35 protein-coding genes and 2 pseudogenes (1 of these 37 running past the window's edge) are annotated in these 41,272 nt (G+C 70.1%); 26 read left to right on the forward strand and 11 right to left on the reverse strand.

What is annotated here, in order from left to right; all coding sequences use genetic code 11:
- Positions 1-700, reverse strand: partial view of an AraC family transcriptional regulator gene (locus tag ACFVH5_RS12410; protein WP_385833491.1) — the 5' portion only. 134 nt of this gene lie to the left of the window's left edge; 700 of the gene's 834 nt are visible here — the first part of the coding sequence; the start codon lies at positions 698-700; the stop codon falls past the left edge of the window.
- A 44-nt stretch (positions 701-744) separates the two neighbouring features.
- Here ACFVH5_RS12410 and ACFVH5_RS12415 point away from each other — a divergent pair, with 44 nt between their 5' ends.
- Positions 745-1,881 (forward strand): hypothetical protein, encoded by a 1,137-nt coding sequence (locus ACFVH5_RS12415; RefSeq protein ID WP_385833492.1) that lies wholly within the window; start codon positions 745-747, stop codon positions 1,879-1,881.
- A 142-nt stretch (positions 1,882-2,023) separates the two neighbouring features.
- On the opposite strand, the gene ACFVH5_RS12420 is transcribed toward ACFVH5_RS12415, so the two are convergent.
- The 3 genes from ACFVH5_RS12420 to ACFVH5_RS12430 form a co-directional block, all read right to left on the reverse strand.
- Positions 2,024-3,070 (reverse strand): SGNH/GDSL hydrolase family protein, encoded by a 1,047-nt coding sequence (locus ACFVH5_RS12420; RefSeq protein ID WP_385833493.1) that lies wholly within the window; start codon positions 3,068-3,070, stop codon positions 2,024-2,026.
- A gap of 568 nt (positions 3,071-3,638) precedes the next feature.
- Positions 3,639-4,205, reverse strand: coding sequence for a GNAT family N-acetyltransferase (locus ACFVH5_RS12425; RefSeq protein WP_385833494.1), 567 nt, complete (start codon positions 4,203-4,205; stop codon positions 3,639-3,641).
- Positions 4,202-5,527 (reverse strand): hypothetical protein, encoded by a 1,326-nt coding sequence (locus tag ACFVH5_RS12430; protein ID WP_385833496.1) that lies wholly within the window; start codon positions 5,525-5,527, stop codon positions 4,202-4,204. Before ACFVH5_RS12430 ends, ACFVH5_RS12425 begins: the two co-directional genes overlap by 4 nt.
- A gap of 193 nt (positions 5,528-5,720) precedes the next feature.
- Here ACFVH5_RS12430 and ACFVH5_RS12435 point away from each other — a divergent pair, with 193 nt between their 5' ends.
- From ACFVH5_RS12435 to ACFVH5_RS12495, 13 genes are all read left to right on the forward strand, one after another.
- Positions 5,721-6,209, forward strand: a complete 489-nt coding sequence (locus ACFVH5_RS12435; RefSeq protein ID WP_385833497.1) for a hypothetical protein — start codon at positions 5,721-5,723, stop codon at positions 6,207-6,209.
- A complete protein-coding gene (locus tag ACFVH5_RS12440; protein ID WP_385833499.1) occupies positions 6,206-6,682 on the forward strand; it encodes a restriction endonuclease in 477 nt (158 codons plus the stop codon). The genes ACFVH5_RS12435 and ACFVH5_RS12440 overlap by 4 nt, the downstream gene beginning before the upstream one ends.
- Positions 6,683-7,629: 947 nt before the next feature.
- Positions 7,630-8,502, forward strand: a complete 873-nt coding sequence (locus ACFVH5_RS12445; protein ID WP_385833500.1) for a class I SAM-dependent methyltransferase — start codon at positions 7,630-7,632, stop codon at positions 8,500-8,502.
- Entirely contained in the window at positions 8,492-8,767 is a 276-nt protein-coding gene (locus ACFVH5_RS12450) for an acyl carrier protein (RefSeq protein WP_385833502.1), read from the forward strand. Before ACFVH5_RS12445 ends, ACFVH5_RS12450 begins: the two co-directional genes overlap by 11 nt.
- A complete protein-coding gene (locus tag ACFVH5_RS12455; RefSeq protein WP_385833503.1) occupies positions 8,764-9,807 on the forward strand; it encodes an Inducer of phenazine A in 1,044 nt (347 codons plus the stop codon). Before ACFVH5_RS12450 ends, ACFVH5_RS12455 begins: the two co-directional genes overlap by 4 nt.
- Positions 9,808-10,037: 230 nt before the next feature.
- A complete protein-coding gene (locus ACFVH5_RS12460) occupies positions 10,038-12,209 on the forward strand; it encodes an iron-containing redox enzyme family protein (RefSeq protein ID WP_385833504.1) in 2,172 nt (723 codons plus the stop codon).
- Positions 12,206-14,041: a carbamoyltransferase gene (locus ACFVH5_RS12465; protein WP_385833505.1), complete on the forward strand. Its 1,836-nt coding sequence runs from the start codon at positions 12,206-12,208 to the stop codon at positions 14,039-14,041. The genes ACFVH5_RS12460 and ACFVH5_RS12465 overlap by 4 nt, the downstream gene beginning before the upstream one ends.
- Before the next feature lie 57 nt (positions 14,042-14,098).
- On the forward strand, positions 14,099-14,263 hold the full coding sequence (locus tag ACFVH5_RS12470; RefSeq protein WP_385833506.1) for a hypothetical protein: 165 nt from the start codon (positions 14,099-14,101) through the stop codon (positions 14,261-14,263).
- Positions 14,260-15,309: a beta-ketoacyl-ACP synthase III gene (locus tag ACFVH5_RS12475; RefSeq protein WP_385833507.1), complete on the forward strand. Its 1,050-nt coding sequence runs from the start codon at positions 14,260-14,262 to the stop codon at positions 15,307-15,309. Before ACFVH5_RS12470 ends, ACFVH5_RS12475 begins: the two co-directional genes overlap by 4 nt.
- Positions 15,310-15,318: 9 nt before the next feature.
- Complete coding sequence (locus tag ACFVH5_RS12480) at positions 15,319-16,407, forward strand: beta-ketoacyl-ACP synthase 3 (protein ID WP_385833508.1); 1,089 nt, start codon at positions 15,319-15,321, stop codon at positions 16,405-16,407.
- The gene (locus ACFVH5_RS12485; RefSeq protein ID WP_385833509.1) at positions 16,404-16,649 is read left to right on the forward strand and encodes an acyl carrier protein; all 246 of its coding nucleotides are present in this window, start codon (positions 16,404-16,406) and stop codon (positions 16,647-16,649) included. The genes ACFVH5_RS12480 and ACFVH5_RS12485 overlap by 4 nt, the downstream gene beginning before the upstream one ends.
- Positions 16,650-16,704: 55 nt before the next feature.
- Positions 16,705-17,922 (forward strand): acyl-CoA dehydrogenase family protein, encoded by a 1,218-nt coding sequence (locus ACFVH5_RS12490; protein ID WP_385833511.1) that lies wholly within the window; start codon positions 16,705-16,707, stop codon positions 17,920-17,922.
- Between the two features lie 204 nt (positions 17,923-18,126).
- The gene (locus tag ACFVH5_RS12495) at positions 18,127-19,509 is read left to right on the forward strand and encodes a hypothetical protein (RefSeq protein WP_385833512.1); all 1,383 of its coding nucleotides are present in this window, start codon (positions 18,127-18,129) and stop codon (positions 19,507-19,509) included.
- A gap of 616 nt (positions 19,510-20,125) precedes the next feature.
- On the opposite strand, the gene ACFVH5_RS12500 is transcribed toward ACFVH5_RS12495, so the two are convergent.
- Positions 20,126-20,281, reverse strand: coding sequence for a hypothetical protein (locus ACFVH5_RS12500; protein WP_385833488.1), 156 nt, complete (start codon positions 20,279-20,281; stop codon positions 20,126-20,128).
- A 718-nt stretch (positions 20,282-20,999) separates the two neighbouring features.
- Here ACFVH5_RS12500 and ACFVH5_RS12505 point away from each other — a divergent pair.
- Complete coding sequence (locus ACFVH5_RS12505) at positions 21,000-21,701, forward strand: hypothetical protein (RefSeq protein WP_385833513.1); 702 nt, start codon at positions 21,000-21,002, stop codon at positions 21,699-21,701.
- Positions 21,702-21,787: 86 nt separating this feature from the next.
- Here the strand turns inward: ACFVH5_RS12505 and ACFVH5_RS12510 are convergent, their stop codons facing one another.
- Both ACFVH5_RS12510 and ACFVH5_RS12515 read right to left on the reverse strand, forming a co-directional pair.
- Positions 21,788-23,014, reverse strand: a complete 1,227-nt coding sequence (locus ACFVH5_RS12510; RefSeq protein ID WP_385833514.1) for a sensor histidine kinase — start codon at positions 23,012-23,014, stop codon at positions 21,788-21,790.
- Positions 23,005-23,667 (reverse strand): response regulator transcription factor, encoded by a 663-nt coding sequence (locus ACFVH5_RS12515; protein ID WP_385833515.1) that lies wholly within the window; start codon positions 23,665-23,667, stop codon positions 23,005-23,007. Before ACFVH5_RS12515 ends, ACFVH5_RS12510 begins: the two co-directional genes overlap by 10 nt.
- A gap of 201 nt (positions 23,668-23,868) precedes the next feature.
- On the opposite strand from ACFVH5_RS12515, the gene ACFVH5_RS12520 reads away from it, so the two are divergent.
- From ACFVH5_RS12520 to ACFVH5_RS12530, 3 genes are all read left to right on the forward strand, one after another.
- The gene (locus ACFVH5_RS12520) at positions 23,869-25,173 is read left to right on the forward strand and encodes an ABC transporter permease (protein ID WP_385833516.1); all 1,305 of its coding nucleotides are present in this window, start codon (positions 23,869-23,871) and stop codon (positions 25,171-25,173) included.
- Between the two features lie 146 nt (positions 25,174-25,319).
- Positions 25,320-26,642, forward strand: a complete 1,323-nt coding sequence (locus ACFVH5_RS12525) for an FtsX-like permease family protein (RefSeq protein ID WP_385833517.1) — start codon at positions 25,320-25,322, stop codon at positions 26,640-26,642.
- 6 nt (positions 26,643-26,648) lie between these two features.
- Positions 26,649-27,362: an ABC transporter ATP-binding protein gene (locus ACFVH5_RS12530; protein ID WP_385833518.1), complete on the forward strand. Its 714-nt coding sequence runs from the start codon at positions 26,649-26,651 to the stop codon at positions 27,360-27,362.
- Positions 27,363-27,442: 80 nt separating this feature from the next.
- Here ACFVH5_RS12530 and ACFVH5_RS12535 read toward each other — a convergent pair whose 3' ends face one another.
- On the reverse strand, positions 27,443-28,408 hold the full coding sequence (locus ACFVH5_RS12535) for an Lrp/AsnC family transcriptional regulator (protein WP_385833519.1): 966 nt from the start codon (positions 28,406-28,408) through the stop codon (positions 27,443-27,445).
- A gap of 85 nt (positions 28,409-28,493) precedes the next feature.
- Here ACFVH5_RS12535 and ACFVH5_RS12540 point away from each other — a divergent pair, with 85 nt between their 5' ends.
- A complete protein-coding gene (locus ACFVH5_RS12540) occupies positions 28,494-29,912 on the forward strand; it encodes an MFS transporter (protein WP_385833521.1) in 1,419 nt (472 codons plus the stop codon).
- A gap of 203 nt (positions 29,913-30,115) precedes the next feature.
- On the opposite strand, the gene ACFVH5_RS12545 is transcribed toward ACFVH5_RS12540, so the two are convergent.
- Genes ACFVH5_RS12545 through ACFVH5_RS12555 form a run of 3 tightly spaced genes read right to left on the reverse strand, consistent with a single transcriptional unit; the run spans position 30,116 to position 33,146 of the window.
- A complete protein-coding gene (locus tag ACFVH5_RS12545) occupies positions 30,116-30,769 on the reverse strand; it encodes a DAK2 domain-containing protein (RefSeq protein ID WP_385833522.1) in 654 nt (217 codons plus the stop codon).
- The gene (locus tag ACFVH5_RS12550; protein ID WP_385833523.1) at positions 30,766-31,791 is read right to left on the reverse strand and encodes a dihydroxyacetone kinase subunit DhaK; all 1,026 of its coding nucleotides are present in this window, start codon (positions 31,789-31,791) and stop codon (positions 30,766-30,768) included. The genes ACFVH5_RS12545 and ACFVH5_RS12550 overlap by 4 nt, the downstream gene beginning before the upstream one ends.
- Entirely contained in the window at positions 31,788-33,146 is a 1,359-nt protein-coding gene (locus tag ACFVH5_RS12555; RefSeq protein ID WP_384800789.1) for an MFS transporter, read from the reverse strand. The genes ACFVH5_RS12550 and ACFVH5_RS12555 overlap by 4 nt, the downstream gene beginning before the upstream one ends.
- Before the next feature lie 187 nt (positions 33,147-33,333).
- Between ACFVH5_RS12555 and ACFVH5_RS12560 the strand changes: the two genes are divergently transcribed.
- The 7 genes and pseudogenes from ACFVH5_RS12560 to ACFVH5_RS12590 all read left to right on the forward strand — a co-directional run.
- Positions 33,334-34,221, forward strand: a complete 888-nt coding sequence (locus ACFVH5_RS12560; protein ID WP_384800786.1) for a dihydrodipicolinate synthase family protein — start codon at positions 33,334-33,336, stop codon at positions 34,219-34,221.
- 60 nt (positions 34,222-34,281) lie between these two features.
- Positions 34,282-34,980, forward strand: coding sequence for a GntR family transcriptional regulator (locus ACFVH5_RS12565; protein ID WP_385833524.1), 699 nt, complete (start codon positions 34,282-34,284; stop codon positions 34,978-34,980).
- A 776-nt stretch (positions 34,981-35,756) separates the two neighbouring features.
- Positions 35,757-35,864: pseudogene (locus ACFVH5_RS12570) on the forward strand (hypothetical protein); the annotation flags it as partial.
- 468 nt (positions 35,865-36,332) lie between these two features.
- Positions 36,333-36,995: pseudogene (locus ACFVH5_RS12575) on the forward strand (response regulator); the annotation flags it as partial.
- Between the two features lie 364 nt (positions 36,996-37,359).
- A complete protein-coding gene (locus ACFVH5_RS12580) occupies positions 37,360-38,490 on the forward strand; it encodes a serine hydrolase domain-containing protein (RefSeq protein WP_385833525.1) in 1,131 nt (376 codons plus the stop codon).
- Positions 38,491-38,967: 477 nt separating this feature from the next.
- Positions 38,968-39,813, forward strand: a complete 846-nt coding sequence (locus ACFVH5_RS12585) for a hypothetical protein (protein WP_385833526.1) — start codon at positions 38,968-38,970, stop codon at positions 39,811-39,813.
- Between the two features lie 114 nt (positions 39,814-39,927).
- Positions 39,928-41,272, forward strand: a 1,345-nt coding sequence (locus ACFVH5_RS12590; RefSeq protein ID WP_385833528.1) for a bifunctional serine/threonine-protein kinase/ABC transporter substrate-binding protein, incomplete at its 3' end; no start/stop codon positions are given.

Here is a 41,272-nt window from a genome sequence, read left to right on the forward strand (position 1 = left end):
TCACGCGGCGGAACGCGGTGCTGAACGCGCTCTCGGATTCGTACCCGGTGGCGAAGGCGAGTTCGGAGATTGACCGGCTGTTACGACGCAGGGCGTCGCGGGCCAGGCTCATTCGCCACTGGATCAGGTATTCCAGTGGTGTGGTTCCGGTCTGCTTCTTGAAGGAAGCGGCGAATGCCGAACGGGACATGCGGCTGATGTCGGCGAGCTCTTGCAGGGTCCATTTGTGTCCGAGATCGGCGTGCATGGCACGCAGTGCGCCGCCGATGCCGTTGTCGTCGAGTGCTCCCAGCCAGCCGGTGGGCCGGTCGGTTTGCTCGGCGTGGGCACGCAGCACCTGAACGAAGAGGATCTGCGCGAGATGGTCCAGGACCAGTGAACGGCCGACGGCGTTGCTCTCCACCTCACTGCTGAGCAGTTCGGTCACATGCGCGAGCAGCACGCTGCGCGGGTCGGTGGCCCGGATGTGGACGAGCCGCGGCAGGATATCGATCAATATCGGGGCGTTGGGCTCGTCGAAGTGGAAGTACCCGCCGCACAGGTAGGTGTCCTCCTCGGCCTCTGAGCCGATGCGCGCCACCCCGTTCGTGGCGCTCCTCCGCAACGTCTCCGCCGGCTGCGCTCGCGCGGTGAGGCTGCTGGCCATCCGGTAGGACGGCGGGTTGCCCAGGAGGTAGAAGTCGCCCTCGCGCAGGTGCACGGGCTCGCGCCCGTCAGTGGGTCGGCTCGGATCCGGACTGCGGTGTGGCGCGGGCCCTGCTGTCGCTGGTGGCCGGTGACCGGTGGGACGAGGCCACCCTGAAGAAACAGCTGGTGATCGCGCACCGGGACGCGCTGGCCGTCGGTGAGCGGGAGGCGAGCCTGGTGTACGGGGTGTTCCTGCACACTCATCGGCAGTACCGGCTGACGGCCGATCATCTGGTGGGGCACTTCGCCCGGTGGCCGGCCGACGAGCTGGCCGGGCACATGCTGGGCGCGTTCTCCGCCTGCGGGGACTCCGTCTACCGCGCACGGGGTGAGGAACTGACAGAGCAGCAGGCGGCGGTGGCAGGACCGGACAGCTGGCCATGGACGAACTGGCTGGCCGCTGCCAGGGCCGAGCAGGGCAGGGCGAGGGAAGCGTACGAGCTGGCCGAGCACGCACTTCAGCTGTTTCCCCGCTCCGGTGTGGCCGTGCACGCCCTCGCGCACGCCGCACACGAACTGGGTACCGGGGCCGCCTGCGCCGGCTTCCTGGACCAGTGGCTGCGCACCGACCCGCAGGCGGAGCAGTCACGGCACCTGAACTGGCACGCGGCCCTGCAGTCCCTCGCCTGCGGCGACTTCCCGGACGCGCGCCGACGGGCGGACACGGCCCTGGCGGGCACGGATGTCGGCATGCGGGCCGCGACCAACTGGCGCCTGCTCCTGGTCGGCCAGTCACCGGCCGGCCGCAGCGCCCCGGAGCGCATCAGGGCGCTGCTCGCCGCACCGGGTGGGACAGCGGAGATCTTCCACACGTTCAACCTGGCGCTGGCCCTGGCGGTGGAGGCCGCCACCGACGACCTGCACGCTCTGGCCCGCCGGACGGCCGCCGACGAACGCCCCGACTACCGAGAAGTCCTGGCTCCTGTCGTGCGGGCACTGGCGGAGATCACCGCGGGCCGCCCCCGCGCCGCGGTGGACCTGCTGACCGGCCTGGGACAGGAGACCGAACGGATCGGCGGCGTACGGGTCGAGCGTGAAATCATCCAGGACACCCTCGCCCGCGCCCTCGTCGATACGGGTGAGCACGCCCGCGCGGCCCAACTGCTGCACCACCGCCACGCCACCCGCCGCCACCACACCTACGAGGACCTCCTTCTCACCCCCCGCCCCAACATCCCGGCGCAGGAGTCCTGAGCATCAGCTCTGCCCCGTGTGTGTTGTCCCTCGGTGAGGCCCCAGGCCATCGACCTGGGGCCTCACCGAGGGACGTTGACGGGAGCCGGGATCGCGCGGTGAGTGTGCGGGTTCCTGTTCTCCGCTGAGGGCTGTGTCCCTCTTACCGGTTCAGGACCTGCTCGACCGTGTCGGCGACCTGCTCGGCCTGGATGTCGCGGCCCTTGTCATTGGGGTGCAGGTACCAGGGGAGTTTCTGGCCGAGGTCGATCCCGGAGGGTTCCAGCAGTCCGCCGACGCCCCGGTCGGCGCCGTCGCACGCGGTGTTGTTGCCGGTCTGGTCGTAGAGGTTCACGAAGTCGGCACCGCCATCGATGTCGGCGGCAACCTTCTTCATCGTGTCGTCCAGGCGCTTCTGGACCTGGTCCAGGACCGGCAGGGCGTCCTGTGGGATGTCGGCGAACGGCAGCTCGGTCTGGCCGGGCGCCGGGGTCAGGCACTTGGCGGTGTCCTCGGGCACGAGCCTGGGGTAGCCGACCAGGACACGCTTGGCGTCGGGAGAGAAGTACCCGATGCGTTCGAGCAGTTCCTCCAGGTCCCATCCGACCCGCTCGAACCGGTCGTCCAGCCACTGCTTTCCGTCCCCGGACGTGAAGAACTCGCCGCACTTGGCGGCCGGTACGTCCTCGTCCACCGGCCCTCCCGGCAGCAGTGTCCCCTCCTCGCCACGGAGTTTGTCGGAACACTGCTTCAGGATGCGGCTGAAGCCCACCGTGTTGCCGCCCATGCTGCCCACGGCCAGCTGGGTGTCGGGCTTGAGCGCGTCCTGCTGCGCAGGGAACTCTCCGAGGCCGAAGGGCAGTTCCTGCTTCTCCCAGAAGTGATGGGTGAGCGCGCCTCCGCAGGAGACGTCCGACTGGACATCGAGCATGACGCCCCTGTCAGCGAGGCGCCGGGCGGCGACGGCGGGATAGTTCTCCTTCGCCTGGAAGCAGAAGAACCTTGCTTCGCCTTCGTGGTTCACGGGAGCGATGCCGTAGTTGGCGGTGTAGGAGTCGCCGAAGAAGACCGTCGGTACCGGGTCTGCGGGCGCCGCGCCGGCGCTGGCCGCCGGGACGGCGAGCGCCAGGCAGCTGCCCAGTGCGACGGCTGCGGCGGCCAGCCGCCGTGCCACTGGAGTTTTCGTCGTCGTGCACATGGCCGAGGACATGCCGGTGCCCTTTCATCAAGGCTCACGAGGAGAGGTGAACGATCCGGAACTCTCCGTATTCACTCACCAACGGAACGTAATGTTCCAGTTGGTGTGAATCAAACCGGATGTTCTTGGACAGGTCCTCGCCCGTGCCCATCTCGCCTGCTCAGCAGGGGTGCCGGGGAGGCGCGGCAGACGAGCCCGGCGGTGATCATGACCCGAAAGAGGCGGAGCTTGCCCATGCGCCGCGCGGACCCGGCGGCACGGCCGTGCGCTGAAGAGGCGAAGGCGCTCGGCATGCGCCGACCCCGCCGTGCAAAGGAACGACTATCGAAGGCGCGTTCCGTGACCGACAAGGCCGCTTCTGCATACCTGGCCGAAAGCCCCCTGCGCGGCCGACGTCTCCACTGGGGGCTGCCGTCCGCGTTGCGGGCGTAGTACCGCAGAGCTGCGGCGATGTTGGCCGCATCGGCCAGCCGCAGGGCGCCGATGGCGGGCTACCACCTTCTCCCAGCCCGTAGGGATCGTGTACGCGGACCTGGCGCCGCGGGTGGCGTGGGCGCGCGGCGTGCGGCGTGCGGCGTGGTCATCGCGCGGCGCTGTCGACGTGGAGGAGGAGCAGGTCGTAGACGGTTCCGCCGGGCTCGTTGCGGTAGGGGCCCGCGTGTTTGTAGCCGAGGTGTTCGTACAGGGTCCGGCCGGCGGTGTTGTCGGGGCGGACCAGCAGGGAGGCGTAGTCGGGGTTGATGGCTTTGAGGAGTTCCGTGTGGAGGCGGGAGCCGATGCCCTGGGACTGGCGGGCAGGGGTGACGGCGAGTTCGCACAGGCCCATGAGGCGGCCCGCGCGGACGTGTTCGGGGATCTGGGGCAGGAGTTCTCCGTACCAGTACTGGGGTGTGCACGGGAAGGCGTAGCCGAAGCCGACCATGGAGCCGCCGGCGTAGGCGGCGACCAGGATGAAGCCTTCGTGGCGCAGGTGGCCGGTGATCTGGCGGCGCAGCGTGACGGCGGACAGCCCGTCGGTGGTGGCTCCCGGGGTGTTGACGATTTCCGGGTGCGCGTCGGACCAGAGGTCGGCGATGGTGTCGAGCATCGACGGGACCTGGCCGGGGCAGTGGGTGCGGATCACGACGTCTGTCTGGATGCTGGTCATGCCTGTCCTCCTCCGGTGGTGAGGGCGGTGGTGTATTCGTCGATCCAGTCGGCGACCGCGGGAACGCGGCCGTGTCGCTGGAGTGCGCTGGCGACGTTGTGCAGGGCCTGCAGCAGTCGGTCGGAGCGCACCTGGGGAAGGAACGCGAGGACTCGTCCCGCGGCTTCGACGGCCGCTTCCGGTTCGGGACGCTCCCGCACCGCCTGCTGGATCGCGACGTCGGCCGTGTACAGGGCCCGGTTCCTTCTGAAGGTGTCGCCGTGCAGGAGCACGGCCTGTTCAGCGCCGGAGGCGGCGCGTGCGTGCTGGCCCAGGTCGGCGCGGGCGAGGCATTCCAGGCCGGCGAGCTCACCAGGTGCGTAGAAGTCGAGCCAGGACGGATCGGCGTCGGCGGGGCCCTTGGCGTAGAGGGCGTGGGCACGGACGATCGACCTGTCGGCGGCATTGGCGTCGCCCATCAGCGCCCAGCCGCCGGCCTCCCGCATGAGGAGCAGGGAGAGCAGCCGGGGGGAGCCGAGGTGACGGGCCGCTGTCTGTGCGCCCTGCGCGGCGGCGATTGCCTCGCGGGGCCGCCCCGATGCCTTGGCGAGCGCGGACAGCGCGCAGAAGGCGTGTGCCTCCAGCCGGGGGTCGCCCGCGATCCGGGCGGCGGCGAGCGCTTCGCCGTACAGCGAGTGGGCGTCGGCTGCACGGCCTGAGTCGTAGGAGAGCCATCCGGCGGCGATCGACAGGGTGCCGGTCGCCGAGCGTAACTTCGACTCGGTGCCGCTGGTGTACGTACCGGACTGGAGCCACTGGTAGGCGGTGTGCAGCGCTTGGGACGCGGCCTGGCGCAGCGGCGCGGAACCGTGGTCGTGGTCGTGCGCGTACAGCGTGGTCACGGCTTCGTTGACGGCGCGTACCTCGCTCGCCCCGATCCTTCCCGGCGTCTGCCCGGTGCCGAGCGGCAGCGCCAGGATCGCGTCCGCACCGCCCGGCCCGAAGCCGCGCCAGTCCCCCGGATCCTCGCGTGCCCCGTACGGTCCCTGTGGGCCGGTGGCGGGCAGTGCGGGCCGTGCCGGTGCGGGCAGGTGGAAGCCGAGGTCGGCCATGCTCCGCCCGCCCGTCATCGCGGTCAGGATGCGCTGGTAGACGGCGCGCGGACAGAGGACCGTCCCGTCTTCCCAGTCCGCCACGAGCCGTGGTCCACAGGCGACGTTCTCACCCGTCGACTCCCCGACGGCGTTGACCCTCCTGGCGAACTCGCTCCGGCTTATCTGGAATTCGAGTTCGCGGACAGCCCGCAGCCTGGTGTTGGGGACGGGTTTGGGGTGGGCGGCCATACCAACTCCGGGTCCGCGGGTCGACGAGGTGCGGAGACCGTACCGCTCCCCCCGATGCGCGTGCTCCGGCCCTGACGGCGGTTCACCCGGGCGAGGCCGACTTGCATCGCTCTTTCATCGGTTGCTCATCGCACCGCGATACGCGCTGCTGATTGCGTAGACCGTGACATAACACCCAATCAGGGAGAGCGTGATGGCGAACGCCTTTGCCGCGAGTACCGCCAATGCCCGGAGACCCGCCGATCCGACCTGGCACGAGCTGGCCGCGGTCACCGGTGCCAAACGGATGCTGTGGCTGCGCAGTCGCACCCGCTGGGCGCCGTGCGGCCTGGAGTGGGACACGGTGGCGGTCGAACCGATGGTGGCCGCGCTGGATGCGCTCACCGCGATGCGCGCGGGCACCCGGCACGGCTACCAGGTCCTGGCCGACCACCTGAGCGACCGTCTCTACATCGCCGTACCGACGCACGGCGCAGACGCTTTCGGAGACATTCCCGGAGTCCGGGTGCTGTCCGTCGGTCACCAGTTGCTCATCCCGAACACGCCGAAGGAAGGCACGATCGTGGCCGACTGGATCAGCTACCCGCACGGAAGCACACCACTCTTACTCGCCGGGGCCCGGCTCGCCGCCTGCCTGCGGGAATGCAGCGTGCCCACGGATGCGAAGGCGACCGAGCGGTGAACGGGCACACCGTCCCGCACGGCCCGCACGGCCGCATCGGCGCGGAGATGCCGCCGCCCGACCGCACCATGCACGAACACCTGGTCCGAGCAGTGCTGACGTGGTCCGATCCGGCAGCGTTACAGCCCGGCGACTACGAACAGGTAGGGCTCCTGCTCACCGGCGCCGCCTATGCCGTCGCCGCCGATGTACGCGAACACGCGGCCAGACTGCCCGGCGACGACGGGCGCCGTCTGCTGGCCGAGATCGTCCTGGACGAGGCAGACGCCCGTCTCTCCCAGCGCTCCCGCACCCTGCACGCAGTGCAGAACAAGGCCAGCGTGCTGCGCGCGCTGTACGAACGCCTGGAGCGACTCCACACATCCGCGCCCGCCGCGAAGGCGACTGCCACGCCGAACCGGCCTCCTGACACGCGATCAGCGGCGTTTCCCGCCCCACCTGGGACGAGAGGACCGATGCCGCTGTTGCGCTGACCGGTCCGCTTCCGGCCCGAGGTGATGTCACGGTGCCGGGGCAAGAGACACGCCCGTGTCCTGCCGCCGGGGGCGGGGGGGGCCGGTTCACAGGTTCCAGCCGTCGCCCCCTCACGGGCGTCCGGCACCGACACCGCTGCCGGGCCGCCCCTTACCGGGCGCTCCAGCGCCTTTCGGCTCAAGCCCCCTCCTGGAGGGGGCACACCCCTCATGCTCATCACCTCCACGAGCGACGACATCACGGCTGTCATCAGCCCGCACGGGGAAGTCGACGTCGACACCCTGCCCGCATCCTGCCTCCGCTCGAAAGCTGCCGGAGTCCGTCACTCAGGCGACCTGGGACGTGCGGACGGCCCGGTTCGAGAACGTCGCGGGTCTGCATCCGTTCATCCACCAGCGGCCTGCCTGGACACGGGCGAACTCGCACCGGCACCGGATTGCACCGGCGGACGCTGTATCTGCTCCAGCCGGCCTGGAAACCGCTCTCCCCCTGCCGCTGGAACGAGTTCCTGCCGCAGAGTCCGGCAGCGGCTGCTGCCGGAGATCCAGGCGCCCCGAGCCGCTCACGTCCGCCCGGCGGTGCGCCGGGCCACTGTCCGCCCCGGCAACTCCGGGTACTCGCGAGCGTTCAACGCGTGAACGCCTCGATCATGAGATCCCGTTCCCTTCTGACCCCCGGACGGTTTGTATGGAGGGGAACGGTGCTCCACTCGGTCACGGGAATTCCCCTTCTCGTACTGGGGAGCACGCCGTCTAGTCGGGCGGAGCAGATTTCTGCCGCCGCGCATTCGCATGCTGTGGCAGCAGTGCGAATCCGCTCGCGCCGTCCGGCACGTGCCACTTCTGCCGAGGGTCATCCGGAACAACTCCAGTGTTCGTTCCGCCTCTTCGGTGTGCGCTCACCATTCATTCATGGAGATCTGTCCCCACGCAGACCGGAGGTTTGTATGAGCAAGGACTTGGAAGGATTCGACACCCTGAGCACGTACACGATCGCGTCGTCCGACTATCTCGTGGCCGCGGAGGAATTCTGGGGTTTCGTCTCGGACGACACGATGTCACAGCTCGATCTGCGGCCCGGAAACCGCGTCCTGGACTTCTGCTGCGGGCCGGGCCCCATGACGATCCGGACCGCCGAACGCGTCGGCCCCACGGGTTACGTGGAAGGCGTGGACATCCTGGACGAGATGCTCGACATCACCCGGCGCAGGGCCGATGAACGTGGGCTGAACCACGTGACGGTCCGGCACGGCGACGTCGACACGCTGCCGCCGGGGGACGCCTCCTTCGACGTCGTGAACTGTTCGCTGGGCATCTACTTCGCCAAGGACATGGCCCGGACGCTCTCCCTGTTCTGGTCGTACGTACGGCCCGGCGGACAGCTGGCGATCACCACCATCGGCCGTCGGCTCTTCGAACCGGTCCTGCCCGTCTTCTTCGAGGCATGCCGGTCCGAACAGCCCGGGATGGGCACGTACTTGCCCTGGACCCGCACGGAGGACCCCGACGTCCTGCGCTCACTGCTGGACGAGGCGGGCGTCCCCGGCGCCGTCGTGACCACCCGCGACACCCCCATGCCACTGGCGACCCCCGAGGCGTGGTGGCCGGTCGTGCACGGCAGCGGACTGCGGAGTCTGGAGGAGGAACTGGGCGCCACCGCCGAGACGGCGGTCCGGCGAAGGTGCGAGGAGTGGCTCACGGAACAGAACGTCACCGAGATCAACGTCGGCACCGTACGGGCCGTCGTCACCAAGAACGCGTCGGCGGACGGGCCCCGTGTCCAGCACCGCTCAGGAACAGGAGAGAACCATGCTCAGTAGGACCGAGGTCGAAACCCTGACCGTCAAGGCGATCACGGAGATCCTCGAAGAGGACGGGGACACCCCGCCTCCGATATCCGGTGACGCCACTCTGCCGGAACTGGGAGTGAGTTCCCTGGTCTTCGCCCGAGTAGCCATCGAGCTGGAGGACGAATTCGGTGTCGACCCGCTCAAGGACGGCCCGGGCACGGAAAGCGAACCGTGGACGGTGGACGACCTCGTGGACACCTACGTAAGGGCTCTGGCGGAACAGGGGTCGCGGTGAAACTGCACCGATATGAGCTCACACCGCAGATGAAGCAGTACGACGATTTCGACAACCGCGGGCATACCCGCTATCTGCCGTATCTGATGTACTTCAACCACGCGGACTACCGCTCGGACGTACTGAACACCGACCGGTTCGGTTTCCGTTTCACCCACGGCCCCACCGGCCGCGCGGCACTGGACGGAGAGGCGGCGCGAGGACCGGTCCGACTGTTCGTGGGGAGTTCGGTCGCCCTCGGGATCGGCGCGACCAGCGACGCGACGACCATTCCGTCCTTTCTGTGGTCGCGCTACGCGCCGTCCACCCCATGGCTCAACTTCAGCGGCCGCAGCTTCAACTCGGTCCAGGAGCTGATCCTGATGCTCCTGTACCGCCACCTGCTGCCGAGGGTCGAGGAGATCGTCATCCTCTCCGGTGTCAACAACCTTCTCCTCAGCAGGCTCCCCGCCTGGCAACACGGCGAGCACGGCGCGTTCTTCTACTGCAACGAGTACTTCCAGCACATGGAGGAACTGCGCGCTCACCACCGCAGGCCGGGCCGCAAGCTGTGGGGCCGAGCATCCCGCACCCAGAGTCCCGCACCGGGCGCCGACGCATCGGCGCCGGTCCCTCAGCTGTCCGAACTGATCTCCCATGCGACTTCGCTCACGGAACGGCACGTGGACGGATGGCGTCAGCTCGCCGCCGCGACCGGTGCCCGCGTCTCGTACGTGCTGACCCCTCTGGCGCCATGGGTCAGGCAGGACCCGTCCGAGGAGGAGGCCACCCTCTTCGACGAGCTGGACAGGCTGTCCGGCTTCGGCGTCCCCCTGGACGAGATGTTCGGCGAGATCGCCACACTCGGCGCAGGGCGGCAGTACGCACAGGCGGTGCGCGAGGTGTGCCACAAGCAGGACGTGCGGTTCCTGGAGATCGCTCCGCTCATCGCGGAGGCAGCCGGGCCCAAGGACTGGCTCTTCGTCGACCGCGGTCACTTCACCGATCAGGGCAGCGACCTCTTCGCCCGCATCCTCGCGGATCAGTTCTCACTCTCCTGACTTCGACTCTCCGGAAAGGGGGTGCGTTTCCAGTGCGGTGGTTCCGCGATGTCGTCGCCCGGCTGCTCGGGCGCAAGAAAAAGAAGCAGCAGGACGGCTCGATCTACCCGATGTTCTGAACCGTGCGCATGGACGCCACGCCTCCGGGCGACAGGTGACCGGGCGCTCCACGGAAGGAAGAGGAAACGATGTCCGCTCATGTGGCAGAGACGCCGCGGGAGACAGCGGCGATGACAGACGACTCCGCGTACCGGTCGCTCTACCACCGGGCCACCGATCCTGAGGGAGTCTTTCCGAACGAGCCCTGGGCAGAGGGGATCCGCACCGAGATACGCAGGCTGCGGGAGGCCGGCTCCGCACCGTCGGACCTGGACGCGCTCCGGTTGCGCGTCGCGGACTGGGCCGACGGTGAACGGCGCCGCTACCTGGACTTACGCAGCGGGAAGGAGGAGACGGACGCCGTCCTTTCCGAGCGAGCCGCGCTCGCCTGCGCCCCGCTCGCTGTGCAGGACGGGGCGTGGCTGCAATGGTTGACCTCACCCGGCAGGGCCGACACCGAGTCCGCTCTCGCACTGCTGGCAGTGTTCGCGTCCGATGTCGGGGTGGGACGTCCGCGCGCCTCCCGCGGCAGCGCCTACGTGTCCTTGCTGCGGGACGCGGGACTCGCCGAGTACGCGGTGCCCGCCTCGCGCCTCTCCCTCGACCGCCGGATCGCCGACCGTAACTTCTACCTTCCCGCCCTGCTGCTGGCCATGAGCCGCCTCCCCGACGACTTCCTGCCGGAGATCCTCGGTGCCGATCTCTGTCTGCACGCGGCGGGCATCCTGCCGCCGCTCACCGCGATGAGGGCATCGTCGGGCGACGACAGCCGGGGCACGGAAACGTCGGCCGGCAGCTGCGAGGACACCCGGCAGACGACCTCCGAGGCAGCCGATCGCCGCTGGGAAACGGTCCGCTCCTGTTCGGTCTCCCACACACAGGAGACCGACCGGGTCGCCGACGGCTTTTCCTGGGCATGGGGTGCGCTGCGCCGCTGGAACCACGCCGTGTACGAGGACCTCGAACGCTCCCGCGACCCCGCCTACGCCATGGCGGAACTGCTGCGGGCACGGGCGGGGGAAGGCTCCGTCTACCATCACCGCTACCGCCTGTCCGGGCGCCCCCTGTCCGACTGGCTCCTGGAGTGCCAGGACGACCCGACGGACTTCCTGAACGCCCTCGCCGCGAGTGATCTGGTACGGCCGGGACACGCCCGGAGGAGCCGCCTCGTCAACGGGCTGGTGCTCCAGCGGGGGCCGATGTTCCGGATCTTCTCGCCGCAGGACCTGGCGGTGATCCGCCGCTGGATCGACTCCCTTCCGGCGGAAAGCGATCCGTATTCCGCGTCGGAGGTGGCGGCACCCGCCCCGTCCTGTCCGGTGCCGCCGTCGCTGCGGCCCCGTGTGCAGCGGCCCACCGCCGAGGGCCCGGCCCCGACAGACCTCAGGTCCGCCTACCACCTGCTGCAGCACCGCCGCCAGACACCCGCGCTGCGCCGGTACACGGCCGACTATGTCCGTGGGTGGCTGGGGCGCGCGCGCCACGGCATCGACCGGGACCCCCGGGCGCTGCCGAGGACGTGGCCGGCCGTCGGCCTGCGTCCCTGGCTCTCGGACCAGCACCACCGCCACAACCTCGAATGGGAGTCGGAACTCGACACCCCGCTGCCCTCCCGCGACGAGCTGATCGACTCGACCGTGCAGCTCGCGCCGCTGACCCTGATCGACGGTGCTTGGCTCCAGGGGTTCACCGACTACGAACTGGCGTCGTCCGAGCACGGATGCTTCCTGTTCGAGACGTACTGGGACGAACTCGGAAATGGCGTGACCAGCCTGAACCACCCTCTGATCTACCGTCAGGTGCTGGCCGGTATGGGCGTCGAGCTGCCCGCGACGGCTTCGGAGGAGTTCGCACGGTGGCCGGGGTTCGACGAACGCTCCTTCGCCCTGCCGGTCTACTGGCTCTGCGTCGGGCGGTATCCGCAGACGTTCCTGCCCGAGGTGCTCGGCCTCAATCTGGCCATGGAGCTCTCCGGCGTGGGTGGAGGGTACCGGCGGGCGCACACGGCGCTGCGGAAGTACGGCTTCAGCACGCGGTTCGTCGACATCCACAACACCATCGACAACGTCGCGACCGGCCACTCCGCATGGGCGGCCGACGCGCTCGACGCCTACCTGGCCTCGGTCCTCAAGACCCACGGGACCGAAGCTCAGGCCGCGGCCTGGCAGCGGGCCCGTACCGGATTCCGGTCGCTCGACCCGCCGGGCGGCTGGGCGGCCAGACGGGCCGGCCGACGCGCGCTCAGGTCGGGCTCGCGGCGTTCCGGTGATCTCGCAGCCTCCGGCGGGGTGCGTGGGACATGACGGAGCTGATTCTGGGCATCTCGGCGTTCTACCACGACAGCGCCGCGGCACTGGTGGCCGACGGCGTCCCGGTGGCCGCCGCACAGGAGGAACGGTTCAGCCGCAGGCGGCACGATCCGTCCTTCCCCGCCAATGCGGTCCGCTACTGCCTGCGTGAGGCGGGCGCCGGACTGGGCGACGTCTCGGAGGTGGCCTACTACGAGGACCCGGTGCAGAAGTTCCGGCGCGTCATGGCGACGTTCGTGGGCACGGCACCGCGCGGGTACCCCGTTTTCCGGGACCGGCTGCCCGAGTGGACCACATGGAGGCTGCGCGCCGCGGACACGGTGCGCCGGCAGTTGGCGCGACTCGGCGCTGGTCCGGTACCGGACGTCGTGTGCCAGGAGCATCACGAGTCGCACGCGGCGTCCGCCTTCCTGCCCAGTCCCTACGCATCCGCGGCCGTACTGTCCGTGGACGGGGTCGGCGACTGGGCCACCACCACGATCTGGCACGGCCGGGGCAGCACCCTGGCCAAGCGTGCGGAGATCCGCTTCCCGCATTCGCTGGGCCTGCTCTACTCCGCGTTCACCTACTTCTGCGGCTTCAAGGTGGACTCGGGAGAGTACAAGCTGATGGGACTCGCCCCGTACGGCACACCGCGCTGGGCCGACATCATCCGGCGCGAGCTCATCGACATCAAGCCGGACGGTTCGTTCCGGCTGAACCTGCGCCACTTCTCCTATCTGCGCGGCCGGACGATGACAGGACGCGGCTTCGAGGAACTGTTCGGCGGAGAGCGCCGGCTGCCGGAGCAGCCCCTCACCCAGCGCGAGTTCGACCTCGCGGCGTCGGTGCAGGAAGTCGTGGAGGAGGTGCTTCTCCGGCTGGCCAGGACCAGCCGGGACCTCACGGGTGAGGAGAACCTCTGCCTCGCCGGCGGCGTCGCGCTCAACTGCGTCGCCAATGGAAAGATCTCGGAGGCGGGAACCTTCGACAGCCTGTGGGTCCAGCCGGCCGCCGGTGACGCCGGGGGCGCCCTGGGGGCCGCCCTGTCGGCCGCCGCGCGGCACGGTGCGGCACGCACCCACGTGGGCAGCGGAGCGGACGCCATGTCGGGCGCTCTGCTCGGGCCCGCTTTCGACGACCGCGAGATGGCCGCGTATCTCGATCGCCATGCCGTTCCCCACAGCCGTCCCGGCCGGCATGAGCTGGTGGAGGAGGTGGCCGCCGCTCTGGCGGACGGCAAGGTGGTGGGCTGGTTCCAGGGCCGGATGGAATTCGGCCCACGCGCCCTGGGCTCCCGCTCGATCCTCGGTGACCCCCGGGACCCGCGCATGCAGTCCACCATGAACCTGAAGATCAAGTTCCGTGAGTCGTTCCGGCCGTTCGCTCCCGCCGTGCTCGCACAGGACGCCGGCGACTACTTCGACCTGCGGCAGGACAGCCCGTACATGCTCATGGTGGCCGGTCTCTCGGACGGTCAGCGGGTGGCGGACCCGGACCTCGCGGGGGCAGAAGGTCTCGACCTGCTCCGGGTGGCCCGGTCCACCGTCCCCGCGGTCACCCACGTCGACTCGTCCGCGCGCGTGCAGACCGTCCATGAGCGCACCCATCCGCTCTTCCACGATCTGCTCACGGCCTTCCGGCGGCGCACGGGCTGCCCGGTGCTGGTCAACACCTCTTTCAACGTGCGTGGCGAACCGATCGTGTGCACACCGCAGGAGGCGTACGCCTGCTTCATGCGTACCGACATCGATCTGCTCGCGCTGGGCGGACATCTGGTGCACAAGGACCGGCAGCCGCAGTGGCGGGAGGCCGCCGACTGGCGCGAGGAGATCCCTCTGGACTGACCCCTCGCGCCCGCCCGAGCACGACCTGTTCCCTTCGAACGATCGAGGTCGACGCATATGAGGAAGCTGTCGCTGTCACTCTTCTCCTTCTTGTTCTACTTCCTGGTGTTCTCACCGCTGAGTCTGCTGGTCCGGCTGTTCCACGATCCGCTGCGCCGCGGGTGGAACCCCTCGGCGGACCATTACTGGCACTACCACCGCCCCGCGGGGAGCGAGCGATGACGAAGGACCTGACGGCAGCCCCCGCTCCCGCATCCGTGATCACCGGCATCGGGTACTGGCTGCCGCCGACCGTGCTCACCAACGACTCACTCGGGGACCGGCTGGGCACCTCGGCCGAGTGGCTGAGCAGCCGTACGGGCATCAGCAGCCGGCATGTCGTCGCACCGGGCACATCGACCGCCGACCTCGCGGTGAAGGCGGGGCGGAAGGCGATGGAGTCCGCGGGGACCGACCGGGTCGACGCGGTACTCGTGGCCACGGTGACCCCGGACCGGGTCTGCCCACCGGTTGCCCCCGAGGTCGCCGCCCGGCTGGGACAGCCGGGGACCGCGGCCTTCGACGTGGGCGCGGCCTGCAGCGGGTTCCTCTACGGCCTCGCGGTGGCACGCGGTCTGATCGCGGCGCGCACCGCCCGACAGGTCCTGGTCGTCGGCGCGGAGACGATGACGTCCATCGTCGACCCGCAGGACCCCGCCACGTCGGCCATCTTCGCCGACGGTGCCGGAGCCGTGGTCCTGCGGGCCGGTGGACCGGACGAGCCGGGAGCCGTCGGGCCGGTGGTCCTCGGCAGCGACGGTTCCTGCGCCGACCTGATCGAGGTACCGGCAGGCAGGTCCCGGCACTCCCCGCCCGCTGGATCGGACAGCCCGGCCGAGACCCAGTACCTGGCGGTGTCGGGCCCCGACGTCTTCCGCAAAGCGGTGGCCCGTATGGCGGCCGTGTCGCGCAGCGCCACCGAGGCCAGGGGGTGGGAACTCCAGGACGTGGACCGGGTGGTGCCCCACCAGGCCAACGCACACATCCTGGCCGCCGTCACCCGCAAACTCGGCGTCCCACCCGACCGCGTGGCGTCCAACATCGAGCACGTGGGAAACACGTCCGCCGCGTCCATTCCGATCCTGCTGGCGCAGGACGCCGCCGACGGCCGGATCAAGCCCGGCGACAAGGTCCTTGCCACCGCGTTCGGTGCGGGACTGACCTGGGCGGCCACCACCGTGGTGTGGCCGGAACTGCCGAACGTCCCCGAACCCGCCACCCCTGTGTGAGGAGCTGTCATGCGGACCCCCGCCGCCGTCCTGTGTGGTCTGGGTACCAGCCTTCCCGAACACTCCGTCTCCAACAGCCGCCTCATAGCGCAGAACCACCTCGACTCCGACGACCGATGGATCCTGGAGCGTACGGGCATCGCCGCCCGGCGCCTCGCCGACTCCCGTACCAGTACCGGCGATCTGGCCCGGGCGGCGGGACGTGCCGCGCTGGAGTCGGCCGCGGAACTGGCCGGGGCTCCCCTCCGGCCCGACATCGTCCTGCTCGCCACCACCACGCCCGACCACCGCTGCCCGGCGACGGCCCCGGAGGTCGCCCACGGTCTCGGCCTGGACGGCGTACCGGCGCTGGACGTGTCCGCCGCGTGCGCGGGCTTCGTCTACGCGACAGCCTGCGCACAGGCGCTCATCACCGCCGGACTCTACGAACGCCCCCTGGTCATCGGCGCCGAGACCTACAGCACCACCCTGATCGACCCCCACGACCGCGACACCGCGATCCTCTTCGGCGACGGGGCCGGAGCAGTACTCATCCGCACCGGAACACCCGACGAACCCGGTGCGCTGATCGCCCAGGACCTGGGCAGCGACGGCGGCCACGCCGGGCTCATCCAGGTCCCGGCGGGCGGCTCGCGCCGGCCCCTGGGCACCCCGGACACCGGACCGCACGAGCACTGCTTCCGGATGAACGGCCGCGCGGTGTACGCCCACGCGGTCCGCCGCATGACCGACTCGGCACTCAACGTGCTGAAGAGCACGGGCTGGAGCCCGGACGACGTCGAGGCGTTCATCAGCCATCAGGCCAACCAGCGCATCATCGACGCCGTCGGCGAACGCCTCGGCGTTCCGCCCGCCAGGAGGCACGGCAATCTGCGAGAGCTGGGCAACACCGCGGCCGCGTCGATTCCGCTGGCACTCGCCGACACGGCGACCCGGCAACTCGTCGAACCCGGCGCACGCACCCTGATCACCGGCTTCGGCGGCGGGCTCGCCTGGGGTGCTCACACGTTGAGGTTCCCCGAAGCCCGCCCGCGTTCGCGCCCCCCGCACGCCTCCCTGCCGCACACCGACACCGACACCGAGAAGGCAATCCGATGACCTCAACCCGCTACGAGCATCTGTCCCATCGGCTCGTCCAGAAGTTCCACGTCGATCCCGCCGGGATCCACCCGGCCGCGACCATCTCCGACCTGGAGCTGGACTCGCTTGCCGTCGTCGAGCTGACGATGACCCTCCAGGACGACTGGGGCATCAGTCTCGACGACGCCGCGACTCCTCCCGGGACGACCCTGTCCCAGCTCCTGACCATCGCCGACGGGGCGCCTCCGCTCAACCCGTGACCGCCACACGGCGGATGACGGACCCGGCAGCACCCCCACCGACGGGAAATCGACCGTGACCCTCTTATCGAACAACCACCTGGACCGCCGGACCGAGGAACAGACTGACCTCGGGATCCAACTGGCCTTCGGAACGACGAGCCGCCCCGTCACGGACTTCAGGAAGCGCGTGCGCACGCTCCTCGAAGACCGTATATCGCCGCTGCTCCCGTCCTGCGAACGGGAAAGGCGCTTCCCCCGTGAGGCGGTGGCGGCCCTCGGCGCCACCGGACTGTTCCATGAACGGTGGTCCGGTGGCCCCCACGGCGATCTCGGACGGTCCGTCATCCTGTCGGAGGAATTGGGACGGGCCGGACTCGGCGGCATCGGCATCGGGGTGGGCCTCCATCTTGAAGCCGCGACATCCCTCCTGCGCGGCTTCGGCAGCACCCCGTACGCCGAGGAGGTGCTCGGCCTGGCACTGGCCGGCGAGAGCGTGTGCTGCGTCGCGACGTCCGAGCAGTACGTCGGATCGGATCTGTCCGCGGTCGAGACGGCGCTCACCAGGGAGGGCGACCACTGGCGCGTCCGCGGCGACAAGTGGTTCGTCTCGCCCGGTGCCGCCGCGGACTTCGCACTGGTGCTGTGCCGCGGCAGCGGCGGTCCGGCGATCGTGCTCGTACCCCGCACCGGCCTGACCCCCACGCGACGGTGGAGGACCACCGGCATGCGGAGCCTGGAAACCGTCCGTCTCCACGTCGACGCCCGCGTCACCGACGACGCGGTACTGGTCCGGCCCGGGGCGGGGCTGGCAGCGGTGGGCCAAGGGCTGATGTACGAGCGGCTCGCCCTGGCGGCCCAGATACTCGGCGCGATGGACCTCGCGTCGGTCCTGGCCGTCACGCATCTGAAGCGCAGGAAGCAGTTCGGCTCCCCCCTCTACCGGCATCAGGCCTTGCGGCTGCGCCTCGCGGACCTCAACGCCCAGATTCTCCTCGCGCGTCGCGGCATGTACGCCACGGTCGCGGAAGTCTCCGCCGGGGGCAGGGTGTCGATGTCCGAGGCTGCTGCTCTGAAGGTGACCATCGCGCGCCTCGGTGAGCGGGTGGCGAGCGAGTGCGCGCACGTCTTCGGAGGGCGCGGCTACGTCGAGGACCAGAATCCCCTGGAGCGCCTGTGGCGGGATTCCAAGGCGGGCCGCCTCGGTGGCGGGAGTGACGAGATGATGTGGGAACTGGTAGCGGCCGGCTTCCGTCCGGATCACAAGCTCTACGACAGCTGGGTCAAGAGCTGAACGCCACCCACAGTTCGGGCCGCCATGTCCTGATTAGGCGCTTTCGGGCTGATGGCATATGCGGGACCATGGAAAGTGGAAGACAGGAGATACCCCTGTCAGACGCCTGCCGACAGATCCTCGGAAGCGTCCTCCACGACCGTTGCGCGCACCGGTGAAACGCCGGACGTCGCAACCTGCGCAGCATGCCCAGGAGACCCGGAAGTGGCACGTCACCACCCCAACCGCGAACTCGCTCTCCTGCTCGACGAGGCTGAGTGGAATCCGGCGGAACTGGCGCGGGCGATCAACGAGCTGGGCAGAGCACAGGGGTTGAGCCTGCGCTACGACCGCACGTCGGTCGCCCACTGGCTGACCGGCTCCCGACCCCGGCCACCCGTCCCCGACCTCGTCGCCGCGGCCCTCGGCCGCCGCACCGAACGTCTGGTCACCGCCGCGGAGACCGGCCTCGCCCTCCCAGGGCAGGCCGACGACGACCTGCCGCTTCCTCCCGATGCCGAAACACGCGATGCCGTGGGCAGGATGACCCTCCTGGCCCGCACCGACGCCGACCCCACCCACCGGGCGCGGCTCACCGGGGCCGTGTACAGCCTGCACGCCACGGACTCGCTCACCTGGGGCGCTGAACGGCCCGCTCCGGCAAAGCCGCGTGCATCGGTCAGTCGTGTGTCCCCCGAAGACCTGCAGGCCCTGCGGGACATGTGCCAGGTGTTCGCGGACATCGCCGAACGTCACGGCGGCGCGCACGCCCGTTCCGCCCTGGCTTCCTACCTCACCGATGACGTCGGCCGCCTGCTGACACTCCCCGCGGAACTCTCCCTGCGGCGGCGGCTGTTCACCGATGCCGCTCAACTCACGCACATAATGGCCCGTATGACCATGGACGCCGGCTATCCGAGCCTGGCGCAGAGCTATTTCACCATCTCTCTCGACCTCGCCTCGGAGGCGGACGACCGTCGCGTGTACGCCATCACCCTGCGCGCCATGAGTCTCCAAGCGCTTCGGCTGGGATTCCCCGAGAAGGCATCACAACTGGCCGGCGCCGCGCTCGACGCCGGTCCCACCGACGAACCGTCCACCCGCGCTTTCCTGCTGAGCCAGCGAGCCGTCACCCACGCCCACGCGCGCGACCGCCGCCGAGCGGTCGCCGACCTCACGGCCGCGGAGAACCAGCACGAGCGCGCGACGCAGCGGGCCGGGCCCTTCGGCTCATATCCCCGGGCCGGCCTCGACTACCAGCGCGGCCAGGCCCTGCTCGCCCTCGGGGACTTCGAACGCGCCGCGCAATCCCTCGCCTCCTCCGCCGCGGCCCGCGACAGCGATCAGCGCAGATCCGGAGCCCTGACGCACGCGCGGCTCGCCGCGACGCTGCTGTCTCTTGGGCGGCTGGAGGAATCATGCGTCCATTGGAACGTCTTCCTCGACCACTACCCGAGTCTGCGCCTCGTCCCCGCGGACGACGCGCTCGTACACCTGCGCAGGTCCTTGTACAGGTACCGCAGAGAGCCCCACGCCGCAGCGGTTCTGCATCACGCGCGGTCCGTCACTCGCGGGGGTCCGGCTCGCCCCCGTAGCCGGCGTACCTGACCTCCTCGCGGATGTCCCCGTCGTGGACGGGTCGGGAGCCGACGTCTACGGGAGCCGGGCCGCCGGTGGCTTCTGTGTCCGGCACCGATGGCTCCGTCCCCGCGCTCCCGGGGACGGTCTCCGAAGGGCTCTGCGGGGGTCTCGGGGGACTGAACGCGAATGGATCATTCATGCGGCATGTCTAGCGCGTCAGTCGCGGTACTCCTCATTCGCCACTGGCTCCGGCCGGCGAATACACTCGGAGAACTGACTCATATGTACTCCGTCCGCGACAACACCACTCGAAAAGCACGCCGCTTCGACAACGCCGTGGACATGGTGTGCTCCGCCCTCACCGACTGCGAGCCGATGCCCGCCGTACTCGGCTTCTGGTCACGGCATGCGGATCAGACTGGACCAGGCGACTGTGACCACGCGGCACTTCGACTGCATCTGGTTCGCGCCTGCGTCGGCGTGGTCCACGCCGACGACGCCTCCGCTGACGGCCGGGCCGCTGATCATGCAACGCCCGCTCGCATGCGCCTTGCCGGCTGAGCCCATCTGGCCCCTGCCGGCAAGGCAGCGCAGGCAGCAGGGACGCCGCCCGTCGGCAGCGATCTGGTGAAACGCCCTGGGCCTAGAAGAAGTGCTTGCGTCCACCGACCGCGCGGCCGGTCGCACCCAGGACCCACAGAACGACGCCCACCAGAATGAGGATGCCGCCGAGGGTCGTGAGCAGCCCCATGCCGACAAGCAGGCCGATGAGCAGCAGAATAAGCCCAAGAATGATCATTTCAAGTTCCTGTCGTCAGGTCACACTCAGACGCATACGCGAATGAGCTTCACAACGGCCCAAAGTCCGCCCGACCGGTAGGTCCCTGGCCCCGGATTACACCAGGACCTCCGTTCGACAGACCGAGTGCCCGGCAACACGAAATCCACGCACCGACGCAAAAATTCGCCAGGAAGCGGCTGCCCAACCGGACCGACCGATCCCTGCGGCCTCCACTGCCGGTACATGCGTGGACATCGACGCAGGGTCCCCGCCGGGGTGGGGCTGACAGCGTCAGGACGCCGCTCATGAAGGTCTCCCTCGGACCACCCCCGCGAGCCCAGGGTGGTTCGGACAATCCACTGGCCAGGGGCGTTCCACACGAGCAGGATTCTCCTATGAACCAGCCCGGCACCGTCGCTTGGCAGTACGTGGTGCGTTCCCTCTTCCCGGAAGACCTGCCGATGGCTGCGGCCTGGCTGCTGGTTGCCGGCTACGACTCTCCTTCCCTGCGTGACCTGGCTGGGCGCTCTCGGCGTGGGGACACAGCAGAAATCGACCGTCTCTTCCTGAACACCATGGACGAGCTCCAAATCCAAGTCCCCGACGACGAGACCGCCGAACGCTGCCTCCTACATCACACCGCCACACAACTGTCCGTCAACGCCGTCCACCGTCACTCGCGTTGCGTCAAGACGCTTCCGTTGTCGCATGCCGGTGAATTCGGTAAATTGAACAGATGTCTGACTCGATGGTCATGCGGTACTCGGGGTGGACCTTCGCTTTCGACGGCCGGTCGTTGACCATCACCCGGCGTGGGATGCCCTGGCGCCGCAAACGGGTCGAACACCTGCCGCTCTCCCGGCTCCGTGCCTGCTATCTCCGCACGTCGGAGAGCCACGACATCGAAAGTCTCAGTTTCTCTCTGGTGTACGACACCGACACGGTGCTGATCGGCATCAACCGGCAGTACTACGACGGCGACGCCTACTGGTTCGCCAAGTACCTCAGCGAGGCGATCTGCGAGCGGCTGCGCCGCGTCTTCATCAACACCATTGGACTCGGTCCGCATCCTGAGGCGGAGCTTCTCCAGGCGGTTCGGCCGGCGCTGCACCTCCATCCGCACAGCTTCAGCATGGGCGACGTGCCTTATCGGCTGGCCGCGTTGCGCTGGGAGGACCCCGTGACGTCGAGCCGCCAGAGGCCCAATCCGACCCGGCCCTCGGACCTGCTGACCAACCACGACAGCGCGTTGGACCCCAGCCCACCGAACTTCGAGAGCTGGTGGACCTTCGTCGAGCACATCCGCGCCGGCTACGAGCCGACGGACGACCCGGGCTGGGAGGAAGTCATCCAGGATCTACGGCGAGGCCCGCAGATGATGACCCAGAGCAACTGGCAGCAGTACAACCGATCAGGAACCCGCAAGCTGGGCGCTTAGCAGTCCGGACCCATCGCGGATGGGGCCACACACCTGACGAAGAACCCACTCGGCGATAGAGAGCAACGCCTGCCCGTGATGCCCTCTCAGGGGAAGCGCAGGGTGAGTGTGAGTCCGTTCTCCGGGCCGGGGCGTGCTGTCAGGGAAGCGTGGTGGGCCTGGGCGATGGAGGCCGCGATGGAGAGTCCCAGGCCGTGGCCGGTGGTCGCGGTGCGGTCTGCGTCAAGGCGGCGGAAGGGTTCGAAGAGGTCGGGGATGCGGTCTGCGGGGATGCGGGGTCCGCTGTTGGTCACTGTCACGGCGGAGGCGTCGAGTCGTACGAGGACGTGGCCTTCGGGGTGGTTGTACTGGATGGCGTTGCGGATGAGGTTCGTCAGCAGGTGCCGGAGCAGGACGGGGTCGCCGGGAACAACCGCGGGGACGCCGGCGCGGAGGTCGACGCGGATGCCGTCCCGCGCTGCCTGAGGGGCCAGTTCAGCTGTCGCGAGCCGGGCGGTGGTCGCGAGGTCCACTGGTTCGGTCTTCTCCAGGCCGCGGTCGCTGCGGGCCAGCAGCAGGAGTGCGTCGATGAGCTGTTCCGCTTCCCGGTTGGCGGTGAGCAGGTCCTCGCGGACGCCGGTCAGGTCGTCGGGCAGGGGGTCGGCGAGGCCGACCTGCAGGGTGGCGCGCTGGACGGCGAGGGGTGTCTTGAGTTCGTGGGAGGCGTTCGCGACGAAACGGCGCTGACTCTCGAAGGACCGCTCAAGCCGGTCGAGCATGGTGTCGAAAGTGTCGGCGAGGCGGTGGAGTTCGTCGTCGGGGCCGGTGAGTGCGAGGCGCTGGTGCAGGTTCTGCTCGCTGATGCGGCGGGCGGCCTCGGTCATGGAGGTGACGGGGCGCAGGGCGCGCCCGGCGAGCCACCGGCCCAGGAGTCCGGCGAGGAGCGCCATGGCCAGCAGGCCGGTGGCGGACCAGAGCACCATCTGGCGCAGGGCGGTGTCCTGGACAGCCTGAACGGTCTGGTCGATCTTCTGGATCAGGGCGACGTCGCTCGGGGGTTCGGGGAGGTACTCCGGCCGGGTGGGGAGCATGGGTCCGACGGACTGTGTGCGGCCGAACGGCGTGCTGGTGCCGGACGGTGTCGCGCGGGCGGTCTTGGCGTCGCCGTACGTGACAGCGATTCCCTGGGCCTGCTGGGCTGTTCCGTAGCGTGCGAGCAGCACCACGAAGGCGAGGAGGAGGATGCCGGCGAGGAGGAAGAGTCCGGAGAAGGCCAGGGCCAGGCGGGTGCGGAAGGGCAGCCTGGTCAGCAGAGCCCGGGGGTTCAGTCGCACAGCCGGTATCCCTCGCCCTTGTCGGTGCGAATCAGTCCGGGGTCGCCGAGTTTGCCGCGCAGGCGGCTGATGGTGGTGCGGACCACGCTGGTGCGGGTGTCGAGGTGTTCGTCCCAGACGGTGCGGACGATGTCGTCGTGGGTCACCGGCGCTCCTCCGGCCCGCATCAACAGGCGCAGGACCGCGGTCTCTTTGAGGGAGAGCTCCAGTGGGTTTCCGTCCACGGATGCTTCGCGGCGCGTCTCGTCGAGGGTGAGGCTGCCGAAGTGCAGCAGGACGGGGGCCGGTTTGGGGATGCGGCGGCTCAATGCCCTGATACGGGCGACGAGTTCGGCGAAGTCGAAGGGCTTGGCGAGATAGTCGTCGGCGCCGAGTTCGGTGAGGCCGTAGATCCTGTCGGTGAGCCCGCCCGCCGCGGTGAGCATCAGGATGCGGGGCGGATCGGTGAGTTCGCGCAGCCGTCTGCAGACCTCGTCGCCGCTCATGACGGGCAGGTCGCGGTCGAGGACCAGTACGTCGTAGGCGGTGAGCAGACACATCCGCTCGGCCTCGTCGCCCGTCGCGGCGATGTCCACGGCCATGGCCTGACGGCGGAGACCGGTGGCGACGGTGCGGGCGAGGACGCGGTGATCTTCGGCTACCAGAACTCTCATGGCACCAGGAAACCAACATCGTGATTGCAGGCGGATAAAGGCGCGGAAGGACGGGCTCCGGGCTGGGGGCCGACCGGCTTCCTCACGGCCGGTGCGCGGGGCGTCCGGTGCGCGGGGCGAGTCCTTATGCCGCCTTGCGAGTCCTTATACCGCCGTAACACGCTTATCTGCCTGCAAACAGCGGGCTGCTTCTGTCTGGGCATGAACTTCGTCAAACGCGCCGGGATGAGCCTGGGTGCCAGAAGGTCCAGGACGGCCGCCCTGCTCGCGATCTTCCTGGTCGTCTGCACCCTGCTCCTGGGCGGTTTCCTGCTGGAGGCCGCCGCGGCCCGGCAGGAAGCCGACGCGCAGCGCGCCATCGGCGTCGACGTGACAGTCAGGAAGGAAGGTCTCACCCTCGCCCAAGCCGACCGGCTCGGCGCGCTGGGCCCCGTGCACCGCTACAACACGGAGGTTCCCGTGCGGGCCGACGCGCGGGCCTTCACGCCACTGGCGTCGAGGGTCCCGAAGCCGCGCGGCACCTCGACCAAGGACGATGACAATGGCGACGGCGATGCTGATTCCGATGCCGACAGGGGCGCGCTGTCCGTACACGGCGTACGGGATACAGCCATGCTGCTGCCCTTCTCGTACGGATCGACAAAGATCACAGCAGGCCGCAACATCACCCCCGGCGACGCGGGCCGCAGTGTCGCGGTGATCGAGCAGCGCCTTGCCGACGAGAACCATCTGAAGTTGGGCGACACCCTCCGGGTACGGTCCGCGGACGACGAGCGCACCGCGGCCGTGACGGTCGTCGGTGTCTTCCAGGACCCGGCGCAGGACCCGGCGACATGGGCGCCTGCGCACCGACTGCCCGGCAACACGCTGTACGTCCCGGTGGACACCGCGCAAAAGCTCGGTGGTGGCGCCGCGACGGTCAGCGAGGCGGTCCTCAGGATCGGCTCGCCGGACCAGGCCCGCCAGTTGCACGCCGCGGCGGAGGAGTTGCTGGGCGGGGACGGCCTCGAGTTCCGCGTCAACGACAAGGCGTACAGGGACCAGGTCCGGCCCATCCAGCGGGTGGGCGCCTTCGCGGGGCTGATCGTCTGGGTGATCGCGCTGGCCGGAGCGCTGATCCTCGGCCTCGTCGTGATGCTGCAGATCCGCGAGCGGCGCTTTGAGCTCGGGGTGCTGCTCGCGATGGGCGAGAAGAAGTGGAAGCTCATCGGCCAGCACGCCGTGGAGGTGGCGGCCGTGGCGCTGCCCGCCGTCGCGCTCGCCGCTCTGGCCGGTTCGCTGGGCGGGCAGAGCACCGGTGAGGCGTTGCTCGGTCACCAGAGCCGACCGGCGTCGGCGGGGCGCGTACCGGAGGCCGGGACCGCTCCGCCCAGGGTGCGGGTCGAGCCGGCCGATGTCGGCAGGGTCGCCGGCATCGCGCTGGGGATCTCCCTGGTCTCCACCGTCGTCCCGGGCATCGGGATCCTGCGTCTGCACCCCCGCTCCGTCCTCACCGACCCCGCATGACCGACGCCCTCCTCCCTCGCCACTCCCTTCCCCTGACACCCCCTCCCCCGGCATCCAACCGCCCGCACGGACCGAGAAAGCCGATCCCCATGAACTTCGTCAAACGCGCAGGGCTCAGTCTTTGGGCCCGCAGGAGTCGCACCCTGATGACCCTCGTCACCTTCCTCGCCATCTCCGTCATGGTGCTGGCCGGTGTCCTCATCGACGACGCGACGGCCCGGGCCGAAGAGGCCGCCAAACGCTCGGTCGGCGCCGAGGTCACTCTCGACGTGGACATGAGCCAACTGGCCGACACAGGACAGCTCCAGGCTCCGCGCATCGACGCCGCGACCGTCGACAAGATCGGCGCCCTGGCCGAGGTGCAGAGATACACCTACACGATCTGGGACCGTGCCCTCCTCACGGGCAGCAACAAACTGGTCGACGGCGGACCCAAGGACCCCATGGGCCTCGGCGGAACCATGGCTATAGGTGTCCTGGACTCGTCACTGCTGCCCGATTTCCGCAGCGGCAGGTCCACCCTCCTGTCCGGTGAGCACATCACCGCAGCCGACCAGGACGACAAGCCACTCCTGATCGAGGAGCGCCTGGCCCGACAGAACGGCCTCAGGACCGGCGACAAGATCACGCTCACCGGCAACGACGAGAAGACCACGGGCGAGTTCACCGTGGGCGGCATCTACCGCGACCCGCGCCCCACCACCGAAGCCGACGCCGAGTACGGCATCAGCCCGGCCAACATGATCTACGGATCGGTGGGCGGCCTCTCCGCGCTCGACCCCGAAGAGGACGGCCCGCAGAAGGTCGGCAAGGCCACGTTCCTCCTCCGGGACGCGGACCTGCAGGGCTCGTTCAAGAGCGGGGCGAAGCGGATCGCGGGCTCGGCACTGACCGGCTTCAAGCTCGACACCAACGACAAGGCCGTCCAGCAGATGACCGGGCCGCTGGGGAGCATCCGCTCCACGGCCACCCTCGCCATGTGGCTGATGGGCCTCGCGGGCGCCGCCGTACTCGTCCTCCTGGTCAACCTGGCCGTCAAACAGCGCCGCACGGAGTACGGCGTCCTGCTGGCGATGGGCGAGAAGAAGAACAAGCTCATCGCCCAACAGGCCCTGGAAATCGTCGCCGTCGCCGCGCTGGCCGTGGGCCTCAGCGCCCTGTTCACCCCCGCACTGACCCAGAGCGCCGGCCAGGCGCTGCTCGGCAGGGAAGCCTCCGCCGCCGAGCGCACACTCGACTCCTGGCAGCCTCCGGCCCCCGGCAGCACCGGAATCGACCAGGGCATCGACCCCGGCGACCGGCCCGTGGAGAACGCCGACCCCATCGACGAGATCACCGTCGCGCTCGGCCCGGCGGACCTCGCCGAGGTCGGCGGCGTCGGCCTCGCCATCGGCCTCCTCGCCACCGCCGTCCCGGCCGCGTCCGTCCTGCGGCTGAGCCCCCGCACCATCCTCACGAAGGGCAAGTGACCCGCCATGACCACGCCCCCCGCCGCCACGGCTCCGCCCCTCCTGCGCCTGGCAGGCGTCAGCCACACCTACGTGGGCCAGCGCCGCAGGACCACCGTCTTGAAGGACGTCGACCACACCTTCGAACGAGGCACCTTCTACACCGTCCTGGGCCCCTCCGGCAGCGGCAAGACCACCCTGCTCTCCCTCGCCAGCGGCCTCGACACCCCCACCAAGGGCACCATCAGCTTCAACGGGCAGAACCTCACCGACCTCGGTCTCGGCCGCTACCGCAACAAGCACGCCGCCACGGTCTTCCAGCAGTACAACCTCCTGACCTACATGACCGCCCTCCAGAACGTCACGACCGCCATGGAGATCACCGGCACGAAACCCGTCACCGGAACCCGCAAGGCCCGCGCCCTGCGGCTCCTGGAGGACATCGGCCTCGACAGGACGACGGCCACCCGCAACGTCCTGCGCCTCTCCGGCGGCCAGCAGCAGCGCGTCGCCATCGCCCGCGCTCTCGCCTGCGACGTCGACATCCTCTTCGCCGACGAACCCACCGGGAACCTCGACGAGGACACCGCCCAGGGCATCATCGGCACCTTTCGCGACCTCGCCCACGAGCAGGGCACCTGTGTCGTCGTCGTGACCCACTCCCAGCAACTGGCGTCCCAGTCCGACCGCGTCCTCAGCCTCCGCAAGGGCAAGCTCACGGAGCAGGTCAACAGCCGGTGAACTCCCGCGCCCAAGCGGCACTTTCAGCCGCTGCCGGTCCTCTGCCGTCGGTGTGCCTTGCGTTCAGTGACGACGCAAGGTCAGCTCACCGAGCCGAGCTGCTTGACGTTGTGCAGCAGCGGCTCCGACTCGATCCGCTCCACGCCGTCCAGCGGGCCCAGCTTCCCGGTCAGGTACCGGTAGAGCTCCGGCATGTCCCGGCAGACGACGGTGGCCTGTACGTTCGTCGGGCCGGTGGTGGCCGCCGCGAAGACGACCTCCTCGTGCTCGCGAAGTGCCGCGCCGACAGCCGCCAGCCGGGACGGGGTCACCGTCAGCCAGAGCAGGACGGGGGCGCGGAACCCGTACAGCTCCACGTCGACCTCCACGTCGGTGTAGAGCGCCCCGGACTCGAACAGTTCCTGCACCCGGCGCCGGGTGGTCGACTCCGGCCACCCGGCGGCGGTCGCCAGCTCCGCGTAGCTGAGCCGCCCGTCCCGGGCGAGCGCGTCCAGCAGGGGCGCGTCCGCGGGGGTGAGGCGCGCCGCCGGCCGGTCGCTGTCCTGCGGCGGCCGGGCCGGGGTCAGCGCGGTGATCTGTTCGGCGGTCAGTGCGTCGTCGTGCAGGTCCGGGCCGACCGCCCCGCCGACGAACTGGTGGATGACGCAGTGCGCGCTGACCGAGGTCACCCGTGGGGTCCGGGGCAGCTTCTGCAGCAGCAGGGTCTCCCGGTCGGCCGAGGCGGGCACCCGCGCGAGGCAGGCGACCTGGGTACCGCCGGAGGTGATCGACACCCAGCCGGTGTCCGGGCGGCGGGCCAGTGCGCCGGCGATCCGCGGCGCCGACTCCGGGGCGGTGCGCAGGCGGATCAGCCAGGTTTCGTAGCCCAGCCGGATGGGGTTGGGTACGCTGACCACCCGCATGCCCGCTTCGGCGTGCAGCCGGCGGTAGCGCCGGGCGACGGTCTGGTCGGAGACGCCGAGCACCGTTCCGATCTCCCGGTACCCGGCCCGGCCGTTGATCCGCAGCGCGTGCGTCACCTGCCGGTCGAGCTCATCGATTTCCACCACGTCAGCCTAGCGATTGTCGAGATCCGCAGGAATGGCGAAGAAGGCTGGGGAAAGCGGTGCGGTGAGCAGCATTCTGCGGTGCATGCGTAAATGGTCTCCACTGATCGCCGTCTGTCTCGGCACCTTCCTGCTGCTCGTGGACGTCCTCATCGTCGTCGTCGCCCTCCCGGCGATCTCCGACGACTTCCGGACGGACTACACCGACCTCCAGTGGGTCATCGACGGGTACGCCCTGTCCCTGGCCGCCCTGGTGCTCGGCGCCGGCTCGCTCGCCGACCGGTTCGGCCGCCGCCGTATCTACCTGATCGGCATCGGCGTCTTCGCCCTCTCCTCGCTGCTGTGCGCGCTCGCCCCGAACGAACAGGCCCTGATCGCCGCCCGGATCCTCCAGGGCATCGGCGGCGCGGCCATGTTCGCGTGCACCGCCGCCCTGCTCAACTTCACCTACCAGGGCCACGACCGGGGCGTCGCGTTCGGCATCTGGGGCGCGGTCAACGGCGCCGCCGCCGCGGCAGGCCCGCTCGCCGGCGGCCTGCTGACCGAACACCTCGGCTGGCGCTGGGTGTTCCTCGTCAACCTGCCGGTCTGCCTGGTCGCGGTCCGGTTCACGATCCGCGGGGTGAGCGAGTCCCGGGCGCCGCGCGGCGGCCGTCTCGACCTGCCCGGCACGATCAGCTTCACCGTGGCGGCGGCTGCCGTGACGTACGGCCTGATCCGCGCCGGTGAAGCAGGCTGGACCGACGGCGTGGCGCTGGCCGCGTTCGCCGCCGGCCTGGCAGCCCTGGCCCTGTTCCTGGTCGCCGAAGCACGCTCGGACCACCCGATGCTCGATCTGGCCCTGTTCCGCCGGGCGCCGTTCACCGTACTGATCGTCGCCGCGTTCCTCACCCAGGCCGCCGCCTTCGGCTACCTGCCGTTCAGCACCGTCTGGCTGCAGCAGGTGCTGGGCAACGGCCCCGTCGACGCCGGCCTGTACGGCGCCCTCCCGATGGCCGCCGCCTCGCTGGTCGTCGGCGCGGGCGCCGGCCGGGTCCTGCAGAGGATCGCCCCGCGCTGGACCGTCGGCATCGGCCTGCTCCTGATAGCCGCCGGCAACCTGCTCCAGGCCAGGATCGGCGTGGACAGCACCGGCGCGGTCCTGGTCCCCGGACTGATCGTGGCCGGACTGGGCGTGGGCAGCGTACTGCCCACGAACGCCTCGGCACTGCTGGCCGAGGTGCCACGCGAGCGCAGCGGGATGGCCGGCGGGGCACTCAACACGTTCCGCCAGCTCGGACTCGCACTCGGCGTGGCGGTCTTCGGGACCGTCTTCACCGACCGGGTCGCCGACGGGCACGGCACACCGGCCGCATTCGCCGACGGGCTCAACGCAACCCTGCGCATCGCCTCCGCAGCCGCCCTGGCCGCCGGAATCCTGGTGCTCGTCCTGCTCCGCAGGCGTCCCGCCGCGCCGGTCGCATCACCGGACCTGGAGGAGGTACAACCATCGGCTCGTCGATAGGGCTGCTCCGGCAGGGTGGCTTCAGGACGGAGAGCTCGGCATGTGCCTGCGTTTCCTGCACTCATGCCTCGCTCAGCCTTTCTTCGCGAGGCGTGAGGGCGCGGGCCCGCCTTTGATTCCTCACCCCTGCGAAAGTCGCCTGTCGGGCCGGATCCCGTGCCCGTCGACGGACCACAAGCCCTGAGGGGGACGGGGTGGGGTTGTCACCCGCCGTCGCGTGCCCGCCCCAGCAACTCCTCCAGGGTGTCCACCCCCGCGTCGGGTTCGGCCACCCCGGCCAGCGACCAGAAGAGCAGGGCAACGCCGATGGCTCCGGGGTCGGGGGCTCCGAGGGCTCGGTCGCCCACGTAGGCGGCGCGGCCCCGGCGGGCCCTGATGCCGGCGGTGGCCTGCGCGCCGAAGAGGGCGGCACGGGCTGTGCCGGCGAAGTCCTCCCCCGCGGTCAGGGCGTCCCGGGCCGGGACCAGCGCGTCGACCATGGTGCGGTCCCCCGGCTCCGCCTCGCCCACGCGCTGGATCGCGGCAAGGCCCTCGGTGACGCCCGTACGCCACCCCTCGCGGGCGTCTTCAGAGAGGGCCAGGGCACGGGCGATCTCCTGGAAGAGCAGGCCGATCAGGGGGCCGCTGGTGCCGCCGACCTCGTCGAGGAAGACCGAGGCGGCGACCGCGAAGGCGGCGTCGTCGGGGCGTTCGCCGAGCGCGGTCTCCACCCGGTCGAGCCCTTCACGGAGGTTGTCCCCGAAGTCGCCGTCCCCGGAGAGCTGGTCGAGTGCGGTCAGCGTGTCGTGCGCGGTGCGCGCGGTCTGCGCGTAGGCGCGCAGGACGACGCGGTGGTCGAGGCGGTGGTCGGGGGTCATCGTGTGGGCTCCGTACCGGCGAGGGGCTGGGTGACGGGGAAGGCCGGGGTCCGGGCGGGCGCGTGCCACCAGTCGAGCCAGCGCTCCCCGGGCGTGGTGAGGGTGAGGGAGAAACCGCTCATGTCCAGGGCGGGGACGAACGTGCCGACGAGTTGTCCGGCGACGCGCACACCATGGGCGTCCAGGAAGTGGCGTACCCGGTCGTGGACGGCGTACAGCTCCAGCAGGGTGGTCGCGCCGAGGCCGCCCACGAGGAGGAGGACGTCCTCGGAGCGCCGGGGCAGGCCGTCGAGCGCCTGCCGTGCCATGCGGTCGACGAGTTCCTCCAGCGGTGGACGGGTCACGGTCCACGCGGCGCGCTCGCCGTGGATGCCCACTCCGTACTCCAGCTCGTCGTCGCCGAGTTCGAAGGCGCGCCCGCCCCGGGCGGGCGAGGTGTGGGCGCGGGAGGCGACGGCCACACTGCGCGAGGCGGCGGCGATCTCGGCGCCGAGGTCCGCGAGTTCGTCGAGGCCGAGTCCGGTGTCCGCGGCCCCGCCGAGGAGTTTCTCGACGATGACGGTGGCCCCCGTACCGCGTCGGCCCGTCGCCGTGGTCTCGTCCTCGGTGGCGAGGTCGTCGTCGACCAGGACGCGGCGCACCCGGATGCCGTCGGCGCGCAGGCGCTCGGCGGCGATGCCGAAGTTGATGCGGTCCCCCGTGTAGTTCTTCACGATGTGCAGGACGCCGTCCTCGCCCGCGACGGCCCGTGAGGCCTCGTAGACCTGACGGTTGTGCGGTGAGGCGAAGACCCGGCCGGGGACGGAGGCGTCGAGCATGCCGCGGCCGACGAAGCCGGTGTGCAGGGGTTCGTGCCCGGAGCCGCCGCCGGAGAGGAGTCCGACGCGGCGCCGGGGGTCGCGGTCGTGGGCGGTGACGTAGAGCGGGTCCTGGTGGAGGTCAAGCAGGTCGGGGTGGGCCAGGGCGAGACCGCGCAGTGCGGCCTCCACGGGTGCCGTGTCGGGGAGGAAGAGGCGGTTCACGGGGTCGCGGTCCTTTCGGGGACGGGCGTCGGCAGCGGAGCCGGGGTGCCGGATTCGGCCTCCCCCGCACCGAGCCGGGTGGTGGCGAGCGCGGACAGGACCGCCACGCCGACGCAGTAGAGGATCAGCCAGCCCCAGTGGCCTCCCGCGGTGGCCAGCAGGGCCGTTCCGATGAGCGGGGACAGGCCGCCGCCGAGGGTGGCGCCGAACTGCTGGGTGACGGAGAGCCCGGTGTAGCGGACGTTGACGGGATACAGGTTGGAGAACAGCGCCCCCTGCGCGCCGTACATCGCCGCGTGGCCCACGCCGAGGCCGAGGGTCATGCCGAGGACGTACGCCCAGAACTGGCCGGTCTCGATGAGCAGGAAGAACGGCACGGCGAGAACGGCCTGGAAGAGGGCGCCGGCGATGTACACCTTGCGGCGGCCGATGCGGTCCGAGAGCGCCCCGAACAGGGGCAGGGTGCAGCATTCGACGGCGCACGCGACCAGGACGGCGAGCAGTACGGGCGTCTTGTCGCGGTCGAGTTCGGTGGTGACGTAGGTGATGGCCACCACGTAGTAGATGTTGAACAGACCGCTCTCCGCGATCTTGGCGAGGATCGAGAAGACGACGGTGGCCGGGCGCCTGGTGAGCACTTCCCGTACGGGCAGGCTCTGCACCTCGCGGTCGGCGCGCATCTTGACGAACTCGGGACTCTCGGTGATGTGGAAGCGCATCCACATGCCGACGCCGACGAGCAGGATGCTGGCGAGGAACGGCAGTCGCCAGGCCCAGTCGTCGTAGGCCCCGCCGGGCAGCGCCGCGTCCAGGGCGGTGACGAGTCCGACGGGGATCAGCACTCCCGCCGGGGTGCCGATGTGCACGAGGGAGGTGAAGAACCCCTGTCGGGTCCTGGGGCTGTATTCCAGTGCCATGAGGACGCCGCCGCCGTATTCGCCGCCCATGCCGAGGCCCTGGACGAGGCGGATGACGACGAGCAGGATCGGGGCGGCGATGCCGATGCTGTCGTAGGAGGGCAGCAGTCCGATGGCGAAGGTCCCCAGGCCCATCATCAGCATGGTGATGATCAGTACGTTCTTGCGGCCGAGGCGGTCGCCGAAGTGGCCGAAGAGGATGCCGCCGAGCGGACGGGCCGCGTAGCCGACGAAGTAGGTGGCGAAGGCGGCGAGCGTACCCACCAGGGGTGAGGCGTCGGGGAAGAAGATCTTGTCGAAGACCAGGGCCGCGGTCGTCGCGTAGAGGGTGAAGTCGTAGTACTCGACGGTGGTGCCCAGGGCGCTGGCGGTGACGACCTTGCGCAGGGACGACCTGGAGGCCGGCGCGGCGGCAGGTGCCGTGGCTGGTGTGGACATGCTCGCTCCATTGCGATGGCGGCTCGAATGCGATGGCGACTCGAAGACGCGGTCGGTGCCGTCCTCATCATGCGTGCGGGTCGGCGGTGACCGGAAACTGCGGTTCCGGTTTCAAGGGCCCGTGCTAGCATCTGATGCATCAGACATTACATCCGCATCCTGAGCGCGGCAATACGCAGGAGGACACGTGAAGGACATCCAGCTCGGCGGGATGATTTCCACCGTCGTCACACCGTTCGACGAGAACGACGAGGTCGACCTGGATCTGCTGCGCGGCGAGGTGAAGTACCTCCTCGGCCAGGGCGTCACCGCCATCTGCGCCTGCGGCAGCACCGGTGAGGGACAGACCCTCTCCCTGGAGGAGAGCGCGGCGATCTGCGCCACCGTCGTCGACGAGGTCGCCGGCCGGGTGCCGGTGATCGGCGGCGTCATCCAGAACTCGACCGCCCAGGCCAAGCGCTACTCGCTCGCCCTCAAGGACGTCGGCGTCGACGCCCTCCAGGTGACGCCCGTGCACTACGTCTTCTCGCCCTCGCCCGAGGAGACCGTGGCGCACTACCGGGAGATCGGCGAGGCGACCGACCTGCCCATCGTCCTGTACAACGTGGTGCCCTGGGCCCTGGTCCCCGTCGACACCATCGAGCTGCTGCGCGACGTTCCTCAGGTCGTGGCGATCAAGCAGTCCGGCGGCGACATGCACCTGCTCGCCGACCTGCTGCACCGCATGCGCGAGCGGTTCGTCATCCTCGCCGCACTCGACGACCTGCACTACCCGGCGTTCGTCATGGGCGCCCACGGCGCGCTCGCCGCGATCCCCACCGTCACCCCCGCGCTGAGCGTCGAACTCTGGGACGCGGTCCAGAACGGTGACCACGCGAAGGCCCTGAGCCTGCACGAACGCATCCTCACCGTGTGGCGGGCCATCGACGCGCCCAACCTCCCCGCGACACTGAAGGCGGCGCTCGAACTCCAGGGCCGCTCGCCCGGACTTCCCCGTCGCCCCTTCCAGCCGGCCACCGAATCCGACCGCGCCCGCATCCGCGCCGCGCTCCGAACGGCTAATCTGATCGATTAGATGTCACGTCCCACATCCTCGTGGGCGACCGTCGCACCAGACCCGACCAGAGGGGCGATCATGGCCACCACACCGGTCCGCAACCGTCGCGGACCCCAGCCCCTCGTCGTCGAGTCGATCTCCGAGCAGCTGTACTCGATCCTCTGCGCCCGCATCACCTCCGGCGAGTACGCCCCCGGTTCACGCCTCGACCCGGGGGCCATCGCCACCGAGTTCGGCGTGTCGCGCACACCCGTACGCGACACACTGGTCCGCCTCGAACACGACAGGCTCGTCGAGACACGTCCCCGCTCGGGTACGTTCGTGACCCGGCCGAGCCGTCAGGACGTGCACGAGGTCTGCCAGTTGCGCAAAGGGCTTGAGTGGCTCGCCACCGGTGTCGCCGCGGCGGCCATGCCGCTGAAACAGATCGCCGACCTCCGCGAGGAGGCCGTGGCCGCCCTCACGGCCGCCGAACGCGGCGACTACGAACCGTTCTTCGCCAGCGACACCCGCATCCACGGCGAGATCATCGCCAGCACCGGCAACAGCAGGCTCATCTCCGCCCGTGATTCGGTCGAACCCTTCGTGTACTGGCTGCGGGTCCTCGGCGCGACCGGCCCGCACCGCCTCGCCGGCTCCACCAAACGGCACCTGGAGATCCTGGACGCCATGGCGGCACGCAATGTGCCGGCCGCCCAGGAGGCCGCCGCAGTCCATCTCGCCGAGGTCGAGGAATGGACCCTGGCCGACATGGCCTCCCACAGCATCGTCACCTGACCCCTGAGCGCAGCTGAATCCCCCATCACGCGCAGCCGCGGCGTTCGGCGCCCCTCCCCGGCGGCGCACGACCCGTTGCGCGGCTGCCGTGCCGACGGCTCAACTGCCCAGCGGGAAGTAGCTCTTTGGATTGACGAAGGCCGGTGCGTGAGCTCCTAGGGTCGACCGGATGGGAATCGTTGACGGTAGGTGGCCGGGGTGCGACGGCGATGTAGGGCTGGTCGTACTGACACTTGTTCCGCCGCTGCTGTCGCAGCCGTACGCGGACCCGTCCGGGCCCGTCGTGGGTGGCACTGACCGCGTACGAAGCGGTGGCCGCCGTGGTCCTGGTGGTGCGACGGCGGCTGCCGGCCACTGCCCTCGTCGTGGGCTCCGGGGCGCTCGTGGCGGCGCTGGTCGCGGGCGCGGCACAGGGGGCGCGGCTGTCCCCGCTGGCCTTCCTGCCGCTCGCCGTGCTGCTCTACAACCTGGGCAGCCGCTGCACACGTTGGGCGCGAGCCGTGCCGGCGGCGGCCGGCAGCGCCACGTTGTTCGCGGCCGGCATCTGGGTGAACCGGGCGACGGCCGCCTCCCCCGAGTCCAGGGGCGGCGTGGACGTCCTCTCCGTGCTCGCTCCGATGCCGCTGGCCTGGGCGATGGGGTTCGCCGCGCGGACCCGGCAGACACTGCTCGCCGCGGCCGAACAGCGGGCGGCCGACGCGAGCCGGGCACGGGCCATGGAGGCCGAGAATGCCGCACGGCGGGAGCGGGAGCGAATCGCGCGCGAGATGCACGACATGGTCGCGCATTCGCTCACTCTTCTGGTCAGGCACGCGGAGATCCTGCGTTCCCACGGCGACGAGCTGCCCGGCTGGGCCCGTCCCCGGGTCGACGCCCTGGCCGCGGCCGGCCGACAGAGCAGCGGCGATCTGCGAGGCCTGCTGCGGATGCTGCGTGATCCCGCGGACGCGACCGTTCCGCAGCCGGCGCCCGGGTTCGGCGAGCTGGACGCCCTGCTGGACAGTCACCGTGCCGCGGGTGGAACCGTCGAGGTGTGCAAGGCGGACACACTGGAGTCGTTACCGGGGCCGGTACAACTGGCCGCATACCGCGTCCTGCAGGAAGCACTGGTCAACGCCCGTCGGCACGCGCCCGGCGCGCCGGTCCGGCTGTCCCTCGACCAGGAACCGACGCACCCGCGGTGCGAAGTCGTGAACGGCCGCATGCCGATCCGGCCACGGCCGGTGCGGGCGTCGGCCACGGCCGGATCGGCATGCGCGAACAAGTCGGAGCCCTGGGCGGCGAGTTCACCGCGGGGCCGACCGGCGACGGCGGCTTCCGCGTCCTGGCCACAATGCCGCTGGAGGACCTCGGTGGCTGAGCGGATCAGTGTGCTCGTGGCGGACGACGAGCCGGTCATCCGCGCCGGCCTGAGCGCGATCCTGGACAGTCAGGCGGACCTCACGGTGGTCGGCACCGCGGGCGACGGCGAGGAAGCCGTCGAAGCGTGCGCACGGCTCCGGCCGGACGTGCTGCTGATGGACATCAACATGCCGCGCCGCAACGGACTGTGGGCGCTCACCGAGCTGGGCCGCCGGAGACTGGTCGGTCCCGGCCGCTGCCGTGTCCTCATGGTGACGACGTTCGACCTGGACGAGTTCGTCGACGACGCGCTCGCCGCGGGGGCGTCGGGATTCCTGCTCAAGAACAGTTCGTACGAGGAACCGGCCGGGGCCGTCCGGGCCGCGGCGGCGGGCCACAGCGCGCTGAGCCCCCTGGTGACCCGCCGGATCATCGAGGGCCACCTCAACGGCCGGCAGCGGCCCAGCGGCCAGGAACTGGCCCGGCTGGAACACCTCACCGAGCGGGAACGCGACGTCCTGGGACTGATCGGGGAAGGACTGAGCAACGCCGAGATCGCCGAGCGCCTCGTCGTGAGCCTGCACACGGTGAAGACCCACGTCAGCCAGGTGCTCACGAAGGCGGGCTGCAGAAGCCGCGCGCAGGCGGCGGTCCTGGCCAGGAACGCGTTGTCGTCTCCCGCGACAGCCGCGCCATGGAGCGATGTGCCGGTCCTGCGCCGCTGGCTGAATGGTCCTTGTGCGCAGGGCCCGGCCGGCAGACGGCCGGACAGGGTGAACACCCCGGGCTCCCGGCGCACGAGGCAAACGTCAACCGGCAACCGGCAACCGGCATCCGTCATCCGTCGAAGGAATTCCCATGCCCGCTCAAGCGTCCTGCCATCGCCCTTCTCGCCGCCCCAGTGTCCTGCGCAGGACACTGGCCGTGGGGCTGGCGACGTGCACCGGCGCCTTATTCATGAGCTACTCGCAGCCATCGGCGGAGGCCGCACGTCTCTCGGACGGAGCCGCACACCTCTCGGGCGTGAAGGGTGAGGGGATGGTGGACGCGTCGGCCGACAGGACTCTGGGCGGCCTCGCGCAGAAGGCTGCGGACACCGGCTCTCTGGCCGTGATCGTCAGCGTCGGCACCGACCGGGGGAAAGCGCTGGGGACGGCCCGGCAGGCCGCCTGGACGAAGGCCGACCACCGCCTCGCCCCCGGCGACCGGTTCAGGGCCGGTTCCCACACGAAGACACTCACCGCCACCCTCGTCCTGCAACAGGTCGCCGAGCACCGCATCGGTCTCGACGACACGGTGGACAAGTGGCTGCCCGGAGCGGTCAGGGGCGGCGAGGACATCACCGTACGGATGCTGCTCAACCACACCAGCGGCCTGGGCGACTTCTTCCTCACGCCGCAGTTCCTGGGTTCCCTGACGGGCCAGGAGGAGCGGACCTGGACTCCGCGGGAACTCCTCGCGATCACCCCCGACCAGGACCCGCCGACCGCACCCGGTGAGAAATACTCCTACAGCAACACCAACTACGAAGCCCTCGGGCTGATATTGGAGAAGGCTACCGGTCGGAGTCTGGCCCGGCTGATAGAGCAGCGGATCACCAAGCCGCTGGGTATGAAGGACTCGTACCTGGCCACGAACGCGGACTGGACGTCGGACAGCCACGTGACGGGCTACGAGCCGGACGCCGAGCGCCTCAAGGCCATCCTGGCCGGGGTCGTGGACCTGCCCGACGGTGTCGGCTTCGCCGGTCCCGAGCGTCCCGGTGACGACGTCGACACGTCCGCCATCGACCCGAGTTGGTCACGGGCGGCGGGCGGCATGGTCTCCACCGCACAGGACTGGCAGCGCTTCCTCACCGCACTGATGTCCGGCGATCTGCTGCCCCCGGCCCAGCTGAAGGAGATGCGCACCACGGTCGACGCCCCCGAGGAAGGCGGACGCTACGGGCTCGGTCTGATGCGGATCAACACTGCCTGCGGCACCGTCTGGGGCCACACGGGCGGCCTGCCCGGCTACTCCAGCGAGATCTACACCGACACGAGCGGCCGGCGCAGCGTGGCCGTCCTGACGAGCACCAACTTCGGCATCAAGGAGGAACAGGCGGCCGCCGCGAACAAGAACCTCACCCAGGCCGCCATCTGCCTCATGCTGGGCAAACCGCAGCCGTAGCCTCCGCCTGGAGGATTGTGACTTCCCGGCGCCGGTCCCCGCTTCATCAACTCGCGTCCACAGCCAGCCCGGTGGCCCGGTAGCAGGATCGCAGTGGCTCGCCGACCGGGCCCCGCAGCCGCCGTGGCCGACGGTGTTCAGCGAGAGGATGCGGTGCATGACGTGGGCTACGACACCTCCGGACGTACGCAGTCCACATGCGCTGTTTTCCAGCCAGGATCAAGTCGGGCATGGCCCCTGGCCGCAGGAACACCTTCAGGCACCGGGCGATACTGCGGCGCATGAGTGCGGCACCTGGGCCGACTTGGGTATATCTCACACCCGGATCTGAGTATCCGACCCGGGACGCGGCGGCGATCCTGTGCCTAATATCGCCACGCACCGGGAAGATCGGGCGTGGTTTGCACGAGCCCCGAGGCGTAAAACGACCGGGGGTAAACCATGGCAAATATTCACGAAGCATGTCGAACTGTCGGGATGGGGACGGTCGTTGCGTTGGCTGTCGCCGCCCTTGCCGCCTGCGGCGGGGACGGTTCCGCTTCGGAGAAAACGGACAGGGACGGTAAGGGCTCGGCAAGTACCGGCGCCGGGAAGCCGGTCAAGAGCAGCCCGTCAAGAGGCCCGAGCCCGGACGCGGATGCGAGCGGCGCGCCGAGCACCGGCTTCACGGCGGACCCGCAACAGAGCGACGACGCCTACGACTTCACGCCCGACCCCAAAAAGGTCCCGAAGAACACCGCGCAGGCGCGCAAGCTGACCCGGAACGCCTCACTGACACCGGCTGACTGGACGCCCGGCATGGTGAAGCACGACCCGTACGAGACGGCGGGTACCTGGCCGGTTCTCGCTGATTCCTGCGTCTGGTCGCGCGGCGGCCTGCCGCAGCATGTCCTGGACAGCTACATCCGCCGGATCGACGTACCGGCGAAGGACGGCAAGGGCCGTGTGCAGGGTTCGGTGACGGTGACGGTCCACCGGACGGCCGAGGACGCCGACCGGGAGATGAAGGACACGGTCCAGCAGAGCTTCCGCTGCCCGGGGCAGGACCTTGGCGGCGGACAGCGGCTGGACGGCCTGATGTCGATGCACCTGGACCAGAAGGACATCAAGAACGCGGACGCCACCCTGTTCGAGGCGGGCAAGTACACCGGAGCCGGTTCGGGCGGGAAACGGGAGTACGTGTGGACGAAGTCCCGTATCGGACCGGTGACGACGGCCGTCTCGGTCAAGGGGGCCCAGGGGTACGAGACCACGGACCTCATCCGGCTGGCGGCCGAGGCGGGCGCCAAGCTCCTCTACCGGGTCGAGACGGAGCTGAAGTGACCGTTCCCGGCGGACAGCCGGCGCCCGGTGAGGCCGGCCACCGCCATGAACCGCTCTCCCACCGGCCGACCGCCGACAGATGACCACGCTCAGATCTCCAGGACGTCACCGCTGATGGAACCACTCCACTCCTCCGATCCGGCCCACATCGCCGGCTACCGCATCCTCGGCCGGCTCGGCGTCGGCGGAATGGGCGTGGTCCTGCTGGGCCGCTCCCAGGGCGGCGCGCTCGTCGCGATCAAGCTGATCCGGGCCGAGTACGCCGACGACGCCGCCTTCCGTACCCGTTTCCGCCGCGAGGTGTCGATCGCCCGGCAGGTCCGCAACCGCTGGGCGGTGCCGGTGGTGGACGCTGACGCGGAAGCGGCGGCGCCCTGGCTGGCGACCGAGTTCGTGCCCGGCCCCGCGCTGAGCGACGCGGTCGGAGCCGGGCCGCCGCTCCCGGAGCACAGCGTGCGGGCCCTCGGCGCGATGCTCGCCGAGGCACTGGAGGCGGTACACGCGGCGGGGATGGTGCACCGGGACGTCAAGCCGGGCAACGTCCTGCTCGCTCTGGACGGGCCCCGCCTGATCGACTTCGGTATCGCCCGCGCCCTGGACGACACCGTCCTCACCGCAACGGGCACGGTCGTCGGTTCCCCCGGCTTCCTCTCCCCCGAGCAGGCCCAGGGCCGCCGGATCGGCCCGCCCAGCGACATCTTCTCGCTGGGCTGTGTCCTGGCCTACGCGGCGACCGGCCGCCGCCCGTTCGGCAGCGGCCCGGTCGACGCGATGCTGTTCCGTACGGTCTACGACCCGCCGGACCTGGACGGCGTACCCCCGGCTCTGCTGCCCGTCGTCCAGGCATGCGTGTCCAAGGACGCGGAGTCCCGCCCGACGGCCGCGCAGATCCGGACGCGGTGGACGCAGGACGCGCCCGGGCAGAGCTGGCTGCCCGCGCCGGTGACCCATCTGATCGCGTCGCGTTCCACGCAGATGCTGAACCTGCCGGACATCGAGTCGACGCAGTTCGTCACGCCCCGGGACGACGCGGACACCCGTCCCGCACACTCCGAAGCCCCCGCACCCGGCCGGCGCCGCTTCCTGACCTACCTGGCCGCGGGCGGCGCGGTCCTCGCAGCGGGCGGGGCGACGACAGCATGGCTCACCGGAGCGGGGAACGACGGCGAAAACGGTTCGGACGGTGACAGAGGCACCGGTTCGGGCGGCAACGGCGGCGGGGCGAAGACCCGCCCGGTGCTGGGGATCGGCGTCCAAGCGGACCTGAGCGGCACGCAGAGCATCCGGGGCAAGGCACAACAACAGGGAGCTCAGCTGGCGGTCGAGGCGCACAACGCCCGTCCGGACGCCCCCTTCACCCTGAAGCTGACCACGGTCGACGACCGGGGTGACGAAGCGCGCGCATTGACCGCCGCCCGCCGGTTCACGGAGGACGCCTCGGTGGTCGCCGTCCTGTGTC

The organism is Streptomyces sp. NPDC127119, assembly GCF_042677425.1.
GTDB lineage: Bacteria > Actinomycetota > Actinomycetes > Streptomycetales > Streptomycetaceae > Streptomyces.

Bases quoted from the DNA above. Each gene is read 5' to 3' on its own strand.
- ACFVH5_RS12420 (WP_385833493.1), bottom strand. From the start codon at position 3,070: ATGTCCTCGGCCATGTGCACGACGACGAAAACTCCAGTGGCACGGCGG.
- ACFVH5_RS12425 (WP_385833494.1), bottom strand. From the start codon at position 4,205: ATGACCAGCATCCAGACAGACGTCGTGATCCGCACCCACTGCCCCGGC.
- ACFVH5_RS12430 (WP_385833496.1), bottom strand. From the start codon at position 5,527: ATGGCCGCCCACCCCAAACCCGTCCCCAACACCAGGCTGCGGGCTGTC.
- ACFVH5_RS12435 (WP_385833497.1), top strand. From the start codon at position 5,721: ATGGCGAACGCCTTTGCCGCGAGTACCGCCAATGCCCGGAGACCCGCC.
- ACFVH5_RS12445 (WP_385833500.1), top strand. From the start codon at position 7,630: ATGAGCAAGGACTTGGAAGGATTCGACACCCTGAGCACGTACACGATC.
- ACFVH5_RS12450 (WP_385833502.1), top strand. From the start codon at position 8,492: ATGCTCAGTAGGACCGAGGTCGAAACCCTGACCGTCAAGGCGATCACG.
- ACFVH5_RS12460 (WP_385833504.1), top strand. From the start codon at position 10,038: ATGACAGACGACTCCGCGTACCGGTCGCTCTACCACCGGGCCACCGAT.
- ACFVH5_RS12465 (WP_385833505.1), top strand. From the start codon at position 12,206: ATGACGGAGCTGATTCTGGGCATCTCGGCGTTCTACCACGACAGCGCC.
- ACFVH5_RS12470 (WP_385833506.1), top strand. From the start codon at position 14,099: ATGAGGAAGCTGTCGCTGTCACTCTTCTCCTTCTTGTTCTACTTCCTG.
- ACFVH5_RS12475 (WP_385833507.1), top strand. From the start codon at position 14,260: ATGACGAAGGACCTGACGGCAGCCCCCGCTCCCGCATCCGTGATCACC.
- ACFVH5_RS12480 (WP_385833508.1), top strand. From the start codon at position 15,319: ATGCGGACCCCCGCCGCCGTCCTGTGTGGTCTGGGTACCAGCCTTCCC.
- ACFVH5_RS12485 (WP_385833509.1), top strand. From the start codon at position 16,404: ATGACCTCAACCCGCTACGAGCATCTGTCCCATCGGCTCGTCCAGAAG.
- ACFVH5_RS12500 (WP_385833488.1), bottom strand. From the start codon at position 20,281: ATGATCATTCTTGGGCTTATTCTGCTGCTCATCGGCCTGCTTGTCGGC.
- ACFVH5_RS12505 (WP_385833513.1), top strand. From the start codon at position 21,000: ATGTCTGACTCGATGGTCATGCGGTACTCGGGGTGGACCTTCGCTTTC.
- ACFVH5_RS12515 (WP_385833515.1), bottom strand. From the start codon at position 23,667: ATGAGAGTTCTGGTAGCCGAAGATCACCGCGTCCTCGCCCGCACCGTC.
- ACFVH5_RS12520 (WP_385833516.1), top strand. From the start codon at position 23,869: ATGAACTTCGTCAAACGCGCCGGGATGAGCCTGGGTGCCAGAAGGTCC.
- ACFVH5_RS12525 (WP_385833517.1), top strand. From the start codon at position 25,320: ATGACCCTCGTCACCTTCCTCGCCATCTCCGTCATGGTGCTGGCCGGT.
- ACFVH5_RS12530 (WP_385833518.1), top strand. From the start codon at position 26,649: ATGACCACGCCCCCCGCCGCCACGGCTCCGCCCCTCCTGCGCCTGGCA.
- ACFVH5_RS12540 (WP_385833521.1), top strand. From the start codon at position 28,494: ATGCGTAAATGGTCTCCACTGATCGCCGTCTGTCTCGGCACCTTCCTG.
- ACFVH5_RS12545 (WP_385833522.1), bottom strand. From the start codon at position 30,769: ATGACCCCCGACCACCGCCTCGACCACCGCGTCGTCCTGCGCGCCTAC.
- ACFVH5_RS12555 (WP_384800789.1), bottom strand. From the start codon at position 33,146: ATGTCCACACCAGCCACGGCACCTGCCGCCGCGCCGGCCTCCAGGTCG.
- ACFVH5_RS12565 (WP_385833524.1), top strand. From the start codon at position 34,282: ATGGCCACCACACCGGTCCGCAACCGTCGCGGACCCCAGCCCCTCGTC.
- ACFVH5_RS12580 (WP_385833525.1), top strand. From the start codon at position 37,360: ATGGTGGACGCGTCGGCCGACAGGACTCTGGGCGGCCTCGCGCAGAAG.
- ACFVH5_RS12585 (WP_385833526.1), top strand. From the start codon at position 38,968: ATGGGGACGGTCGTTGCGTTGGCTGTCGCCGCCCTTGCCGCCTGCGGC.